Source organism: Azospirillum thiophilum (assembly GCF_001305595.1).
In the GTDB taxonomy this organism is placed as follows: domain Bacteria; phylum Pseudomonadota; class Alphaproteobacteria; order Azospirillales; family Azospirillaceae; genus Azospirillum; species Azospirillum thiophilum.
This window is the reverse complement of sequence record NZ_CP012402.1, coordinates 570,344-626,898: the sequence shown is the minus strand read 5'-3', so window position 1 is coordinate 626,898 and position 56,555 is coordinate 570,344. Positions and strand designations below refer to the sequence as shown.

Annotated in this window: 52 protein-coding genes and 1 pseudogene (2 of these 53 running past the window's edge); 22 read left to right on the top strand and 31 right to left on the bottom strand. The window is 68.5% G+C overall.

Features of this window, described 5'->3' with window-relative positions; all coding sequences use genetic code 11:
• A protein-coding gene (locus AL072_RS16575) for a form I ribulose bisphosphate carboxylase large subunit (RefSeq protein WP_045583128.1) crosses the window boundary here: on the bottom strand, positions 1–55 show its 5' portion. The gene continues 1,427 nt to the left of window position 1, outside the view; only the first 55 of its 1,482 coding nucleotides appear in the window; the start codon lies at positions 53–55; its stop codon lies beyond the left edge, outside the window.
• Between the two features lie 134 nt (positions 56–189).
• Between AL072_RS16575 and AL072_RS16570 the strand changes: the two genes are divergently transcribed.
• Complete coding sequence (locus tag AL072_RS16570; protein WP_144428264.1) at positions 190–1,245, top strand: LysR family transcriptional regulator; 1,056 nt, start codon at positions 190–192, stop codon at positions 1,243–1,245.
• 80 nt (positions 1,246–1,325) lie between these two features.
• Here the strand turns inward: AL072_RS16570 and kduD are convergent, their stop codons facing one another.
• From kduD to AL072_RS16550, 4 genes are all read right to left on the bottom strand, one after another.
• Positions 1,326–2,084 carry a 2-dehydro-3-deoxy-D-gluconate 5-dehydrogenase KduD gene (gene kduD, locus AL072_RS16565; RefSeq protein WP_045583129.1) on the bottom strand — a complete coding sequence of 253 codons (759 nt, stop codon included), beginning with the start codon at positions 2,082–2,084 and terminating at the stop codon, positions 1,326–1,328.
• A gap of 16 nt (positions 2,085–2,100) precedes the next feature.
• Positions 2,101–2,937, bottom strand: a complete 837-nt coding sequence (gene kduI / locus AL072_RS16560) for a 5-dehydro-4-deoxy-D-glucuronate isomerase (RefSeq protein WP_045583130.1) — start codon at positions 2,935–2,937, stop codon at positions 2,101–2,103.
• A 107-nt stretch (positions 2,938–3,044) separates the two neighbouring features.
• Positions 3,045–4,067, bottom strand: a complete 1,023-nt coding sequence (gene kdgT, locus AL072_RS16555; RefSeq protein ID WP_045583131.1) for a 2-keto-3-deoxygluconate transporter — start codon at positions 4,065–4,067, stop codon at positions 3,045–3,047.
• Positions 4,068–4,303: 236 nt separating this feature from the next.
• On the bottom strand, positions 4,304–5,323 hold the full coding sequence (locus tag AL072_RS16550) for a zinc-dependent alcohol dehydrogenase family protein (protein ID WP_045583132.1): 1,020 nt from the start codon (positions 5,321–5,323) through the stop codon (positions 4,304–4,306).
• A gap of 168 nt (positions 5,324–5,491) precedes the next feature.
• Here AL072_RS16550 and AL072_RS16545 point away from each other — a divergent pair, with 168 nt between their 5' ends.
• Positions 5,492–6,361 carry a LysR family transcriptional regulator gene (locus tag AL072_RS16545; RefSeq protein ID WP_245636894.1) on the top strand — a complete coding sequence of 290 codons (870 nt, stop codon included), beginning with the start codon at positions 5,492–5,494 and terminating at the stop codon, positions 6,359–6,361.
• A gap of 37 nt (positions 6,362–6,398) precedes the next feature.
• Here the strand turns inward: AL072_RS16545 and AL072_RS16540 are convergent, their stop codons facing one another.
• The 6 genes from AL072_RS16540 to AL072_RS16515 form a co-directional block, all read right to left on the bottom strand.
• Positions 6,399–7,238, bottom strand: a complete 840-nt coding sequence (locus AL072_RS16540; protein WP_045583133.1) for an isocitrate lyase/PEP mutase family protein — start codon at positions 7,236–7,238, stop codon at positions 6,399–6,401.
• 114 nt (positions 7,239–7,352) lie between these two features.
• Positions 7,353–8,216, bottom strand: a complete 864-nt coding sequence (locus tag AL072_RS16535) for a tellurite resistance TerB family protein (protein ID WP_052710115.1) — start codon at positions 8,214–8,216, stop codon at positions 7,353–7,355.
• Positions 8,217–8,389: 173 nt separating this feature from the next.
• The gene (locus AL072_RS16530) at positions 8,390–9,592 is read right to left on the bottom strand and encodes an ABC transporter substrate-binding protein (RefSeq protein WP_045583134.1); all 1,203 of its coding nucleotides are present in this window, start codon (positions 9,590–9,592) and stop codon (positions 8,390–8,392) included.
• A 100-nt stretch (positions 9,593–9,692) separates the two neighbouring features.
• The gene (locus tag AL072_RS16525; RefSeq protein WP_045583135.1) at positions 9,693–10,472 is read right to left on the bottom strand and encodes a 3-hydroxybutyrate dehydrogenase; all 780 of its coding nucleotides are present in this window, start codon (positions 10,470–10,472) and stop codon (positions 9,693–9,695) included.
• A 32-nt stretch (positions 10,473–10,504) separates the two neighbouring features.
• The gene (kce, locus tag AL072_RS16520; protein ID WP_045583136.1) at positions 10,505–11,443 is read right to left on the bottom strand and encodes a 3,5-dioxohexanoate:acetyl-CoA acetone transferase; all 939 of its coding nucleotides are present in this window, start codon (positions 11,441–11,443) and stop codon (positions 10,505–10,507) included.
• Between the two features lie 74 nt (positions 11,444–11,517).
• On the bottom strand, positions 11,518–12,429 hold the full coding sequence (locus AL072_RS16515; RefSeq protein ID WP_082109047.1) for a 3-hydroxyacyl-CoA dehydrogenase family protein: 912 nt from the start codon (positions 12,427–12,429) through the stop codon (positions 11,518–11,520).
• Positions 12,430–12,761: 332 nt separating this feature from the next.
• On the opposite strand from AL072_RS16515, the gene AL072_RS16510 reads away from it, so the two are divergent.
• Complete coding sequence (locus tag AL072_RS16510) at positions 12,762–14,213, top strand: sigma-54 interaction domain-containing protein (RefSeq protein ID WP_045583137.1); 1,452 nt, start codon at positions 12,762–12,764, stop codon at positions 14,211–14,213.
• A gap of 16 nt (positions 14,214–14,229) precedes the next feature.
• Here the strand turns inward: AL072_RS16510 and AL072_RS16505 are convergent, their stop codons facing one another.
• From AL072_RS16505 to AL072_RS16495, 3 genes are all read right to left on the bottom strand, one after another.
• On the bottom strand, positions 14,230–16,644 hold the full coding sequence (locus AL072_RS16505; RefSeq protein WP_045583138.1) for a TonB-dependent siderophore receptor: 2,415 nt from the start codon (positions 16,642–16,644) through the stop codon (positions 14,230–14,232).
• A gap of 182 nt (positions 16,645–16,826) precedes the next feature.
• Positions 16,827–17,816 (bottom strand): FecR family protein, encoded by a 990-nt coding sequence (locus tag AL072_RS16500; RefSeq protein WP_063840361.1) that lies wholly within the window; start codon positions 17,814–17,816, stop codon positions 16,827–16,829.
• A 107-nt stretch (positions 17,817–17,923) separates the two neighbouring features.
• A complete protein-coding gene (locus AL072_RS16495) occupies positions 17,924–18,451 on the bottom strand; it encodes an RNA polymerase sigma factor (RefSeq protein ID WP_045583139.1) in 528 nt (175 codons plus the stop codon).
• A gap of 438 nt (positions 18,452–18,889) precedes the next feature.
• On the opposite strand from AL072_RS16495, the gene AL072_RS16490 reads away from it, so the two are divergent.
• From AL072_RS16490 to AL072_RS16470, 5 genes are read left to right on the top strand one after another with little or no spacing between them, the layout of a single operon-like run.
• Positions 18,890–21,181: a TonB-dependent receptor gene (locus AL072_RS16490; RefSeq protein ID WP_245636893.1), complete on the top strand. Its 2,292-nt coding sequence runs from the start codon at positions 18,890–18,892 to the stop codon at positions 21,179–21,181.
• A 28-nt stretch (positions 21,182–21,209) separates the two neighbouring features.
• Positions 21,210–21,941 (top strand): DUF4198 domain-containing protein, encoded by a 732-nt coding sequence (locus AL072_RS16485; RefSeq protein ID WP_045583140.1) that lies wholly within the window; start codon positions 21,210–21,212, stop codon positions 21,939–21,941.
• Entirely contained in the window at positions 21,938–22,228 is a 291-nt protein-coding gene (locus AL072_RS16480; protein ID WP_200909870.1) for a DUF3649 domain-containing protein, read from the top strand. Before AL072_RS16485 ends, AL072_RS16480 begins: the two co-directional genes overlap by 4 nt.
• Before the next feature lie 26 nt (positions 22,229–22,254).
• Positions 22,255–23,919 carry a PepSY-associated TM helix domain-containing protein gene (locus AL072_RS16475; RefSeq protein WP_045583141.1) on the top strand — a complete coding sequence of 555 codons (1,665 nt, stop codon included), beginning with the start codon at positions 22,255–22,257 and terminating at the stop codon, positions 23,917–23,919.
• Positions 23,916–24,212 carry a DUF3325 family protein gene (locus tag AL072_RS16470; RefSeq protein WP_045583142.1) on the top strand — a complete coding sequence of 99 codons (297 nt, stop codon included), beginning with the start codon at positions 23,916–23,918 and terminating at the stop codon, positions 24,210–24,212. The genes AL072_RS16475 and AL072_RS16470 overlap by 4 nt, the downstream gene beginning before the upstream one ends.
• Positions 24,213–24,328: 116 nt before the next feature.
• Here AL072_RS16470 and AL072_RS16465 read toward each other — a convergent pair whose 3' ends face one another.
• Entirely contained in the window at positions 24,329–26,356 is a 2,028-nt protein-coding gene (locus AL072_RS16465) for a sensor histidine kinase (RefSeq protein ID WP_045583143.1), read from the bottom strand.
• A 5-nt stretch (positions 26,357–26,361) separates the two neighbouring features.
• Positions 26,362–27,054 (bottom strand): response regulator, encoded by a 693-nt coding sequence (locus AL072_RS16460; protein WP_245636892.1) that lies wholly within the window; start codon positions 27,052–27,054, stop codon positions 26,362–26,364.
• A 581-nt stretch (positions 27,055–27,635) separates the two neighbouring features.
• Here AL072_RS16460 and AL072_RS16455 point away from each other — a divergent pair.
• From AL072_RS16455 to AL072_RS16445, 3 genes are all read left to right on the top strand, one after another.
• On the top strand, positions 27,636–28,061 hold the full coding sequence (locus AL072_RS16455; protein WP_245636891.1) for a DUF2946 family protein: 426 nt from the start codon (positions 27,636–27,638) through the stop codon (positions 28,059–28,061).
• Between the two features lie 141 nt (positions 28,062–28,202).
• Positions 28,203–30,413: a TonB-dependent receptor gene (locus tag AL072_RS16450; RefSeq protein ID WP_045583145.1), complete on the top strand. Its 2,211-nt coding sequence runs from the start codon at positions 28,203–28,205 to the stop codon at positions 30,411–30,413.
• A gap of 124 nt (positions 30,414–30,537) precedes the next feature.
• Positions 30,538–31,287 (top strand): sulfite exporter TauE/SafE family protein, encoded by a 750-nt coding sequence (locus tag AL072_RS16445; RefSeq protein WP_045583146.1) that lies wholly within the window; start codon positions 30,538–30,540, stop codon positions 31,285–31,287.
• A gap of 5 nt (positions 31,288–31,292) precedes the next feature.
• On the opposite strand, the gene AL072_RS16440 is transcribed toward AL072_RS16445, so the two are convergent.
• Complete coding sequence (locus tag AL072_RS16440) at positions 31,293–32,204, bottom strand: LysR substrate-binding domain-containing protein (protein ID WP_045583147.1); 912 nt, start codon at positions 32,202–32,204, stop codon at positions 31,293–31,295.
• Between the two features lie 204 nt (positions 32,205–32,408).
• Between AL072_RS16440 and AL072_RS16435 the strand changes: the two genes are divergently transcribed.
• The 3 genes from AL072_RS16435 (at position 32,409) to AL072_RS16425 (ending at position 35,245) form a co-directional block, all read left to right on the top strand.
• Positions 32,409–32,822 carry a DUF2946 family protein gene (locus AL072_RS16435; RefSeq protein WP_045583148.1) on the top strand — a complete coding sequence of 138 codons (414 nt, stop codon included), beginning with the start codon at positions 32,409–32,411 and terminating at the stop codon, positions 32,820–32,822.
• Positions 32,823–32,885: 63 nt separating this feature from the next.
• Positions 32,886–33,419, top strand: a complete 534-nt coding sequence (locus tag AL072_RS16430) for a YcnI family copper-binding membrane protein (protein WP_045583149.1) — start codon at positions 32,886–32,888, stop codon at positions 33,417–33,419.
• A 98-nt stretch (positions 33,420–33,517) separates the two neighbouring features.
• A complete protein-coding gene (locus AL072_RS16425) occupies positions 33,518–35,245 on the top strand; it encodes a copper resistance CopC/CopD family protein (RefSeq protein WP_060721724.1) in 1,728 nt (575 codons plus the stop codon).
• A gap of 26 nt (positions 35,246–35,271) precedes the next feature.
• Here the strand turns inward: AL072_RS16425 and AL072_RS34940 are convergent, their stop codons facing one another.
• The 14 genes and pseudogenes from AL072_RS34940 to AL072_RS16365 all read right to left on the bottom strand — a co-directional run bounded on the left by AL072_RS34940 (position 35,272) and on the right by AL072_RS16365 (position 48,574).
• Complete coding sequence (locus AL072_RS34940; protein WP_158511075.1) at positions 35,272–35,424, bottom strand: hypothetical protein; 153 nt, start codon at positions 35,422–35,424, stop codon at positions 35,272–35,274.
• A gap of 319 nt (positions 35,425–35,743) precedes the next feature.
• Positions 35,744–36,046: pseudogene (locus AL072_RS36290) on the bottom strand (Hint domain-containing protein); the annotation flags it as partial.
• Between the two features lie 171 nt (positions 36,047–36,217).
• Complete coding sequence (locus AL072_RS16420; protein WP_045583150.1) at positions 36,218–36,778, bottom strand: hypothetical protein; 561 nt, start codon at positions 36,776–36,778, stop codon at positions 36,218–36,220.
• A gap of 108 nt (positions 36,779–36,886) precedes the next feature.
• Positions 36,887–37,393 (bottom strand): hypothetical protein, encoded by a 507-nt coding sequence (locus tag AL072_RS16415; RefSeq protein WP_045583151.1) that lies wholly within the window; start codon positions 37,391–37,393, stop codon positions 36,887–36,889.
• A gap of 316 nt (positions 37,394–37,709) precedes the next feature.
• Positions 37,710–39,386 carry a sensor histidine kinase gene (locus AL072_RS16410; RefSeq protein ID WP_045583152.1) on the bottom strand — a complete coding sequence of 559 codons (1,677 nt, stop codon included), beginning with the start codon at positions 39,384–39,386 and terminating at the stop codon, positions 37,710–37,712.
• 298 nt (positions 39,387–39,684) lie between these two features.
• Positions 39,685–39,891, bottom strand: a complete 207-nt coding sequence (locus AL072_RS35645) for a response regulator transcription factor (RefSeq protein ID WP_052710120.1) — start codon at positions 39,889–39,891, stop codon at positions 39,685–39,687.
• Between the two features lie 474 nt (positions 39,892–40,365).
• Positions 40,366–41,019 (bottom strand): DedA family protein, encoded by a 654-nt coding sequence (locus tag AL072_RS16400; RefSeq protein WP_052710121.1) that lies wholly within the window; start codon positions 41,017–41,019, stop codon positions 40,366–40,368.
• Positions 41,020–41,274: 255 nt separating this feature from the next.
• Positions 41,275–42,009 carry a histidine phosphatase family protein gene (locus AL072_RS16395; RefSeq protein WP_045583153.1) on the bottom strand — a complete coding sequence of 245 codons (735 nt, stop codon included), beginning with the start codon at positions 42,007–42,009 and terminating at the stop codon, positions 41,275–41,277.
• Positions 42,006–42,938, bottom strand: a complete 933-nt coding sequence (locus AL072_RS16390; protein WP_425388605.1) for a branched-chain amino acid ABC transporter permease — start codon at positions 42,936–42,938, stop codon at positions 42,006–42,008. Before AL072_RS16390 ends, AL072_RS16395 begins: the two co-directional genes overlap by 4 nt.
• A 39-nt stretch (positions 42,939–42,977) precedes the next feature.
• Positions 42,978–43,865, bottom strand: coding sequence for a branched-chain amino acid ABC transporter permease (locus AL072_RS16385; protein ID WP_045583155.1), 888 nt, complete (start codon positions 43,863–43,865; stop codon positions 42,978–42,980).
• 21 nt (positions 43,866–43,886) lie between these two features.
• On the bottom strand, positions 43,887–44,624 hold the full coding sequence (locus tag AL072_RS16380; protein ID WP_045583156.1) for an ABC transporter ATP-binding protein: 738 nt from the start codon (positions 44,622–44,624) through the stop codon (positions 43,887–43,889).
• Complete coding sequence (locus AL072_RS16375) at positions 44,617–45,372, bottom strand: ABC transporter ATP-binding protein (protein ID WP_045583157.1); 756 nt, start codon at positions 45,370–45,372, stop codon at positions 44,617–44,619. Before AL072_RS16375 ends, AL072_RS16380 begins: the two co-directional genes overlap by 8 nt.
• Before the next feature lie 22 nt (positions 45,373–45,394).
• Positions 45,395–46,636 carry an ABC transporter substrate-binding protein gene (locus AL072_RS16370; RefSeq protein ID WP_063840358.1) on the bottom strand — a complete coding sequence of 414 codons (1,242 nt, stop codon included), beginning with the start codon at positions 46,634–46,636 and terminating at the stop codon, positions 45,395–45,397.
• Positions 46,637–46,894: 258 nt separating this feature from the next.
• Positions 46,895–48,574 carry a sigma-54 interaction domain-containing protein gene (locus tag AL072_RS16365; RefSeq protein WP_045583158.1) on the bottom strand — a complete coding sequence of 560 codons (1,680 nt, stop codon included), beginning with the start codon at positions 48,572–48,574 and terminating at the stop codon, positions 46,895–46,897.
• 261 nt (positions 48,575–48,835) lie between these two features.
• On the opposite strand from AL072_RS16365, the gene AL072_RS16360 reads away from it, so the two are divergent.
• The 8 genes from AL072_RS16360 to AL072_RS16325 all read left to right on the top strand — a co-directional run.
• The gene (locus AL072_RS16360) at positions 48,836–50,062 is read left to right on the top strand and encodes a CaiB/BaiF CoA transferase family protein (RefSeq protein WP_245636890.1); all 1,227 of its coding nucleotides are present in this window, start codon (positions 48,836–48,838) and stop codon (positions 50,060–50,062) included.
• A 34-nt stretch (positions 50,063–50,096) separates the two neighbouring features.
• Complete coding sequence (locus AL072_RS16355; RefSeq protein WP_045583160.1) at positions 50,097–50,876, top strand: enoyl-CoA hydratase-related protein; 780 nt, start codon at positions 50,097–50,099, stop codon at positions 50,874–50,876.
• A gap of 26 nt (positions 50,877–50,902) precedes the next feature.
• Positions 50,903–52,612 carry a class I adenylate-forming enzyme family protein gene (locus AL072_RS16350; RefSeq protein ID WP_045583161.1) on the top strand — a complete coding sequence of 570 codons (1,710 nt, stop codon included), beginning with the start codon at positions 50,903–50,905 and terminating at the stop codon, positions 52,610–52,612.
• Positions 52,612–53,379 carry an enoyl-CoA hydratase/isomerase family protein gene (locus AL072_RS16345; RefSeq protein WP_045583162.1) on the top strand — a complete coding sequence of 256 codons (768 nt, stop codon included), beginning with the start codon at positions 52,612–52,614 and terminating at the stop codon, positions 53,377–53,379. The genes AL072_RS16350 and AL072_RS16345 overlap by 1 nt, the downstream gene beginning before the upstream one ends.
• A gap of 1 nt (position 53,380) precedes the next feature.
• Complete coding sequence (locus tag AL072_RS16340; protein ID WP_200909869.1) at positions 53,381–54,151, top strand: SDR family NAD(P)-dependent oxidoreductase; 771 nt, start codon at positions 53,381–53,383, stop codon at positions 54,149–54,151.
• Positions 54,152–54,213: 62 nt separating this feature from the next.
• The gene (locus AL072_RS16335) at positions 54,214–55,386 is read left to right on the top strand and encodes an acyl-CoA dehydrogenase family protein (protein ID WP_045583163.1); all 1,173 of its coding nucleotides are present in this window, start codon (positions 54,214–54,216) and stop codon (positions 55,384–55,386) included.
• Between the two features lie 2 nt (positions 55,387–55,388).
• Complete coding sequence (locus tag AL072_RS16330; protein WP_045583420.1) at positions 55,389–56,264, top strand: 3-hydroxyacyl-CoA dehydrogenase family protein; 876 nt, start codon at positions 55,389–55,391, stop codon at positions 56,262–56,264.
• 3 nt (positions 56,265–56,267) lie between these two features.
• Positions 56,268–56,555: the beginning of a 3-hydroxyacyl-CoA dehydrogenase family protein gene (locus AL072_RS16325; protein WP_045583164.1), read on the top strand. Its footprint extends 369 nt past the window's final position; only the first 288 of its 657 coding nucleotides appear in the window; its start codon is at positions 56,268–56,270; the stop codon falls past the right edge of the window.

Genomic DNA, 56,555 nt, shown 5'->3' with positions numbered 1-56,555 from the left:
CCTTGGGATCGCTGACGACCGCCTCGCTGGGGGGAACCGTCGATACGTAATTCATCGTCTTCACCTCGCCGGAGCCGTTCGGTTCGTTCCGGCAAATGCTAGACGCACGTACTATTGAGGAAAATTCAAATATACAGCAGATTATGGATAGGGATTTCTCGCCTATCCCGGCTGCCACCGAGGGTGCAGATGACCATCCACCACGCCACGCTGCGCCAGCTCCAGATCTTCACCGCCGCCGCCCGCAGCCTGTCCTTCGCCCGCGTGGCCGAGCAGTTCGGCCTGACGCCGGGCGCGGTCTCGTTCCAGATCAAGCAGGTGGAGGGGCATTGCGGCTTCCCGCTGTTCGAGCGGGTCGGCCGCGGCGTCGTGCTGACCGAGGCCGGGCGCGACCTGCTGGAGCATGCGACGCTGATCCTCCAGGCGCTGGACAATGCCGACCGGCGGATGCTGGCGCTGAAGGGCGTCACCGGCGGCAACGTCACCATCGGGCTGGTCAGCACGGCGAAATACATCGCGCCGCACATGATCTCGCGCTTTCGCGAGGAACGGCCGGGTGTATCGATCCATCTGCGCGACGGCAACCGGCGCGAGGTGAACGCGATGGTCGCGAAGGGCGAGGTCGACCTCGCCATCATGGGCCGGCCGCTGGACGAGGATGAACTGCTGGGCGAGCCCTTCGCGCGGCATCCCAGCGTCATCATCTGCGCGCCCGGACATCCGCTGGCCGGCGCGGCGGGGTTGCGGCTGTCCGACCTTGCGGACTGCGGCTTCATCGCGCGGGAGGAAGGGGCCGGGACGCGGGCGCTGACCGACGCCTATTTCCAGGGCCGCGGCTTCACGCCGCGCATCGTCATGACGTCGAGCAGCAACGAGACGATCAAGCAGGCGGTGATGGCCGGCATCGGCATCGCCCTGTTGTCGCGCCACACCGTGGATCTGGAACTGGCGCTGGGGATGCTGTGCGAGCTGACGGTGGAGGGGCTGCCGCTGATGCGGTCCTGGTACGTCGCCCACCGCCGCAGCCTGCCGCTGCTGCCGGTCCATGCGCAGCTGCGCGCCTATCTGCTGGAACGCGGGCAGACGATCATCGACGGCCTGCACGCCAGCCATATGGCGCTGGCGGTGGCTGGAGGATCGGAGGCAATGGAATCCCCCTCTCCCCCCCGGGGAGAGGGTCGGGGTGAGGGGGATGCACAGGATGGATTCTCGGAAAAGGGCCGCCGCGCGCCCCCCTCACCCTAACCCTCTCCCCGGGGGGGAGAGGGGATCTTGCAGGGGAGAAGGGATCAGCGGGGGAGAGGGGATCTGCAGGGGGGAGATGCTCAGCGGGCCAGCCAGCCGCCGTCGACCGGCAGGATGGTGCCGTGGATGTAGTCGGCGGCGTCCGAGGACAGGAACACCGCCGGGCCGCCGATGTCCGACGGCAGGCTCCAGCGCCCGGCCGGGATGCGGCCCAGGATCTCGGCGCTGCGGTTCTCGTCGGCACGCAGCGCGGCGGTGTTGTTGGTGGCGACGTAGCCCGGCGCGATGGCGTTGACGTTGATGCCCTTCGACGCCCACTCGCAGGCCAGCAGCCTGGTGATGCCGGCGACGCCGCTCTTGGACGCGGTGTAGGACGGCACGCGGATGCCGCCCTGGAAGGACAGCATCGAGGCGATGTTGACGATCTTGCCCTTGCGTCCCTGGCCGATGGCGTAGCGGCCGAATGCCTGGCAGAGGAAGAACACCGTCTTGATGTTGAGGTTCATCACCAGATCCCAGTCGGCTTCGCTGAAGTCGACGGCGTCGGCACGGCGGATGGTCCCGGCATTGTTGACCAGGATGTCGAGCTGGCCGAGCGTGCCCACGGTTTCCTCGACCAGCCCCGCCACCGGGGCGATGCTGGTCAAATCGGCGTGGATGGCGTGGAACCGGCGGCCGGTCGCCTCGACCAGCACCTTGGTTTCGTCCAGCGACACGACGTCGACGGCGGCGATGTCGGCGCCGGCAGTGGCCAGCGCCACGGCGATGCCCTGGCCGATTCCGGTGTTGGCGCCGGTGACCAGCGCCACCTTGCCGCTCAGGTCGAATGAAGTGCTCATGGTCTTCGTCTCCGGTTCAGCGCATGTCGGCCAGGGCAACCTGGTCCATGTCGTCGAAGGTCTGGTTGTCGCCGCCCATCGCCCAGATGAACGAGTAATTGTGGGTGCCGACGCCGCAATGGATCGACCAGGAGGGCGAGATCACCGCCTGCTCGTTGGCGACCATGATGTGGCGGGTCTCGGTCGGCTCGCCCATGACGTGGAACAGCCGCGCGCTCTCCGGCAGGTCGAAGTAGAAATAGACCTCGCAGCGCCGCTCGTGGGTGTGGCAGGGCATGCTGTTCCACATGTTGCCGTTTTCCAGCATGGTCAGCCCCATGACCAGCTGCGCGGTGCGCACCACGTCGGGGTGGATCATCTGGTAGAGGGTCCGCTTGTTGCCGGTCGCCGTCTCGCCGAGATTGCGGGTCTTGGCCTGGGCGGCCGAGATCTTCATCGTCTCGAACCGGGCATGGGCCGGCGTGCTGACCAGATAGAACTTGGCCGGGCTGGCAGGGTCCAGGCTCTCGAAGCGGACGTCGACGCTGCCCATGGCGACATAGAGCGCGTCGCGGGTGTCGAGGTCGTAGACGCTGCCGTCGACCGTCACCCGCCCGGCACCGCCGACGTTGAACAGGCCGAGCTCGCGACGCTCCAGGAACGTGTCGCTGCCGATCTCCTTGGCCGACACCAGGGCGAGCGGGGCGGACACCGGCATGGCGCCGCCGGCGACGACGCGGTCGACATGGCTGTAGGTCAGGACGATGTCGTCGGGCTGGAAGATCGATTCGATGAGGAAACGGTCGCGCAGGGTCTGGGTGTCGTAGCCGCGCGCGTCGGCCGGATGGGTGTCGTAGCGGGTGGAGATTTTCATGGCGGCGGTCCTCTCAGGGCGGGCGGCGCGGCTGGCGCGGACGCCCGGGTAAAATCGGGCGGCCCCGGCTGCCCTCCCGTGGGGGACTGCCGGGGCCGGGATGTGCGTCACTCGGCGGCAACGGCCTGGGTGGAAACCGGGGTGCCGGCCTTGGCGGCCTCGGCGGCCAGGTAGCGGGGCGACAGCACGCCGAAGCGGCGGGCCCACCAGGCGGTCAGCGGCGGGGTCAGCAAGGCGGTGACGACGACGCTGGTGGCGACCAGGGCGGTGGCGGCCGGGGCGCTCGGGGCGAAGGACGGCTCGATCGAGGCGATGATCGGCGGGACGGTGACGGCGGCCCCGGCGGTGGAGGCGGCGCCGATGCCGGCGGTGCCGTTGCCCTTGGCCAGGAAGATGTCGGCCAGGACCAGCGTGGTGCCGGTGACGATGATGACGCCGACGCCGAGCACGATGCCGAGCAGGCCGGTGTTCAGGATCGTCGTGAAGTTCAGGTTGTTGCCCAGCGCGAAGGCGAAGAAGGGCACCATCACGCCGACGCCCTGGGTGAAGAAGGCACGCAGATCCTTGTCGAGGTTGCCGAGCGCGAAGCCGATGACGAAGGGCAGCAGCGCACCGACCATGGTCTGCCACGGGAAGACGGCCAGACCGGCGATGCCCAGCGTGACCATGGTCATGAAGGGGCCGGATTCCAGGCACATCAGGCAGAAGGCGCCGGCCTCCTCCTTGGTGCCGTACTGCTGCATCAGCGCCATGTACATGCCGCCGTTGGTGTCGTTCATCGCGGCGATGATCGCCAGCACCGACAGGCCGGTGAGGAAGCCCGAGCTGATGCCCTCGGTCGGGATGAACCAGGAGGCGACGACGCCGGCCAGCGCGGCGGTGATGATCTTGACCGAGACCAGGACGCCGCTCTTGCGCAGCACCAGCGGGGTGGCCTTCAGGCTGATGCTGGCGCCGATGCAGAAGAACCAGACCGACAGGATCGGCAGCGTGCCGGTGATCAGCCCGTTGGTGAAGGACCCGAAGAACTTGCCGGTGGTGGGCGCGAAGGTGTTGAGGCACGCCCCGAGAAACAGGGGAACGATCATCATCCCGCCGGGGATGCGGTCGATGCGCTTCTTGATGTTCATGGCGCTGGGCTCCTGAGTTGCCCGCTCTGGGCTGGTCCGCTTCGGGTTTGTCCGCCGGGAGCGTGCGGCCGGTTCGCCGCGGTGGCTTGGTGTGTACTAGTATACTAGTACGCAGCGCTGCGACCGCCTTTGACCTGGATCAATCGGGATGCGGAATTCGGCGGCGGGGCTTGCGCATCGGTCCGGCGGGGCAGCAAGCGCCGGACCTCATCCCGCAAGCCGGGCCGCGGCGCAGTCTATGACATGACGTCGATGACGATCTTGCCGAATGGTCCCCGGTCCAGACGGTCGAACGCGGCAGGAAGGTCGGCGAGCGGATAGCGGGAGTCGACGACCGGCTTGATGCCCGTTCGATCGACCGCACGGACCAGCCGCTCCAGAGCCCTTCTGCTGCCGGTTCCGATCCCATGGATCGTGATGTCCTTGAGCATCAAGGGCATTGCGGGTGCCTGGATGTCCCAGCCGTCGAGCGCGCCGATCTGACAGACACGGCCACCCACCGCCGTGACCTGCACTGACCGACCGAGATGTTTGCCGCCGATGACCTCCAGCACGATATCCACGCCGCGCTCGGAGGTGAGCCGGTAGACGGCTTCCACCCAGTCGCTGCCGGCGTCGATGAAATGATCCGCGCCGAGCGCCTTCGCGCGTGCCTCGTATTCAGGCTGACCGCAGACGATCACCCTGGCACCGTTGGCCTTGGCGATCTGCATTCCGAAAAGCGCGACCCCGCCCGTGCTGGGGATCAGAACCGTGTCGCCCGCCTGTACCCCGGCCCGCTCGACAAGCGCAAACCAGGCCGTGAGGCCGGCGACCGGAAGCGCGCAGGCCTGCCATGGCTCGAGCGTTTCCGGCGACGGGGCGAACCATTCCTCCGGCATGGCGACATACTCGGCAAGCACACCCGGATAAAAGCCGCCCAGGGTTTGATACGCAGGCTTGCGGGCGGTACCGGCACGCAACCCGTCGATCCAGTCCGGGGTCGGCGTGGAGATGACCTTCATGCCCAATCCGAAGCGGCTTGCGCCTTCGCCGAGCGCCACCACTTCGCCGGCAAGGTCGGAGCCGGGCGTGAAAGGGAATGTCAGCGGCAGCCCGCGGCCGGTCTCGACGACCATCTTGTCGCGATAGTTCAGCGCCACCGCATTGACCCTCACCAGAACCTCCCGCAGGCCGGGCCGGGGGATCCCGACATCGTTCAGCCTGAGGCTCTGCTTGCCTATCGCATCGATTTCCCAGCGTTTCATCGTCGTCATTTGCCGCTCCATCCCATCCCTGACCACGCACGGCGTCCGGCACCATGTCGGACGCCCTGCGTGTCATCGGGAGGACTATGCAGCTCGCAATTATGCCTGTGTATGGTACCTATCCGGCATGAAGTATTGCATTGGGCCGCCATAATGAACGGAACGGAATTCACGCAGTTGAAGGCGTTCGTCACCGTCTGCCAGGAACGGGCGTTCGGGCGCGCTGCCAGGCGGCTCGCGATGTCGCCGTCGGCGCTGAGCCGCACAGTCCGATCTCTTGAAAGCCGCCTTGGCGTGCGCCTTCTCAACCGGACGACCCGGAGTGTCGGACTGACGGAAGCAGGGCGCGTTCTCTACGATCGCGTCACGCCGATGATGACGGGCATGGACGAGGCCGTTCTGGCGGTCGGAGCCTATCAGGAAACGCCAAAAGGCGTGGTGCGGGTCAACCTGCCGAGCATCGCGGCACGGATTGCCATCCTGCCCAGACTGGCGCGGTTCCGATCCACTTACCCGGAGATCCGCCTGGATCTGGCGATCGACAACGACATTACGGATGTGGTTGCGCAGGGCTTCGATGCCGGTGTCCGCATCGGCGGTCAAATCAGTCGCGATATGGTCGCAGTTCGCATCACGCCCGATCTTCGAATGGCGGTTGTCGGCTCCCCGTCCTATTTCGCCGGCCGGCGGCGGCCCGAAATCCTGGCCGATCTGAAAGACCACATGTGCCTTACCTACAAATGGAAAGATACCGGAGTTCTGTACCCATGGCGGTTCGCCGACGTCGATGGTGTGATCGATATCGATGTCGAGAATGTGCTGACTGCCAATGATACGGATCTTCTTTTGGCGGCAGCGTGCGAAGGGCTTGGACTGGCCTACCTGATTGAAGATTTCGTAATGCCTTTCCTTGAAAATGGAAAACTTGTCCGGGTATTGGAACCCTTGTGCAGAGTTTTCCCGGGTTTTCATCTCTACTACTCAGAACGGACGCACATGCCTGCTTCCGTGAGGGCTTTTATCGACTTCATGAGAGTTTCAGTCTGAAGGCCGCTCCCGCGGACCGGAGCGATGCGCGCCCCACTCAACCGGGGCTTCGGCCGTGCGTCCGGAAGAACCCGTTGAGGGCGTCGAACGGCTCGGCCTCGGCCAGGGCGTCGAAACGGCCCTCGTCGGCCAGCATGCGCGCCGCACGCAGGAAGCCGCCCCACGCGGCGCGGCTCAGCGCGCTGCCAAGGCTGATCCGCCGCACGCCCAGTCCGGCGATCTGCTCAACCGTCAGGCCGATCGGCGCGGAGACCAGCAGGTTGAGCGGCTTCGGCCCCACCGCAGCGACCGCCGCCTCGATGATGTCCGGCGTGCGCAGGCCCGGCGCATAGAGGACGTCGGCTCCCGCCGCCGCATAGGCCGGCAGCCGGCGCAGCACCTCCTCGACGGCCGCCGGGTGGTCGACCAGCAGGGCTTCGCAGCGGGCGGTCAGCAGGATGCCAGTGCCGCGCAGCGCCTCCGCCGCCGCGGCGATCCGCTCGACGGCGTGAGTGAAATCATACAGCGGCTTCGACGGATCGCCGGTGGCGTCCTCCACCGACAGGCCGGCGACGCCGGTGTCGGCACAGAGCCGCAAATTGCGGGCCAGCCCGTCGAGGTCATGGGCATAGCCGGATTCGAAGTCGGCGTTCACCGGCAGGGCGGTCGCCCGGACGATGTCGGCGATGTGGGACAGCATGTCCGCGCACGGCACCGCCCAATCGGCATCGGGCAGCCCGCGCGAGAAGGCGAACCCCGCCGAGGTGGTGGCCAGGGCGCGGAAGCCGAGATTTTCCAGCATCAGCGCGCTGCCGGCATCCCACGGATTGGGAATGACGAAACAGCCGTCCCGGTGGAGGTCGGAGAACACGGCGCGGGCTTGGCGGCGGTCGGCCATCACGGTCTCTTTTGCTGGAAGGGCGGCGCGGGCGCGGCCGGCCTTTCCTCCCACGCTACGGCAGTACGCCCGCGCAGTCCATCGGCCGACGACGCGGGTGCCGGGCCGCGCCGGTCAGACCATCGAATCGATCTCGCGGCGGCTGTCCTCGGACAGGCCGAGCCGGGAGGCGAGATAGGCAAGATACTGGCGGTCGACCTCGCTGCCGCCGCGCACCGCCAGTTCGGACGCCAGATAGACCTGTTCGGCCGTCTCGGGATCGTGGACGTCGCGGACGATCTCGTCCAGCGGCCGCGGCGCCCGCAGCTCGGCCTCGACGATGCGGCGGTCCTCCGGCTCGGCCTGGGCAGCGTCGAGGCTGTCGAGAATGCGCCGCTGCTCGTCGGGCGAGATCCGGCCGTCGGCATTGGCCGCCGCGATCATCGCGCGGATCAGCAGAAGCGCCTTGGCGTCGCCGAGATCCGGTTCCGGCGGGCCGCCGCGCAGCACGCCTGCCAGACGGTCGCCGAGGCCGCCGCCGCCGGCCTTTCCTGCCGCTCCGCCCAATATGCCGCCCAGTGCACCGCCCACTGTGCCGCCCCCGGCACCGCCGCCCAGCGCGCCGCCCAGCACACCGCCGAGCCCCAGCCGGTCGAGGATGCCCCCCAGCGGTCCGCCCGCCGACGGAGCCGGAGCCGGAGCCGGCCCCGATGGCTGCCCCGATGGGTGATGGCCCGGAGCGGCCGGCGTCCGGCTGTCCTGGTAGGCCCGGTAGGCGAGATAGGCGAGCGAGGCGAGGCCCGCCTTCTGCAAAAGTCCCGAGCCGCCGGCCGCAGCATGGGGCATGCCATAGCCGTGGCCGTACTTGCCCTTCATCTTCTTCCTGCCCTTCTTGCCGAGGAGCAGGGGCATCGCGGCGGCGAAGGCCGGCCCCCGGCCGGTGTGGCCGCCGAGCCCGTTGGCCATGATGACGCCGAGGACTTTGCTGAGGTTGCTCATCGTTCCCTTCCCTGCCGGCTGCGGATGACACATCCCGGCCGCAGCGGTGTGCCGCGGACGGGAGCCGTAGAGATGGGGACGGCCGCGGCCATTGAAACCGGTGTCCCCCGCAAGAGCGGCGGGGGAAAGGCGGGGCCGCCGTTCGAACGGCCCCGGACATCACCTGGCGAGCGTCACTTGACCAGCGGGCAGCCGCTGGCCTTCGGGTCGATGTAGGCCTGCGCGGCGGGAACCGTCTTGACGATCTTGAAATAGTCCCAGGCATACTTGGATTCGGCCGGCGTCTTCACCTGGGCCAGATACATGTCGTTGAGGATCCGGCCGTTGGCGGCGATCTTCGCGTCCTTCATCATCATGTCGGTGATCGGCATGGACCGCATCTTGGCCGCCACCTTGTCGGTATCGTCGGTGCCGGCCTCCTTGACCGCCTTCAGGTAATGCCGGACCGCCGAATAGACGCCGGCCTGGTTCATCGACGGCTTGCGCCCGGTGCGCTCCTCGAACTTCTTCGACCAGGCGCGGGTCTCGTCGGTCATGTCCCAATAGAAGGAGTTGGCGAACATCAGGCTCTGCGCGGTCTCCAGCCCGAGCGCATGGATGTCGTTGACGTTCAGCAACAGGCCGGCAAGCGTCTGGCCGCCCTGGGGAATGCCGAACTCGGCCGCCTGCTTGACGGCATTGATGGTGTCGCCGCCGGCATTGGCGAAGGCCACCACCTCGGCACCCGACGCCTGCGCCTGCAGCAGGTAGGAGGAGAAGTCGGACGCGCCCAGCGGATGGCGCACGCTGCCCTTGATGGTGCCGCCGAGCTGCTTGACCGTGTTGACCGCCTCGGCTTCCAGCGAATGGCCGAAGGCATAGTCGGCGGTGATGAAGAACCAGCTCTTGCGGCCCTGCTCGACCAGCGCGCGGGCGGTGGCGGAGGCCACGGAATGGTTGTCCCAGGTCCACTGGAAGCCGTAGGGGCTGCATTCCTTGCCGGTCAGGTCGGTCGAACCGGGGCCGGACATCAGGAAGAGGCGCTTCTTGTCCCGCGTGATCGCCTGCACCGCCAGCGCGGCGGCCGAGTTCGGCACGTCGCCGACGACGTCGACCTTCTCGGTGTCGATCCACTGGCGGGCCAGGTTGGCGGCGATGTCCGCCTTGTTCTGGTGGTCGCCGACGATGATCTCGATCTTGGTGCCGTTGACGGCATTGCCGAACTCCTCGGCCGCCATCCGGGCGGCGATCGCCGACCCTTCGCCGTTGATGTCGGCGTAGATGCCGGAGCGGTCGGACAGCATGCCGATCTTGATGACGTTGTCGGACATCTGGGCCTGGGCGGTGCCGGAGGCCAGGGCGGCCAGGGCGGCGCCGGCGAGAAGCAGTGTGCGCATGGTTCGCTCCCTAATTGGACGGTTCTTGGTGTTTGGGACGCCCGCCCCCCGACCGGGATCGGGGGGCGGATATCGGTTGCCCGATGTCAGTGGCCCGGTATCAGTGGGTGGTATAACCGCCATCGACCGGAAGGGCCGTTCCGGTGATCGAGCCTGCGGTGTCGGAACACAGGAAGGCGATGGCGGAGGCGACCTCCTCCGGGGCGATCAGCCGGCCGGTCGGCATCTTCTCCAGGAACACCGCCTGCAGCACCCGGTCCTCCGGCAATCCGGTGACCTCCGCCTGCTGGGCGATCTGCCGCTCGATGATCGGGGTCAGCACCGTGCCGGGACAGACCGCGTTGCAGGTGATGCCGTGGGGCGCGACCTCGATCGACACCGACTTGGTCAGGCCGATGATGCCGTGCTTGGCGGCGACATAGGCCGGCTTGTGCGGCGCCCCCACCATGCCCAGCACCGACGAGGTGTTGACGATCCGTCCCCAGCGCCGCTCCCGCATCGCCGGCAGCGCCGCCTTGATGGTGTGGAAGGCGGCGCTGAGATTGACCGCCAGCAGCAAATCCCACTTGTCGTCGGGGAACTCGTGCAGCGCGGCGACATGCTGGATGCCGGCATTGTTGACCAGGATGTCGACCGGCCCCAGCAGGCGGGCGGCCTCGGCCATCATGGCGCGGGCCTCCTCCGGCCGGCTGAGGTCGGCGGCGGAATAGACGATCCGGCTGCCGCTGCGCTCGGCGATCTCGGCGCAGTTGCGGTCGATCTCCGCGCGGTCGCCAAAGCCGTTGACCATCACGTCGCAGCCCCGGCCGGCAAGCTCGCGCACCGTCGCCAGACCGATGCCGCTGGTGGAGCCGGTGACGACGGCAATTCTGTTCTGCATGTCTGTTCGTTCCTCGGTCGGATGATATCGCGTCAGAACGCCACCTGGTCGGCGCCCTTGAGATCGAGCATGGCGCGCGCCTCCTCGGGTGTGGCGACCTCCAGCGACAGCTCTTCCAGGATGCGGCGGATCTTCGCCACCTGCTCGGCGCTGTTGCGGGCGAGCCGGCCCTTGGCGAGATAGAGGCTGTCCTCCAGCCCGACGCGGACGTTGCCGCCCATCACCGCCGCCATGGTGGTGAAGGGGATCTGGTGGCGGCCGGCGGCCAGCACCGACCATTCGTAATCCTTGCCGAACAACCGGTCGGCGGTCTCGCGCATGAAGACGAGGTTGCGTTCCTCCGCGCCGATGCCGCCGAGGATGCCGAAGATGGTCTGGATGAACAGCGGCGTCTTCACCAGCCCGCGGTCGAGGAAATGCGCGAGGTTGTAGAGGTGCCCGACATCATAGCATTCGAACTCGAACCGCGTGCCGCAGCCCTCGCCGAGGTGCTCCAGGATGTAGGCGATGTCGCGGAAGGTGTTGCGGAAGATGAAGTCGTCGGTGCTGCGCAGATAGGGCTCTTCCCAGTCGTGCTTCCAGTCCTTGTAGCGGTCGGCCAGCGGGAAGATGCCGAAATTCATCGACCCCATGTTGAGCGAGCACATTTCCGGCTTGGCCAGCAGCGGGGCGGCGAGCCGCTCCTGCACCGTCATGTTCAGCGAGCCGCCGGTGGTGATGTTCAGCACCGCGTCGGTGGACTGCTTCAGCCGCGGCAGGAACTGCATGAACACCGACGGATCGGGGGTCGGCTGCCCGGTGCGGGGATCGCGGGCGTGCAGGTGCAGGATCGCCGCGCCGGCCTCCGCCGCGCCGACGCCCTGTTCGACGATCTCGTCCGGCGTGACCGGCAGGGCATCCGACATGGTGGGGGTGTGGATCGATCCGGTCAGCGCGCAGCTGATGATGACCTTCTTCTTCGATGCGGCCATGGAAGGCCCTCCTGTGCGGGTCCGGCCGGGAAGGCTGCGGACGGTTAGAGTGCGGGGTCTGGGGTGGCGGGCGGCTATCCCCGCTCGAGCTGGTCCAGGCGTTGGAGATGGGTGGCGAGACGGGCGGCGGTCTCTTCCCGCTCGGCGTCGGTCCAGTTCCGGAAGCCCGCGCCGGACTTCATGCCGAGTCGCCCGGAGGCGACCAGATCGCGCAGGAAGGGCTGCGGGCCCGGCGTGCGGTCGAGGTCGGGCAGGACATGGCCATGCACCGCCAGCGTGAGGTCGGTGCCGACGAGATCGGCGTTCTCCAGCGGCCCCAGCACGGCGAGCCGCCGGCCGAAGCTGGCCTTCACCACGGTATCGACCGTCTCGGCGTCGCAGACGCCGTCCTGGACCAGCGCGATGGCCTCGCGCCACAATGCATGCTGCAGGCGGTTGCCGATGAAGCCGGGAACGTCCTTGCGCACCTCGACCGGCATCTTGCCGATGGAACTCAGCAGGGCGGTCATCGCGGCGACCGCCGCATCGGCGGTGTCGCGCGTCCGCACCACCTCGACCAGCGGGATCAGATGGGCCGGGTTCCACCAGTGGGTGCCGAGCGCACGGGTCCGATCGCGCAGCGGCTCCATGATCCGGGTGATCGGGATGACCGACGTGTTGCTGGCGAGAAGCGCGTGAGGCGGCGCCGCCGCCTCGGCCGCTGCGAGGATGCGCTGCTTGAGGGCGAGATCCTCGGGCACCGCCTCGATGACGATGTCGGCGGCGGCGACCGCCTGCTCCAGCGTCTCGCGCGGGTGGATGCGGTCGGCGGCGGCGAGGTCCTGACCCGCCTCCCCGAGGGTGCGGCGGATGCGGTCGAGGATGCCGGCCCGGCGGCCGGCGTCGGGCTCCTGGATGTCGACATGGTGTCCGGCGGCGGCGAAGGCCTGCGCGATCCCCTGCCCCATCATCCCGGCGCCGATGATGGCGATGCGCTGGTGTGTCATGGTCTGTGCATTCCCCCCTTCGCATGGCCGGATGGCCCTGAACCGCCGTCTTTGCCGTACCAGCGCCGCTTCAGGGCGCTGTGCTGATTGTTCGTTGCTACCGCGTTTGCGGATTTCTTGTAAGCAAAGTGCATGCCAAATCGTCAAGCATCTGTTATAGAATGATTTTTGTCCGGTTCCTGCAATAAGCCAAAGGCTGGGTGTTTGAGATTGCGCACACGCCGTTGCGGCAGGAGCCTCAGCCTCCTTGAAAATTGGCGCTTTCGTCGTGTTCACTTTTCTGACAGATAATGTTCTTGATAGTGACAGTCAGTCATGGGGAAGATTTGGGTATGCCGACGGACCGGGCCGAACAATTCGCCGCGGCGCGCACGCTGATGGTGATGATCGACGAGATGATCGACGGCGCCCTGCTGGTCGACAAGGATGTCCGGATCGTCTGGTCGAACGACAAGCATGTCTGGTTCAACGACAAGCTGATGGCGCAGCTTGGATTCCAATCGCCCGCCGACGCGATCGGCCAGCCGGTGGAGCGCGTCATCCCGCACAGCCGGATGCGCGAGGTGGTTGAAACCGGCCGCTCGATGCCGCTCGACATCATGCGCTATGGCGAGCACACGCTGTTGGTCAGCCGCCTGCCGCTGCGCGACGAACAGGGGGAGGTCATCGGCGCCCTCGCCTTCGCCCTGAAGCACAGCCTGACCTATCTCCGGCCGATCGCCGACCGCTTCAACAAGCTGCAATCGCGGCTGAACCGGGTGGAACAGGAGTTGGCGGCCAGCCGGGCGTCGAAATATACGGTGGAGAACCTGATCGGCTTCAGCCCGGCGATGCTGGAGGTGAAGCGGCTGGTGCGCCGGGCCGGCCAGATCCGCTCGGCGGTCCTGCTGCTGGGCGAGACCGGGACCGGCAAGGAGCTGGTGGCGCAGTCGATCCATGCCGGCTCCGACCGCGCGCACCGCCCCTTCGTCGGCGTCAACACCGCCGCCATTCCCGAAAATCTGCTGGAGGCGGAGTTCTTCGGCGTCGCGCCGGGGGCCTACACCGGTGCCGGCCGCCAGCCGCGCCCCGGCAAGTTCCAGCTGGCCGACGGCGGCACCCTGTTCCTCGACGAGATCGGCGACATGCCGCTGCCGTTGCAGGCCAAGCTGCTGCGCGCCCTGCAGGAGCGCGAGGTCGAGCCGCTGGGGTCCAACAAGGTGGTCAAGGTCGATGTCCGCATCGTCGCGGCGACCAGCCGGCCGCTGGCCGAGATGGTGCGCAGCGGCGCGTTCCGGCCCGATCTCTACTACCGGCTGAACGTCTTCCCGATCCAACTGCCGGCGCTGCGCGACCGCCGGGACGATCTGGAGATTCTCGCCTCGTTGTTCTCGGAGAGGGTCGCGCTCAGCCTCGACCAGCCGATGCGCGACCTCACGCCGCCGGCGCTCGACCGGCTGCGGCGCCATGACTGGCCCGGCAACGTCCGCGAACTGGCCAATGTCGTCGAACAGGTCTATGTGCGCACCGAAGGCGACCGCATCACGGCCGAGGATTTCGCGGACATTCTGCCGGGCGCCGCGCCGGACGCCCACCTCGGCCGCTCCAATCCGTCCATCGCCGTGGCGGACGGGAAACGCCCGCTGGCCGTGGCGATGGACGATCTGGAACGCTCGCTCATCCTCGAAGCGCTCGCGGGCTGCCGGGGCAACAAGCTGGAGGCCGCCCGCAGCCTCGGCCTGTCGCGCACCAACCTCTATGCCAAGCTGCGCAAGCACGGCATCCCGGTGCAGCCGGACGATTGATGCGGCTGCGGGCGCCTCAGAACTTCCGCGAGACGCGGGCGGTGACGGTCAGCGGTTCGTTGAGGTAGCACATCGACTGGGTCGCGTTTTTGGTGCAGGTGTATTCCACCTCGCGGTCCAGCAGGTTCCGCACATTGACCGACAGGCGCCACGCCTCGGCGGTGTAGCGCACCATCATCTCGTCCATCACATAGGCGGCGGTGGTGACGTTGCTGGAATTGTTGGTGGTCTTGCCGACGAAACGCAGGCCGCCGCCCAGCCCGAAGCCTTCCAGCGGCCCGTCCTGCACGCCGTAATCCAGCCACAGCGACGCGGTGTGGATCGGCTGGTCGGACTGCTGGCGGCCGATCTCGCTGGCGGTGTTGCTCTTCGTCACCTCGATGGGGTTGTAGGTGTAGGCGGCGACCGCGTTCAGCCCCTGGGCCAGCCCCATGGTCAGGCCCAGCTCGACGCCCTGCGACTTCACCTCGCCGGTCTGCACGCTGCACCGGCTGCCGCTGCACAGATGGGTCGGATCGGGGTCGGTGGTCAGCACATTCTGCTTGCGCAGGTCGAACAAGGCGACGGTCGCCAGCAGGTTGCTGCCCTGCGGCTCGTACTTCACGCCGATCTCGTACTGGCGGCCGGTGGTGGGCGTGAAGCGGGTGCCGCCCCAGCCGGTGCCCGATTGCGGCTCGAAGGATTCGGCGTAGCTGGCATAGGGGACCAGCCCGAAGCCGGTCTTGTAGGCGACGCCGAAGCGGCCGGTGTAGGCGTTCTGGTAGCCGACGCCGCTGGAGACGCCGGGGAAATCGCGGCGGCCGCCCAGCAGGAAGACCCAGTTCTCGCCGACCGAGATCTGGTCCTGGACATAGACGCCCAGCATGCGGCTGTCCACGTCGTCGAACGACAGGGCCGGTTCCGACCCGTAGCTCCCGTAGACCGGGTTGAACAGGTCGAGCGAGGTCTCGACCGACCGCGATCCGAAACCGTCCTTCATGTTCAGATAGGAATAATCCACCCCGCCCAACAGCGTGTGGTCGGTGGAGAGGACGGAGAATTTCCCTTCGGCGCGGGCGTCGAACGCGTAGTTCTCGGCGTCCTGGCCGTAGACATACTGGGCGCGGTTGATGATCCGGCCGTTGGCCTGGAAGCTGCCGGGCCAGACCTGCCGGTAATCCAGGTCGTATTTCGCGTAGCGGCCGCCGAAGGAGAATTTCAGGCGGTCGCTGACCGCGTGCTCGGCCAGCAAGGTGACCTGGGTCTGTTCCTGTTGAAAGCGGTCGTAGTCCGGCTCGCCCATGTAGGTCTTGGAATTGGTCGTGCCGTAGGCCGTGGTGTAGCGGCGGCGCGGCGTCCAGCCCCGGCTCTCGTCCACCTGATGGACGGCGGCCAGCGTGACGCTGGTCCCCTGCTGCGGCCTCCAGGTCAAGGACGGGGCGATCATCTTGCGGTCGGCCCGGTCATGCTCGATGCCGTTCAGGCCGTTGCTGTCCTGGACGGCGGCGGTGATGCGGTAGAGCAGCTCCTTGTCCTGGTCCAGCGGGCCGGTGATGTCGCCTTCGATGCGCTTCCAGTCGTTGGAGCCGTATTCCACCGCGACCTCGGCCGACTGGACGTCCTGCGGGCGCTTGCTGACCATGTTGATCAGGCCGCCGGGAACGCTCTGGCCGTACATGACGGAGGCCGGGCCGCGCAGGATCTCGACCCGCTCCATCAGGAAGGAATCCATCCGCTGCCAGCTCTGGCCGGCGACCTTCAGCCCATCGCGGTAATAGGTGGTGGTGACCGGAAAGCCGCGCATCTTGTACCAGGAGCTGCGCGAATCGCCGACCGAGCCGTAGGACAGCACGACGCCCGGCGTGTATTTGACGGCATCCTCCAGCGTCTGGACATTGCGCGCCTCCAGCTCCTCCGCGCCGACGACGCTGATGCTCTGGGGCGTCTCGACCAGCGGGGTGTCGGTCTTGGTGGCGCCGGCGGAGCGGGTCGCCACATAGCCCGGCACCGGACCGTAGGCGGTCGCGCGCCCGGTCCCGCCGCCCTGCACCGTCACCGGATCGAGCAGGACGGCGCCGGCGGCGGCGACCTTTTCCAGCGTGACGGTCTTGGGGCCGGTGAAGCGCCAGGTGAAGCCGCTGCCGGCCAGCAGTTGGTTGAGCGCGTCCACCGGGGTGGCGGTGACGTTCAGGCCCGGGCTGGTCAGCCCCTGCACCGCCGGGGCCGAGAACAGCAGGCGGAACCCGGCCTGATCGGCGAAGGCGGTCAGCGCGCTGTCGAGCGACTGGGCCGGAACGCTGAAACGCATCGCCGGCTCCGCGCCGGCCTGGGCGACGGTGGTGGTGGCTGCAGCGAGAGGCGCCGGCAGGACGGCAAGAGCCGCGCAAGCGGTGGACAGCAGAAGAAACTGGCGAAACCCTCGCCCGACGATGCGAACCGCCCGAACGGCCATTGCAAATCCCCCTGGTGGCAGTCGTTCATGAAGCGGGACGCCCCCGATCAGCGAATGCAAATCATTCGCGTCCCACCAAAGGACGGATGACGAATGGCCGAGCGACAGCGGCCGGAAAAAGATTTTCGGGAATTTCGCAAAAAACTTCGGGCTGGCTCCTGCCGCCGCCCCTACCCCCGCCCCTACCGCAGAACGGTCAGCAGCGGCAGGTGCAGCACCCTGACCGGCAGGGCCTGTTCGATGGCGCGCAGCATGGCATCCTGGTCGTCCAGTTCGAAGACGCCGGTCACCGGCAGACGCTCCAGATCCGGATTGGCGACGACGACGCGGCCGGGGCGGTAGCGGCTCATCTCCGCCGCCACCTCGACCAGCGGACGCTGGTTGAAGATCAGCTTGCCGCGCCGCCACGCCGTCGCCGCCGCCTCGTTCACCTGCTGCGGCAGCGGCTGGCTGCCGGCCCCGCCATAGCCCGCCCCCTGCCCGGCAATCAGGCGCACCGGCAGGCCGGCGGCGGCGGTCACCTCCACGATGCCCTCGCTGACGGTGACCCGCACCTCGTCGCCGTCGGTGCGGACGGCGAAGGCAGTGCCGACGGCCCGCGTCTCGCCGCCGCGCGCCGCCACCACGAAGGGCCGGTCGGGATCCTTCGCCACCGCAAAGAAGGCCTCGCCGGCCGTCAGGACGATGCGCCGCTCCGCCGCGGTGAAGCGGACCGAAAGGGCGGTGGCGGTGTTGAGCATCGCCATGGAGCCGTCGGGCAGGGTCACCTCGCGGCGCTCCCCCGGCCGGGTGGCGTGGTCGGCGGCGAGCCCGGCCAGCGGGCCGAACACCCCGGAGGAGGCGACCAGCGCGGCGGCCGACGCCGCCATGGCGCCGGTCATGACGGCCCGGCGGCCCAGGTGCCCCGGACGCCGGTCGATGCCGCGGCGCATCGCCCCGGCCGGCAGATGCGGCAGCCGGCCGCGCGCCGCTTCGCGCCGGGAGAACTCTGCCGCCGTCGCGGTATGGCCGATGTCGCGCCACAGCGCCTCCGCCGAGCGGGCGGCCCGCTCATGGGCCGGGCTGCGGGCGCGCCATGCCGCGAACTCGTCCGGGCCGGCGGTGCCGAAGCTCACGCGGACCAGCCAATCAAGCGCTTCCTCGTCGAGGATGGAGGCATTCGGATCGGACATCGGCGGATCGGACATCGGCGGGCAGCCTGCGGCGGAAGGACGGGTCGTCTCTACCATAGGACGTTTTCCGGCGGCGACGGCGACAGGAGCGGCATCACGATTTTTCCCTACGATCTTTCGCTGTCCAGCCGCTGGCGCCATGTCCGGCAATGCTGCATGGCCTGGGCCACGTATTTCGTGACCATGCTTTCCGAAACACCCAGGCGGACGGCGATCTCGGCCTGGGACAGGCCGCCGAGCCGGTGCAGCAGCAGCGCCTCGCGCGGTTTGGCCGGCAAGGCCTGCAAGGCCTCGTCGAGCAGGCGCAACCGTTCCTTGGACAGCAGCGCCTCGTCCGGCGAAACGGCGTCGTCGGCCACCACCGCGACCTCGGCCGCGACCGTCTCGGCCGGGACCAGCCATTTGTCGCGGCGCAGCCGGTCGATCGACAGGTTGCGGGCGACCCTCAGGATGTAGGCACGCAGATTGCCGATCGGCTTTTCAGACTCCTGGATCGCCGCGAGCCGGAAATAGGTGTCCTGCGCCACGTCGGCGGCATGGTCGGCGTCGCCGGTCCGCCAGATCAGGAAGCGCAGCAAATCCCCGTAATGCTCCTGGAAGCCCGCCACCAGACCGGGCTTTTCCCTGTCCCCCATCCCCTGCCTTCCCGGTTCCCCACCCAGCGGCGGGCAGCCTAGCCCGATTGATAATGATTCTCAAACGCGAATCGGCATCGCACCCGGCGGCGGGGATCCGCCCGCTCCGATCCCCCTCCTTTGCATCGGCCCGGCCCGATGCCCCCGATGCTGCCCATGCGTGTTCGGGCAAGGATTGGAAAGCCGGTCCGCAGATGCCGCGAGCACAGGAGACAACCATAAGTGCATTCCAGGAAAAGCATGGACACGCAAGACATCGCTAAAGCATTGAAATTGGCTGCAGCCAGATAGGTCTTGAAAGTTGCAACATGACATTTCTATAATGATAATCATTCGCATTTTCTAATCCGCACCGTTGCTCGACTCGATTGGAACGGCACCGTGCCGGGCGTTGAAGCTGCGTTACCTAAGATGCCGTCTGGCAGGGGAATCGCCACCATGACTCGTACCCACGGCAAGGCCGCTGCGCGCCAAGCCGCCCGCTACAACAACGGCATGTCCGTTGCTCCTTATGCCCTGATGTCCGGCCTGCGCCCGGTCGCAACGGCAGCAAGCCTTGCCGGCGCCGTGCTGGCGGGCGGCCTCGCGCTGCCGTCCGCGGCCCTTGCCCAGACGGCAACCGCGGCCCCGGCGGCTTCGGCCAAGGCGGCCGCGACCCCGGCTGCTTCAAGCAAGGCCGACGATGCGACGACGCTGCCGGTCCTGGAGATCACCGCCAGCTCGCCGGCGCAAGGCGCGCTGCAACAGCCCTATGCCGGCGGCCAGGTGGCCCGCGGCGGCTCGGTCGGTCTGCTCGGCACGCGGAACGTGATGGACACGCCGTTCAGCACGGTCAATTTCACCTCGCAGCTGATCGAGGACCAGCAGGCGCGCACGGCGGCCGATACGCTGATCAACGACGCCTCGGTGCGCCTGACCACGGGCAGCAACGGGTTCGACGACACCTTCCAGATCCGCGGCTTCGCCGTTCCGGCCGGCGACGTCGGCTTCAACGGCATGTATGGGCTGGTGTCGTCCAACCGCGTGCCGTCGCAGCTGATCGAGCGCATCGAGCTGCTCAAGGGTCCGGGCGCGCTCGCCAACGGCATCGCCCCCGGCGGCAGCATCGGCGGCGGCATCAACATCATTGCCAAGCGCGCCGGCGAGGAGCCGCTGACCCGCGTCACCACCACCTATCTGAGCGACGCCAATTTCGGCCTCAATCTCGACGCCAGCCGCCGCTTCGGCACCAACAAGGAGTGGGGTGTCCGCTTCAACGGCCTGCTGCGCGGCGGGGAAGCCTCAATCGACGACGGCGACGTGCGCTCCGGCTTCGGCTCGCTGGCGGTGGATTACCGCGGAGAGCGGGTGCGCTGGTCGCTCGACGCCATCCGGCAGCATGACAGCACGGACAATTTCCGGCCGCAGATCAGCCTGCTGTCCACCATCCCGTCCATTCCGTCGCCGCCCGACGCCCGCAGCAACTGGTATCCGGGAACGACGCTGGTCCAGAAGGACACCACCGTCGCCTCGAACATCGAGTTCGACGTGACCGAGGCGCTGACCGCCTATGCCGGCATCGGCTACCGCAAGGGAACCAACGACCAGGTCTTCCCGGTTTCCGGCCCGGCGGCGAACGCGCTCGGCACCTTCACGGTGCGCAATTCCTATTACGATTCCTACAACGAGACGGTGAGCGGCACCGCCGGCCTGCGCTGGCGCTTCGAGACCGGACCGGTCCGCCACGCGCTGAATGTCGGCTACAGCGGCTTCCGGCGCGACGAGGGCAATGCCTACATCCAGTCGGCCGGCACGGTCGTCTCGAACATCTACCGCCCGTCGGCGCTGCCCGTCATCACCGCCGCCCGCACCGACCCGCGCAAGTCGGCCGAGACGACGCTCACCAGCTTCGCGGTGGCCGACACGCTGTCGATCCTCGACGAGCGGGTGCTGCTGACGCTCGGCGTGCGCGACCAGACGGTGAAGGTCGACAGCTTCAACACGACCACCGGCGCCCTGACCAGCAAGTACAAGGCCAGCGCGACGACGCCGCTCGCCGGCTTCGTCGTCAAGCCGCTGGAGCATGTCTCGGTCTATGCGAACTATGCCGAGGGGCTGTCGCGCGGCACCATCGTCGGCGCCGGCTACGCCAACACCGGCGCGGTGCTGGCCCCCTACAAGTCGAAGCAGTACGAGGCCGGGGTCAAGGTCGATTGGGGCAGCATCACCACCACCGCGGCGGTGTTCCAGCTGTCCCGGCCGAACTCGATCCGCAACGCGGCCAACGAGCTGGCCTATGACGGCGAGCAGCGCAACCGCGGCCTGGAGCTGTCGGCCTACGGCGAGATCCTGCCCGGCCTGCGCGCCATGGCCAGCGCCTCCTTCCTGCGCCCGGAGCTGACCAAGACCGCCGTCGCGGCGGAGCAGGGCAACGACGCGGCCGGCGTGCCGGACAAGACCTTCTCCGCCAGCCTCGACTGGGACACGCCGTGGGTGCAGGGCCTCTCCCTCAACGGGCGGGCGATCCACACCTCGGGCTCCTACCTGACCAACGCCAACACGCTGCGCTTCGACGGCTGGACCCGCTTCGACGTCGGCGCCCGCTATTCCGCCACTGTGGCGGGCAAGCCGGTCGTGCTGCGCGCCAATGTCGAGAACCTGTTCGACAAGGATTACTGGCTGACCACCGGCACCTACGTCACCGTCGGCGCGCCGCGCACCGTGGTGCTGTCCGCCACCGTCGATTTCTGATCCACGTCCCTTTGCCGCCGGAATTCCCATGAACAGATTTTCCGCAATCGTCGCCGTCGCCGCGCTGGGCTTCGCCTTGCCGGCGCAGGCCCATCAGATCTGGATCGAACAGCCCGACGGGCAGAACGCCACCATCCGCTTCGGCGAGTTCGGCGAGAACCTGCGCGAGGCGTCGCCCGGGCTGCTCGACAAGTTCGTCAAGCCGGCCGGCACGCTGGTCTCCGCCAAGGGCGAGCGGGCGTCCGATGCCGCCAAGAGCACGGACGGCTTCACCCTGCCCTTCAAGGCCGCGGACGGCGAGAGCATCGTGGCCGAAGACGCGCAATACCCGCTCTACAGCTGGAAGCAGGGCGACAAGGACACCACCAACTGGTTCCATCCCGCCGCGCGTCTGATCACCGGCTTCGCCGAACAGCAGCCGAAACTGGCGCTCGATCTGGTGCCGGCCGGCAAGCCGGGCCAGTTCAAGCTGTTCTACAAGGGCCAGCCCAAGGCCAAGGCCAAGGTGACGCTGGTGACGCAATCCGGCTGGGCGAAGGAGGGCCATACCGACGAGCAGGGGCTGGTGAGCTTCGACATGCCGTGGAAGGGCACCTACGTCGCCGAGGTCGCCGTCAACGAGCGCAGCCCGGGTGAGCGTCCGGGTGCCAACGGCGCCGAGAAGTATGACGGCGTGAGCTATGTCACCACGCTGACCTACGTCCATGCCGACGGTCTGGCGCCGATCCCCGCGGGACCGGCCGCAGCCCCCGGCAAATGACCGCCATGGCCGGCTGGATCCGTTGGATCCGCGATTTCGGCCCGCTCGTCTCGCGCATCGCCGCCGCCCTGTTCGGCGGCTATGCGCTGGCGGCGCTGGCCAGCGTGGCGGTGCTCGCGCTTCCCATGGCCAAGCCGCAGGCGGTGCTGACCGGGATGCTGGCGAGCTTCGCCATCTATGCCGGCGCCGTCATCTGGGTCTTCGCGGTGCGCAGCGCGCTGCGGGCCTGGGCGGGCCTTCTTATCGTGGCCGCGCCGCTGCTGGCGGCGGCGTGGTCCGTCTGGTGACGGGGACTGTCCGTGGGGAAAGCCCGATGAAAACGGCCAAAGCGCCACGCCCTGCCGGCCAAGGCATCCGCCAGAGCATGTCCGGCCTGCACAGCTGGACCGGGCTGCTGCTCGGCTGGATTCTCTATGCCATGTTCCTCACCGGGACGGTGGCCTATTTCAAGGACGAGCTGTCGCAATGGATGCGGCCGGAGCTGGCGCACCAGACCGAGGTGCCCGATCCGGCATCGGTGGCCCAGCGCATCGCCGACGAGCTGGCCGGCGTTGCGCCGGGCAGCCCGCAATGGAGCATGCGCCTGCCCGACGCGCGCAACAACAGCGTCTACGCCTTCTGGCGCACGGCGCCGCGCACACCGGGCCAGCGCGGCTTCGGAGAGGGATATTTCGATCCCGCCACCGGGCGCACGGTGAGCGCACGCGACACGATGGGCGGCGACTTCTTCTACCGCTTCCATTTCCAGTTCCACTATATGCCGGTGCTGTGGGGGCGGTGGATCGCCGGCGCGGCGGCGATGTTCATGCTGGTGGCCATCGTCAGCGGCGTCATCACCCACAAGAAGATCTTCGTCGATTTCTTCACCTTCCGCTGGGGGAAGGGACAGCGCTCGTGGCTCGACGCCCACAATGCGCTGTCGGTGTTCGGGCTGCCCTTCCACTTCATGATCACCTACACCGGGCTGGTCACGCTGATGGCGCTCTACATGCCGTGGGGCGAGCAGGCGGCCTTCAAGAGCCAGGCCGAGCGCCGGCAGCTGACCGCCGAGCTCAGCGCCTTCATCCAGCCGGGCCAGCCCAGCGGGCGGAGCGTGCCGCTCGCCCCGGTCGCGGACATGGTGCGGCAGGCCGAGGAGCGCTGGGGCCGCGACGCGGTCGGGCGCGTCACCGCCACCAATCCCGGCGATGCGGCGGCGCGGGTCGCGGTGGCGCGCGGCGATGCCGGGCGCGTCTCCATGAGTCCGCAATATCTGGAGTTCGAGGGCACCACCGGCCGGCTGGTCGCGGTCCATGAGGGCGTCGGCCCGGCGGCGGAGACGCGCGGCGTGCTCTATGCGCTGCATCTGGGGCGCTTCAGCGACAGCGTGACGCGCTGGCTCTATTTCCTGGTCAGCCTCGCCGGCACGGCGATGGTGGGCACCGGGCTGGTGATGTGGATCGTCAAGCGGCGGCAGAAGCTGCCCGATCCGGACCGGCCGCATCTCGGCTTCCGTCTGGTCGAGCGGCTGAACATCGCCAGCATCGCCGGGCTGTCGGTCGCCATGACGGCGTTCCTGTGGGGCAACCGCCTGCTGCCGCCGGGGATGGCCGAGCGGGCCGCCTGGGAAATCCATGTCTTCTTCATCGTCTGGGCGCTGGCGCTGGTCCATGCCGTGCTGCGTCCGGTGCGCAAGGCGTGGATCGAGCAGCTGTGGGCGGCTGCGGCGCTGCTGGCGTTGCTGCCGCTGCTGAATGCGCTGACCACGGAACGGCCGCTGTGGCACAGCCTGGCCGACGGCGATTGGGTGTTCGCCGGCATGGACCTGATGTGCTGGGCGCTGGCCGCGCTCCATGCCGCCCTGGCGATCAGGACGGCGCGGCACCGGCCGAAAGTCCGGTCCGGAGTTCAAAAGACACGATCCGGGGGCGCATCGGATCGCGAAGCGACCGACCGTGAACGGATGGCCGGCGCCCTGCCGCGCAAGGGGGAAGCATGACCCATCTGTTGCCCTTCGCGCTGTGCCTGGCCGGGTTCGCCGCGCTGGCCCTGGCGATGGACCGCCAGCAGCACGAGCTGTTCGGGCGGTCGCTGCCGAAACCCACCACGCGCGCGCTGCGCACCGCCGGCAGCGCCGCCCTGCTGCTGGCGCTGGGCGTTCTCGTCGGCCGGCAGGGCTGGGGCCTCGGCCTCGTCATGTTCAGCGGCCACACCAGCCTGACCGCCGGCATCGTGCATTGCACGCTGATCGGCTACATGAGGCGGGCCGCCGGTGCGCCCGCGCGCCGGTAGGGCGCCCGCGGCGAGGCCCATGCCGACGGCTCCTGATCCTGACCTGCCAGGATCAGGAGCGGTGGTTTTGCAAAGTCGGGCACGGGCAGGATCGAGAGACTGTCTATCCGATCCGGTCAGAAGCCGGGAAGGCGGAACGGCAGGTCGATGACGATCCGGGTGCCGTCCGGGCCGCTGAGCATGGCGAGATCCGCACCCAGCGTCGCGGCGCGCTGCCGCATGTTGTTCAGCCCCTTGCCGGGCCGCGCGGCGCCGCTCCCTTCGAGGATGCCGCCGGGGATGCCGCAGCCTTCGTCCCGCACGACGATCCGGACCGCGAAGCGCAGCGCGGCATCAGGCCCGCCGTCCGGAGCCGGAGCCGGCGCCATGACGATGGCGACCCGGCGGCAGCCGGAATGGCGCACCGCGTTGGTGACGGCCTCCTGGAGGATGCGGAACAGGGTCAGCGCATGTTCCGACCTCAACCCCTCGACATCGGGCAGCGGCGCCATCTGCCAGTCGAGCTCGATCCCCTGGGCCTGGAGCTGCGGGCCGATGCGGTCGTGGAACTGGGCCAGCATCATGCCCAGATCGTTGCCGACATCGTCCAGCGACGCCACCACCAGCCGCAGATCGTCCAGCGCCTGCCGCGCCGCCGCGCCGATGCGGCGGTAATCGCGCTGCGGCAGCTCGCATTGGGCGACGATCGACACCAGCTGCCCGGCCAGCCCGTCATGCAGGTCGCGGGTCAGGCGCAGCCGTTCGCTTTCCAGCGCGGTGACATGGGTCTGCGCATGCTCGCGGGCGAAGCTGGCCCGCAGCTCGACCTCGGCCGCCGCCACCTCCTGCCGCAGCACGTCGTTGAAGCGGTTGACCTCGCCCAGCGCCTGGGCAAACCGCCACATCAGCGTGGCGCTGATCACCGTCATCAGCAGGGGCGCCATGTAGCGGGTCAGCGACGGCACGCGCAGGCCCAGCACGCCGATCACCGACAGGATGTCATGGCCGACCATCAGGCTGACGACGATCAGGCCGCCCAGCACGAGCTGGGCGGCGGCGTGGTTCCGGCGGACCGCCGCGGACAGCGCGATCCAGATCGACCAGCCCAGAATGACCGTCCCCCAGGGAATGCCGACGAACAGCCACAGCGGGGCGAACCATGGCTGCAGCTGCGCCGGGTCGAGGGAGGCGACCAGGAACGCCACGGTGATCACCGCCGGCACCAGCAACAGCAGCCAGATGGGAACTGTCAATCTGCGCCCGACCAGACGGGCCATCACGATGGGCAGCAGCGCCGCCTGCCATTGGCCGGTGAAATTGATGACGCGCAGCGGCCATTCCAGCCCGTTCAGCTCGGTGAGGAACAGCGGCAGGCCCTGGAGCACGCCGAGCCCGAGGATCAGGCTCATCAGCAAATGGATCGGCTCGTCCCGGCAGCCGATCCACACGATCAGCAGGGACAGGCACAAGGCCGCCTGCCACGCCACCAGCAGGCGCGGCAGCGTGCCCATCATCCATTCGCGTTGGTTGTAGGCGGGGCGAAGCAGGTGGTCGGCGCCGACCAGCACGGTGTCGAGAAAACCGCCGCCCTGGCTCCAGGCCTCCATGCGGATGTCGATCCGGTTCTCGCCGCCGTTCAGGAACGGTTTGGGAATCGGCTGGATCAGCGGGATCAACTGGTTGACGACCACGTCGGATTGCAGGTTCCGGCTGTCGGCCAGCAGCACCCCGTTCACCCACAGGGTTATGCGCCCGGACAGGAGCGGCACATAGACCGACCAGGGCTCCTCCGTGTGCGGGTCGTAGCGGAAGGTCAGGCGGAACAGGCCGGAACAGCCGATGGGATCGGGCACCGCCTTGCAGCGATGGGGAAGCGAGACGGCCGCCGCCTCCGCCGGCATCGCTTCGGGGGGCGGCCTGCCGATGTCCCGGTCCGCGGGCACCGGGGAGAATTGCGCCTCGTCGATGGTCAGGACGCCCTGCGGAACCGTCGGGATCGCCGTCACCAGCCCCAGACCGAACGCCGTGGCCAACGCATAATACACAAGCAGCAGCGGCCCGCGTCCCCTCAGCCATGCCCTCAGCCATGCCCGCAGGCGCGTCCGCAGGGGTTGGCCGGGCAGGGGTTGGCCGGGCACCGGCAGACCGGCGATGTGTTGGCTCACGGGGGTCAGTCCGACAGCTTGATGATTTTCCGTTCCACCGCAGTGTAGACCGCTTCGCTGCGGGAATTGACCTCGAGCTTGCGGTAGATGTTCTTGATGTGGCTCGGCACCGTCTGCCGGCTGATGCCGAGCCGGGCCGCGATGTCGTTGTATGTGAAGCCCTTGGCGATGCCCCACAGGATGTCCATCTCGCGCGGGGTCAGGGCGGGCGGCGGCGCCTCCTCCGCCGCCGCGGCCGGCGGGGCGGCCTGGGACTGGCGGATGATGTGGCGGGCGATGGAGGCGGAGATGGGGGAGCGGCCGTTGGTCAGGTCATGCACCGCCACGATCAGGTCGATCGGCCGCGCGTCCTTCAGGATGTAGCCCGAGGCACCGGCACGCACCGCCTGCATCACCGACAGCTCGTCCCCCAGGACCGAGATCACCATGATCTCGGTCTCCGGCATGCGCTGCCGCACCTCGCGGATCAGCTCGCTGCCATGGCCGTCGGGAAGCTTCAGGTCGGTCACCAGAACGCGTGGACGGTGGTTTTCCAGCGCCGCGCGCGCCTCCGCCAGCGATCCGGCCGAGGCCAGCAGCACGATGCCCGCGCCCGCGGCCAGCGACGCGGCCAGGAAATCCCGGGTCGGGGCGTCGTCCTCCACCAGGATCACCGAGATGACACCGTTGCCTCCGTCGGCCGATCCTGCCTGATCCACTATAGCGACCCCATACGGACTGTTGCCGGATCGAAAATCCGGCGCAACCGGTATCATACCGGGCAGCGGCGGGACATGACCATACCATGAAAACGGGATGCCGCCGGCATGCGGCGGCGCGCATGCTGCCCCGGCGCGCATGCCGACATGATCCATATGCCGATGCGGCAACTCCACACGGGGCCGCCGATGCCTGCACCGGCCACACGCCTCGCACCCTCCCCGTCCCGCCCGGACAGCCTGCGGACGTGCCGGAGGAGTGGCGCCGCATCGCCGGGCGGGAGCGTGTCCGCAGCGGGGAGGCCGACTGGCGCGGCGTTTCGCCGCGGTGTCGCCGGCGGTGGAGCTGGACGTCGCCCGGCGGAACGGCGCCGCCTGGATCGAAGGGGTCGAGGAGTGGCTCGACTTCCGGGGGGCGACTTCGCGCCCCGCTTTACAGCATATGACCATCGTGCAATACCCCTTGCCATGAGGAATCTGGAGCGCCCGGCGCCGGCCGTCCGGCCGGAGGATGTCCATGGACGGATCGGCGATGCCGCCGGCGCCGGGGCTTTCCGTCTGCGCTGCGCGGGCTCCTGCCGGTGACCGCGGCCGGCCAGGGGTTGCGCCGCGGGTTGCGCCGCGTCGGCCTGACGGCCGGCATGGCGGCATTGCTGGTCCAGCTGTTCGCCTGGGCGCTGCTCATGCCGGCGATGTCCGCTCCGGCCGGCGGGAGCGGCGGCGGGATCGCCGTCTGCACCGCCGAGGGAATGGTTCTTCTCGACGTCGACGGCCCGCCGGCCGGCGCGGAACTGCCATCGGGACAAGCGCCGGATCTTCCGGACGGGCATGCGGACGGCGGAGGCTGCCCGCTGTGCCCGCTGATCGCCGGGCTGCATCTGCCGCCGCCGCTTTTCCTGGTGACGCAGGACAGCGTGATCCGGCACGGCGCAACGGCCCTGCCCGGCGCGCTGATCCTGGCCGGCTGGTTCCTCTCCACCCTCCAGGCACGCGCACCGCCGGCCTGAGACCGCAACCGCGGGATCGTCGCGCGCTTCCGGTCGCGCCAATGCCCGCGCCTGCCGTCCCCCTGCTGCTACGGCCCCACGGTTCGACCCGCGCCTCCGCCGCGCGGCGACCGTCCGGCTGTTCCCCGATCGAGGTTCTTCATGACGTCGCGTTTCACCGCGGCCGGCGCCCTGCGCGCGGCCCTGCTGTCGGGTGCCGCACTGGCCGGGCTGTCGCCCGCCGGCACCCTGGCCCAAACCGCCCCTTCGCCCGCCCAGTCGCTTCCCGCCATCTCCGTGATCGCCAGCCCCGACGATGCCCTGCCGGCCGGCAGCGGCCTTGGCGGAAGCGGGCCGAACGGAAGCGGGTTGGCCGCCCGCCTGACCTCGACCAGCGACGTCGCCGCGCTGCTGCGCGGGCTGCCCGGCGTCAGCCTCTACGGCAACGGCGGCGTGTCGAGCCTGCCGGCGCTGAACGGGCTGGGCGCCGACCGCGTCAACGTGCTGGTCGACGGCGCCCCCATCGCCCCCGCCTGCCCCAACCAGATGAACCCGGCGCTCTCCGCCATCGCGCCGACACGGGTGTCGAAGGTCGAGGTGCTGGCCGGCATCACCCCGGTCAGCGCCGGCGGCGACAGCATCGCCGGCACCATCTCGGTCGAAAGCGCGCCTCCGGTCTTCGCCGCGCCGGGCGAGGCTGTGTACACCGAGGGCAAGCTGTCGGCCTTCTACCGCTCCAACGGCCACGGCGTGTCCGGGGCCGCCGAGGCGACGGTCGCCAACGACACCGTCAGCCTGCGCTATGACGGATCCTGGAGCCGTTCCGGGAATTACGAGGCGGGCAACGGCCGGACCGTCCGCTCGACGCTCTACAATGTGCAGGACAATGCGGTCACGCTCGGCGCGCAGCGCGACGGGCACCGGCTGACCCTGCAGGGCGGCATCCAGACCATGCCCTACCAGGGCTTTCCCACCCAGCGCATGGACCTGACCGACAACCGCAGCCTGTTCGTCAATGGCCGCTATGAAGGAAGCTTCGATTGGGGAGCGCTGGACGTCCGGGCCAACTGGCGGCGGACCGAGCACAGCATGAACTTCCTGGAGGACAAGGGCGGCACCGCCGGCGGCGGCATGCCGATGGACACGCGGACCACCGACGCCGGCTATTCGGTCAAGGCGACGCTGCCGCTGTCGGCGCGCGACACACTCCGCTTCGGCACCGAGTTCCGCCACACCCATTTGGACGACTGGTGGGATCCGGTGGCGGGCAGCATGATGATGAGCCCGCTGACCTACTGGAACATCAACGGCGGCACCCGCAACCGCGTCGGCACCTTCGCCGAATGGGAAGCGAGCTGGTCGCCGGCCTGGACCACCCTGCTCGGCGTGCGCAACGACGTGGTGTGGATGGACACCGGGGCGGTGCAGCCCTATTCCTGGCAGAACTCCCTGGGCATGGGTGGGGGCATGATGGCGATGGCCAACCCGGACGCCGCCGACGCCCGGGCCTTCAACGCCCGTGGCCGCGGGCGAACCGACGTCAATTTCGACGTGACGGCGCTGGCCCGCTACACCCCGTCCGACAGCAGCGCGATCGAGGCCGGCTATGCCCGCAAGACCCGCTCGCCCAACCTGTACGAGCGCTATGCCTGGGGGACCGGCGCAATGTCGAGCAGCATGAACGGCTGGTTCGGCGACGCCAACGGCTATGTCGGCAACCCCGACCTGAAGCCGGAGGTCGCCAACACCGTCAGCACCACCCTGTCGCTGCACGACGCCGCCCGCAAGTCATGGGAGGTCAAGCTGACGCCCTACTATACCTATGTGCAGAACTACATCGACGTCGAGCGGATCGGCACGCTCGGCAACGGCTTCGTCAAGCTGCGCTTCGCCAACCACGACGCGATCCTGTTCGGCGCGAACCTGTCGGCGGCGGCGACCGTCCATGAGGACGAGGCGCTCGGCACAGTCCGGCTGTCCGGCGTGGTCGGCTGGGTGCAGGGCCGCAACCTCGACACCGGCGACGCGCTGTACCACATGATGCCGCTCAACGCCCTGCTGACGCTGGAGCACCGGCTGGGCGGCTGGAACAGCGCGGTCGAGCTTCAGGCGACCGCCCGCAAGGAGCGGGTGGAGACGGCACGCAACGAGCCGGAGACGCCGGGCTACGCGCTGGTCAACCTGCGGACGGGGTACGAGTGGGGCAATGTCCGGGTCGATGCCGGCATCGAGAACCTGCTCGACCAGGCCTATTATCCGCCGCTGGGCGGCGTCGATTACGCCGACTACCGCGCCGGGGGAAGCCGGGGCACGGCGGGACCGCTGCCGGGGGCGGGACGCTCCTTCGTCGCCGGCCTGACCGTGAAGTTCTGAACCGCAACATTCCGGATATTCCATCCGGCGCCGGAGCGGACGGCCGACCGGCGGGGGAATCCGAAAAAGGAATGGCTGGCCGCCGACCGCCCGGATAAGTGTCCGGAGAACCGGGAGGCAGCTGTTGGAAGAGACGGTCGAATTGTCAGGGTTGATCCTGGTCGTCGCGGCGCTGTACGCCGCCGTCGGCCAGGCCGGGGCGTCCGGCTACCTTGCGGTCATGGGCATGGTCGGCCTCGACCCGGCGGTGATGAAGCCGGCCGCCCTGACCTTGAACCTGTTGGTCGCGGCGATCGGCACGGCCCGGTTCGCGCGGGCGGGGCTGCTTCACTGGCGAAACGTGTACCCATTCGGCGTTCTGGGCATGCCTTTCTCCTTCGCCGGCGGCTTGGTGCATCTTCCAGCGGCGGCCTATTACCCGGTGGTCGGCGCCTGCCTTCTGCTGGCAGGGCTGGAACTGACGCGCTCCACCTGGGTCGCCGGCCGCAGGCGGGCCGTACCGGCGGCGCCGGACCACCCGCCCTTCTGGGCGGCACTGGCAGCGGGTGCCGGCATCGGCTTCCTTTCCGGCATGACCGGAACGGGAGGCGGCATATTCCTCGCCCCCCTGATCCTGCTGATGGGCTGGGTCGAAACCCGGCGGACAGCCGCGGTGTCGGCCGCCTTCAACCTTCTGAACTCGGCATCGGCCCTGCTGGGCACCTGGGCGACGGTGCCGGCACTGCCCCCGGCGCTGCCGGTATGGCTGATGGCCGCCGGCGCCGGCGGGCTGTTCGGCGCATGGCTGGGCAGCCGGCATCTCCCGGTCGTGGCGTTGCGCTATCTGCTTTCGGCGATCCTGGTGGCGTCCGGGGTGAAGATGCTGATGGCCTGAGCAGGTCAATGATCGGGGCCGCCGGGATCACCCGCGCCGACGCTGGAGAAGGCCATCAGTTCCGCGATGCAGTCGGCGACGATGCGCGACGGCCGGCGGTTCGGCGGCAGAAGCAGCAGGGTGCGCGAGCGGATCACCGGCTCGAAGGCGCGGGCGACGAGGCCCCGGCCGAGATAGGGCTCGGTGGTCAGCGGGCTGACCAGCCCGCAGCCGATGCCGGCCTGGACCATGGCGCAGACCGTGGTCGAATAGGGCGTCTCCAGCACGATCTTCGGCATCACGCCGTGGACCGCCAGCACGCCGTCCAGCCGGCGGCGGGCGGTGTCCTCCGGCGCCAGCGCGATGAAGGGCAGCCCGTGCAGGTCGGCCGGGTGCAGCACCGGGCGCGACGCCAGCGGATGACCGGCGGGAACGGCGATCACCAGCCGCTGCTGCATGAACAGCGTCGCATCGACCCCGGTCACGTCGATCTCGTCCGCCGCCAGCCCGACGTCGAACTGGCCGGATGCGATCAGATCCTTGACCACCGACGACATGCGCGCCTGGACGGTGATCGACACGTCTGGGTGACGCAGTTGGAAGGCCCGCAACGCCTTGGGCAGGACCGTGGTGCTGATCGCCGACTGGCAGGCCACCCGGATTTCGCCCGATCCGAAATCGCGGATGCGGGCGGCGGCGGCGCGCAGATGGATCAGGCCGGCGAAGGAATCGGACACTTCCTGGAAGAACAGCCGCCCCTCCTCCGTCGCGATCAGGCGGCCCTTGGCGCGGTGGAACAGCGCAAAGCCGATCTCGCGCTCCAGCTCCTGGATCGCCTTGCTGACGGCCGGCTGGGAAATGCGCAGCACCTCGGCGGCGCGCGACGCGGTGCCGTTGGTCATGACTGCGTGGAACGCCTCGACCTGACGCAGATTCATGTAGATCTCGCATTATAACCTGAGGGAATAGAGTATCCTGAAATCGATGGCGGATGAAATGGGGCTGTCGGCGGCGGATCGGACGAATCGTCCGGAGCCCCGTGGAATGGCTTGACCGCCCGGTGCCGCCCGTGGTCGATGGCATCGGTCCTTCCGTATCAGGTGGCTTCGCCCCTCATGGCCCGGCGCCGGACATCCAGAGACATGCGCGATCCGCCTCCGGGCGGCCTCCCGGGCGGCCGCGCCCGGCTGCGCCATGCGCTGGCGGGCTGGCTTGCGGTGCTGGCGCTGCTGGTCCAGGTGGCGGTTCCCGATTTCGCCATGGCGGCGCGGGCGCGCGCGGGACTGCCGGCCGGCTTCCTGACCGCGGCGACCGCGGCCGGGCATTGCGGTCCCGGCCAGGGGCATCCCGGGGAGCATCCCGGCGGCCAGGCCATGGACCATGACGGTCTCTGCGCCTTCTGCCTCGCGCTCGCCACCCATGGGCTGGTGCCCACTGCCGCCGCCCCGCCGCCGCCGCCGGTCTTCGCCTTGGTGGCTTCCCCGCCGGCCAGCCCCGGCATGCGTCCGGCCGACCATTTCCTGACCTGCGTCAAACCCCGCGCTCCGCCGGTGTGATCCCGGCACCACCCGCCCCGACCGGCCCCCGTCCGGTCCGCAGATCCATTCAGGAGCGTTCCAATGACCCGCATCCTCTCCCTGGCGCTCGGCGCCGGGACCCTTTGCCTTGCGCTCGCCGCCGGCACCGCCGCCGCCCATGTCGTCCTGGAGACCCGCGAGGCGCCGGCCGGCAGCTATTACAAGGCCGTCCTGAAGGTCGGCCACGGCTGCGACAGCTCGCCGACCACCGCGATCCGCGTCCGCCTGCCCGACGGGGCAGTGCTGGCCAAGCCGATGCCGAAGCCGGGCTGGAGCCTGTCGACCAAGGAAGGCCCCTACGCCCAGCCCTATGAATCGCATGGGCGCAGCATCACCCGGGGCGTCACCGAAATCGCCTGGACCGGCGGCAGCCTGCCCGATGCCTGGTATGACGAGTTCGTCTTCCAGGTCGTGCTGCCCAAGCGGCCCGCCGGCACCACGATCCATTTCCCGGTGGTGCAGGAGTGCGAGAAGGGCGTCCATCGCTGGATCGAGATCCCGGAGGCCGGCAAGTCGCCGGGCGATTATCGCGAACCGGCGCCGGTCCTCAAGCTGACCGAACCCGCGCCGCACTGACGGCCTCCCGCCGGACGGGCGGGCGGCATGCCGGCGGCCCTGAGGGCTTCCGGCATGCCGGCCCGCGGCCATGGCTGCCGCCAACGCGAGGCATCCCAATGCATTCCAACCTTCATCGTCCGCCCGGCTTGCCAGCGCCCGCCTGCACGCCTTTCCGGGCGCTCTTCCGGGTGGTCCTGCTGCTCGCCCTGGCGGGCATGGCGGCGATCCCGCGGACCGGTTGGGCCCATGCCGTCCTGATGGAGTCGGTCCCGGCCGACGGCGCCACCCTCGACGCCCCGCCGGCCGAGCTGCGGCTGAGCTTCAACGAGCCCGTCTCCCCGATCCGCTTCCAGCTGCTCGACCAGCAGGGACGCGACATGGCCGATCCCGCGGGCACCGTGGCGGAGAACGATACCGTCCGTCTCGCCCTGCCGCCGGGGCTGCCGCAGGGCCTCTATGTCGCCAGCTACCGCATGACCTCCGCCGACGGCCATCCCGTCGCCGGCTCCTTCACCTTCGGCATCGGCATGACACCGCCGCCGCCGGCCGCAACGCCGGAGCCCGACGACCCGGCCCGCACCGCCGCGCTGGCCGGGGTGCTGCTGCGCGCCCTGCATTACGCCGCCCTGCTGGCCGGGACCGGCGGCGGCCTGTTCCTGCTTCTGGTCGGCGGGCGGTCGAGCGCGCTCAGCGACCGGGTGACGCCGGCCCTGGGGGCGATGCTGCTGGCGGCCGGGCTGTCGGGGCTGCTGCTGGTCGGGGTGACCGGCGCGGTCCTGACCGGCCAGCCCCTCGCCGCGCTCGCGACGGCGTCGGCCTGGAGCACCGGCGCCGGAAGCAGCGTCGGCCTCAGCATCGGCATCGCCGCGCTGGCCCTGCTCTGCACGGCTGGCGGGCTGGCGGGTTGGGGCCGGTCGAAAGCCGGCTGGCTGCTCCTGGCAGCGGGGGCGCTGCTGGGCGCCCTGTCGCTGGCGGCCACCGGCCATGCCGCCACCGCCCCGCCGCGCTGGCTGGCCGCCCCCCTGGTCGCGCTGCATGGGCTGATGGCCGCCTTCTGGGTCGGGGCGCTGTGGCCGCTGGCCGTCGCCCTGCGCCTGGAGCCTGCGGCCGAGGCGGCACGGCTGACCCGCCGCTTCTCCCGCCTCGCCGTCGGCGCGGTGGCGGTGCTGGCCGGGGCCGGCGCCATCCTGTCCGTGCTCCAGCTCCGCCCGGCCGGTGCGGTTTCAGGCAGCGCGATCTTGGAGGCGATCCTGTCGACCGGCTATGGCTGGCTGTGGTCGGGCAAGATGCTGGCGGTCCTGCTGCTGCTCGGGCTGGCGGCATGGAACCGGCAGTCGCTGACCCCTGCGCTCGACCGCGGCGGCACCGGCCCGGTCCGGGCGCTGCGACGGAGCATCGCCCTGGAGATGGCGGTGGCCGGCACGATCCTGCTGTTGAGCGCCTCGTTCGCCCTGACCCCCCCGCCGCGCGCACGGAGCGGCGGGGTGGAAAGGCCGCCGCCGGGATTTTCCATCGTCACGGTCCGGAACGGCCATATGGCCATCATCGATGTCGATCCGGCGAGGCCGGGGCGGAACCGCATCCGGCTCCACCTCCAGGACGAGGACGGCAAGCAGTTGGCCGCCCGCGAGGCGACGGCGGAATGGGAGCTGCCAACCGCCGGCATCGCCCCGCTGCGACGGCCCCTGTCGAGCCTCGGCCCCGGCTTCTTCGGCAGCGACGACATGGAACTGCCGCTGGCCGGCCGCTGGGAGCTGCGCCTGGACGTGCTGATCGACGATTTCGACAAGCAGGTGTTCCGGACCAGGCTGCAACTCGGCGAGCCGGCCGCCGGCACGAAGTGACGGAGGCTCCCCGGCAAATACGGCGATCAACGAACGGCGACCGGGGCACCGTCGGCACGGTCGGCCGGCAGGCCCTGACGGTCGCCGCTTTTCCCGTCGGCGCCACGCATCATCTCCTGGAACGCCGTCCAGCCGATATCGACCGTCGTGGCGCCGGCCGGAACGCCGGCCGTCAGCAAAGGTCGGGCTGGGCTTCGGCGTGAAGGCGGCCGGTCCGGCGGCAGGGCGTGCCTGCTTGCGCATGGCGGGAACCCTGCGCTTCGCCGGGGCCGGGTTCCCGGCCTTCGCCCTGCGGTGGAGGAGGATCGCAGCCGTCCACAAATCATCCTCGGTGCAATCGGGAACCGGAGACGTCAGCGCACGATCATGGGCCGCACCGTCGGGATAGCGGGCGAAATAATCGTCGCAATTGTCGAAACGGAACCGCGGGCTGACGCGCGGCCACAGGCTCAACACCGGCAGGTGGTTGACGAAGATCACATCCACGGTCTCGAGTTCGACATTGTGGTAGGCCAGATCGCGAACCCTGTCGTCCTGCACGATGCTGAGCCCGTTGACAAAGGCACCGATCGGCATCGTGACGCCGTTCGCGGCGATGGCATGCCATCTTGCGATGTAGAGATCGCGCGAAGGCACGTTCTTTTGCACCGCATCCCTGCGCACGATCACCGGCAGGCAGGCCTGTTCCGCTTCCGGCGTGTTGATCAGGCGGGCGGGAATGGTGGTCCTGCCGACCCAGCGGATCGGACGGTAGGCACCGCTGGCCGTCAGAACACAGTCGCCGATGTGCAGCCGTTCCACCGGCACATCGCCGCGATCGGTGTACACCAGGCTGCCCGCCAGATAGCAGCTCGGTTCTATGAGGGAGAAGACCTGCGCTTTGATGTCGACGACCGAATTGCCGCCGGTCACATCTATCCAGGCGACGATGACTCAGCCGTCGCTCGTCGCGGCGACGGCGGGGACGGATTGCTAGCCGGCGGCCGTGGGGTTGGCGACGAACTCACCGCCGACCTTGGTGCCGTCGGCGCTGAAGACTTGGCCCCTGATCTCGTACAGAATGTTCGGGTCGCCGCCTTCGCTGGCGTCCGTCCAGGTGACGACGAAGCCTCCGTCGCCCAATGCGGCGACGCTGGGTTCGAATTGACCCAGATCGGCTGTGGTGTTGACGACGAAATTGTCCCCCTCCGGGTATCCGTCTTCGTTGTAGATCTGCGCCATCACGGCGGCGTCGGAGCCGTCCGCGCCCGCGTCCTCGGACTGCCAGATGATGACAAACCCGCCGCCACTCAAGGCTGCGATCTTGGGAGCGGTCTGGCGGCCGAACGCCGATGTGTTGACGCTGAAGTCGCCTCTCACCTCGTTGCCGGAGCGATCATAAACCTTCGCCCGCACGCCATTGTCCCATGTATCGTCGCCGCTGCCCGTCACCGAGCCTCTCGAATCCTGCCATGCGACGACGAAGTTGCCATTCTTCAGGGCCGTGACCGTCGGCGCGGACTGATCGTCGCCGTCGGGATTCGCGCTGTTCAAGACATCGTCGCCGGCGGGGCTGTTGACGAGGAACTCGTCGCCGATCGCAACTCCGTTGGCGTTGAAGAGCCGCGCCTTGACCGCGGTGCCCGCGCCATCGCCCGAGGCCTAGTCCGTGGTCACCCAGACGACCACGAAGCCCCCGTCATCCGTGCCGTTCGGATCGGGGTACAATCCCGCAACGCTTGGAGCGCTCTGATCACCGGCAAAGGACCCGTTGATGGCGAAGTCGTCGTCCATGAACCTGCCGTCGGGCCCCCGGCGTGCACCGCGGATTCCGGTGCCCTGTGTATCGCCTTGCTCACCGTTGGCGTCCACCCACACGATCATCATCCCGTTCGGGTCGCCCGTTACGGCTTTCAGAGTGTCGACGCTCGGTTTCGACTGATCCAGATTTGTGGTGGCGTTGACAAAGAAGTCCGCGCCCGTCGCCCCATCGAGCCCGACGAATTGTCCTCGAATTCCCGAGCCACTGCTGTCGAAGGAACTACCGCTGTTGTCCGTCCAGGCGAGGAAATATCCATAGCCGTCCACCGCCGTGACGGTGACTTCACGCTGAGTGTTGGTGGTGGTCGTGTTTACGGCAATCTCTGAGCCATTCGCAACCAAAGGCATAATGCAGAAACTCCAATCCAAGAAATGAAATTCAGGTGGATGCTGTGCACAACCCCATGCGGAATTGCGGCGGATGCCGGCTGGTCTTGGAAAAAGCGTCGGGCTTCATCGCAGGCCCCCGACCGATGGCCGGCGCGAAGACCGGCAGGGGCAGACCGCCAGGGGCCGGAGCGGTGCCGGGTTCGATGGCCGAGCGAAACGAATGCGATGGTTGAAAGACATGTCGTTACTCTCGTTGGGATATTTCACCCAACGATAGTGGTGCCGTTCGTGGTCGAACATCCCAAGAGTGTGTGCCCCCCCTCGTCCGGCGGGGTCAGCGCACCTCGGCCAGGAACGCGGTCGGGGACGGCGCCGCCGGGGGAAGCCGGGCGGGAAGATCGAGCGTGACCGTCGTCCCGGAGGCATCGGACAGGATGGTCAGGGTGGCGCCGAGCCCGTCCGCCCGCCGCCGCATGTTCCCCATGCCGTGGCTGCCGGGGCGGTCGGCGGCGCCGCCGCGCCCGCGGTCGCCGAGGCGCTGGCGGACACCCCGGCCGGCCACGGGCGAGGGAGCGGCCTCGAAGCGCAATTCCGCCGACCCGCTGTGGCGCAGGGCGTTGGTGGCCGCTTCCTGAAGGATGCGGAAGATGGCAAGGGCCGCCCCGGGATGCAGCCCCTTCAAGTCCGGCAGGGTGCCGGTCCGCCAGACCAGCTCCACCCCGTGGGCCGCAACCTGCTGCTCGATCCGCTCGCGGAACAGGGCGAGCATGACGCCCAGATCCTCGCCGTAATCGTCGAGCGAGGCGACGATCAGCCGGAGATCGGCCAGCGCGGCACCGACCGTCCCGGCCACCTCCGCCGGCCCGACCTCGCGCAGCTCGCACAGCGCCAGGGTGGAGACCAGCTGTCCGGCGATGCCGTCGTGCAGGTCGCTCATCAGGCGCACGCGCTCGGCCTCCAGGGTGGCGGCCCGGGCCGGGATCCGCTCGCGCTCGAAGCTGCGCAGCAGCGCCTCCTCGGTGGCGGCGACCTCCCGCTTCAGCCGGCTGTTGAAGCGGTCCAGCATGTTCATGGTGACGGCGAAGCGCCACATGAACACGGCGCTGAAGGTGGTCAGCAGCAAGGGCGCGGCGAACCGGCTGAGCGGGATGCCGACGTCGTTGACACCGCTCAGCAGGTTCATCAGATCGTGGGTGGCCAGGATCAGGGTCAGGAGAAAGGCGCCGAGCAGCGGCAACGCCTCGCCGTTACGATCCTTGAACGCCGCCCAGGACAGGACCAGGGCGGCGGCCAGCACGTTCAGAACGCCGATCGGCGTGAAGATCCCGAACAGCAGCCACTGGTGGATCTCCAGCGGCAACGTCGTCAGGCTGGCCGCGACGGCGGCTGGCAGCAGCAGGAACACCCGGATGGGGACCGGCGGCCGGCGGCCGACGAACAGGCAGGCCAGCGGCAGGATCAGGCTGGTGCTGACGAACCGGGCATGGTTGGCGAGAAGCAGGATCCTCTCGCCAAGCACGTCGCCGAGGATCGCCGGCAGGGAGGTGAGCGCCTGCGACAGCAGCATCGCGCCGACCAGCAGGAAGATCCTCTCCCGCGGGCGGGCGATCCACATGATCAGCATCCCCACCCCCATGGCGATCTCCCATCCGTCGATCAGCCGGGGCAGCGTGGAGAACAGGAAGGTTCGGCGGTCGTAATCGGCACGGAGCAGGACATCCGGCCCGACTGCGACACGGCCGAGAAAGCCGAACTTCGCGCCGCTCGAGGTCAGCAGGATCCGCAAGTCGTTCGTACCCGGCTGGAGAAGCGGATCGGGCAGCGGAACCAGCAGCGGGGAGGTCGACCAGCTGTCGGTTTCCGACTGCTCCCAATCGCTGGTCGCCAGGAAGACGCCGTTCAAGGACACGGTGACACGGCCCTGGTAGGCCGGGATATAGAGCGAGACCAGCCGGCCTTCCTTCTCCTGCCGGTGAAGGGAAAGCCGGAAGGAGGCCCTGCACTGCTCCATGCCCCGAACCGGCGGACAGCGGTAGGGCAGAGTCGCCCCGTCCGCGGCCTTAACCGCCGCCGGTCCCTGCACATCGCGCCCGGAACCGCCGCCGCCGTCGAGGCGGACGTCCTGGATGTACAGGGTTCCGGCATCGGCCGGCGGTGTGACGTTCCGGAAGACGAACCAGCCGAAGGCCAGAGGCAGCAGAAGACAGAGAAGGAGGAGACCGTACCATGATCCGGTGGCCCGGCCGGGATGCCGTGTCTGCGTCTGCGTCCTGCGGGAGTTCGGTCACGGCCCTGGCTCCGCCCCCGCCTCAAGGGCCGAGATTGATGATTTTCTGGTTGATCGCGGTGAACACCGCCTCGCCGCGGGAGTTGACCTCCAGCTTGCGGTAGATGTTCTTGATGTGGGTCAGGACGGTGTTGCGCGAGATGCCCAGCCTGTCCGCGATGTCGGCATAGGTGAGCCCCTTGGCGATGCCCCAGAGGATATCGGTCTCACGCCCGGTCAGGGACGGCACGGGTATGGCTGGATCGCTGGCGGCAGGCTTGCCCTGGATCCGGCGGACGATGGTCCGGGCGATGGATGTGGAGATCGGCGAGAGGCCGGCGACCAGATCCAGGACCGAGCCGACCAGATCCGCCGAGCGGGAATCCTTCAGGATGTAGCCCGCCGCTCCGGGATGGGGGCGTCGTCTTCGACCAGCATGACCCGGACGCGGCGTGCCACCGGCATCGCTCCGTCCTCTCCGCTTTCCGACATGCCGGATGCTCCCTCTTCCCGACGGTCAGCCTGAGTTGATCCGTTCCGCGTTTTCTCTACGCGCAGGGATGCCTCCTGCCAATCACCATTCGATCCGGCAGCCGATGTCGTCCGGTGGGCGATGGGGCATGCACGGCGTCAGGGAGGCAGGGGGTTTCCGATGGAAGGCATCGCACTCCAAGCAGAGGATCCGAACTCCCCGCCCACCTGTGGACGGGCTCGGACACTCTGCCTAGCAGCCCGCATTTCCCGGCATGCCGTCGACGGGCGGAGCGGGGACGCAAGTCTTCGCCGCGCCTTGCCCCGTACCGCCGTCGGCAGCGGCCGGACCGGCACGGCCGCCCAGTCCGCTCACGTCGTAGCCGGTCCAGGCGAGATGCCCCGGCGACATCAGCAACGGAGCCCAGATCACGGCCGACAGGACATTGAAGGTCTGGAATTTCCGGTGGGGCATCGCCATCATGCCGGCCGTCGTCGGCACCACGGCGCGCAGCGGGCCGACGAAGCGCGCCAGGAACACGCTCTTGCTGCCATGCCGGTGGAAGAAGGCTTCGCCACGGCGGCGCAGCTCGGGCTGCCTGCTGAACGGCCACAGCCGGAAAATGCGCTCGCCATAGCGGCGGCCCAGCCAATAGGACGCGGCATCCCCCAGAACGGCGCCGCCCACGATCGCCAGATAGACGGACCAGAAATCGAGAATGCCGGCGGCCACCAGCGCGCCGGTCGCGGTCAGCATGACGACACCCGGGATAAGAAGCCCGACGAGCGTCAATCCTTCCGCGAACGCCATCAGGAAGATGATGGCCTCCGCCCACTCCGCATGCGCTTCGATGTAGGCGGCGAGAGCGGCACCCAGGGTGGCGAAATCCGGCAATGCGGTCAGCACGGTATCTGCGCCCGCGTCTTCCCGGTCCTCGTGGGGCGCCCCCAGCCGGGGAACCGTCGATGCAGGTCGGTCATGAAGAGCGCTCAGTCCTTTTTGGCCCGCCAAGCGGGCGCGGGCACGGGTCCTCCACAGCTGGGCCCGCCTCCCCGGCCTTACAAGTCGGCCCGTTCGGTTTTGGCCGGCCGGGCGAGAGCGATGGTGAAGCAGGCGCCGCGGGACCGGGCCGCCGGTTCCGGTCGCTGGGAAAGCCGCCGGTCAGTCCTGCGCCCGCTCCCGGTAGCGGCGGTAGACGGCGCACAGCTCCTCCATCCCGGTCGCGGAGCGGCTGCGTTTGGACGGTTCGGCCGGCGTGACGTTGACCGTCCGGACGAGGCTGCGTTGGATGATGCCGTCGGCGACGTCGAAATCGACGACATTGACGCAGCCCGGATCCTGCTCCAGCCCGGCCATCGCGGCACGGCCGCCGGTCAGGGCCCAGCTCAGCAGCAACCGGTTCACCCCCTCATGCAGCACGGCGAACAGCGTCTCGTCCCCCGGCCGGGCCGTCAGCCAGATGCGGAAGGCGCCGAGCACGCGGGCTTCGAAGTCGGCGAACCGTTCGCCGCCGATGAAGCCCGTATCCTCGTGCGCGTGGTCGAAGGCGCGGCCGATCACCCGGTCGATGTCGGCCACGGCCACCTCCGCCAGACGCCCGCCGCGGATCTCCCGCAATTCATGGAGCATGTCGGTTGCGACGGCAGTCTGCGCCAGGATGAAGGCCGCCGTCTCCCGCGTCCGCGGTGCCGAGGAACAGAGGGCGCGGTCGAAACGGTAATCGGCGAGCATCGCCGCCGCTGCCGCCGCCTGCCGCCGGCCGTCTTCGGTCAGCGCCACGGTGCGGGGATCGACCGGACGGCCGTCGGCCTCGAAATAGCGCACCTCGCCGTGCCGCATCAGCACCACGCGCTTGCGCGCCAGCGGACAGGAGGCCGGCAGACAGGAAGCGGTCATCTGGCTCGGCCCGCCAGCCGATGCAGGATCTCCCCGACGATTCCGCGGCGGAACAGCAGGACGCAGCCGACGAAGATGCAGCCGATGACCACCGGCACCGGCAGGCTGGTGGCGGCGAGGTAGCTTTCCAGCGTCACGACCAGCGCCGCCCCCACCACCGGGCCAAGCAGCGTGCCCATGCCGCCCAGCAGCGTCATCAGCACCACCTCGCCCGACATCTGCCACGTCACGTCGGTCAGCGAGGCCAGTTGGAACACCAGCGCCTTGGTCCCGCCGGCCAGCCCCGCCAAGCTTGCCGACAGCACGAAGGCCACCAGCTTGTAGCGGTCGGTGCGGTAGCCCAGCGACACCGCCCGCGGCTCGTTCTCGCGGATCGCCTTCAGCACCTGGCCGAACGGCGAATGCACCGTGCGCCACACCAGCGCGAAGCCGCCGAGGAAGATCGCCAGCACGGTGTAGTACATCGTCAGCGGCTGGCCGAGGTCGAACAGCCCGAACAGCGTGCCGCGCGGCACGCCCTGGATGCCGTCCTCGCCATGGGTGAAGGGAAGCTGCAGCGCCAGGAAGAACACCATCTGGCTCAAGGCCAGCGTGATCATGGCGAAGTAGATGCCCTGCCGCCGGATCGCGATCAGCCCGAAGACCAGCCCCATCAGCCCGGCGACGGCGGTGGCGGCGAGCAGGCCCGCCTCCGGCGACCAGCCCCATTCCTTCACCGTGTGGGCGGCGATGTAGGCCGCCGATCCGAAGAAGGCGGCATGGCCGAAGCTCAACAGGCCGGCGAAGCCGATCAGCAGGTTGAAGGCGCAGGCGAACAGCGCGAAGCACAGCACCTTCATCAGGAACACCGGATACAGCAGGAACGGTGCCAGCACCGCCAGCAGCAGACTGCCCCCCAGCAGCAACGCCTTGCGCGCCCCCGCCTCCATCCCCGTCCGCGGCAGCGCCTGGGTTTGCATGCTCATCGCTTATCTCTCCCGTCCGAACAGGCCGGCCGGCTTCACCATCAGCACCACGGCCATGATCACGAACACCACGATGTTGGAGGCCTCCGGGTAGACCACCTTGGTCAGCCCCTCCAGCAGCCCCAGCCCCAGCCCGGTCACGATGGCGCCGAGGATCGAGCCCATGCCGCCGATCACCACCACCGCGAACACCACGATGATGATGTTGGAGCCCATCAGCGGCGACACCTGGTAGATCGGCGCCGCCAGCACCCCGGCCAGACCGGCCAGCGCCACCCCGAAGCCGTAGGTCAGCGACACCATCACCGGCACATTGATGCCGAAGGCCTGCACCAGCGTCGGGTTCTCCGTCGCCGCGCGCAGATACGCCCCCAGCCTGGTCCGCTCGATGGCGAACCAGGTGCCCAGGCACACCAGCAGCGAGGCCGCCACCACCCAGCCGCGATATGTCGGCAGATACATGAAGCCCAGGTTGGTGCCGCCCTTCAGCAGGTCCGGGATCGGATAGGGCTGGCCCGACACGCCATACTGGTGGCGGAAGGCGCCCTCGAAGATCAGCGCCAGCCCGAAGGTCAGCAGCAGCCCATAGAGATGGTCGACCTTGTAGAGCCGGCGCAGCATCGTGCGTTCCAGCATCAGCCCGACGGCGCCGACCACCAGGGGCGCCAGCACCAGCGCCCCCCAATAGCCGATGCCGGCATGGCTCAGCAGCAGCCACGCCACAAAGGCGCCGACCATGTACAAGGCGCCATGCGCCATGTTGACGACGTTGAGCATGCCGAAGATCACCGCCAGCCCGAGGCTGAGCAGCGCATAGAAGGAGCCGTTGATCAGGCCGAGCAGCAACTGGCCGAACAGGGCCTGCGGCGGAATGCCGAGCAGATGGGACATGGTGGGTCTCTCGTCTCCCGCTCACACGCCGAGATAGGTGTGGAGCTTGTCCATGTTGGCGTGGAGCCGGTCGTTGGGGATCATGTCCACCACATGCCCTTCCTCCATGACGTAATGGCGGTCGGCGATGGTGGCGGCGAAGCGGAAATTCTGTTCGACCAGGACGATGGTGAAGCCGCGGGCCTTGAGCGCCCGCACCGCCACGCCGATCTGCTCGATGATGACGGGAGCCAGCCCTTCGGTCGGCTCGTCCAGCAGGATCAGGCTGGCACCGGTGCGCAGGATGCGGGCGATCGCCAGCATCTGCTGCTCGCCGCCCGACAGCCGCGTGCCCTGGGTCGAACCGCGCCCCTTCAGGTTGGGGAACAGCTCGTAAATCTGGGCGACGGTCATGCCGCCCTCCTTCACCACCGGCGGCAGCGTCAGGTTCTCGTCAACGCTGAGCGAGGAGAAGATGCCGCGCTCCTCCGGCACGTAGCTGATGCCGAGCCGCGGGATTTTGTGCTGGGCCATGCCGATCAGCTCCTGGCCCTGGAAGCGGATCGAGCCGGTGCGCTTGGCCATGATGCCCATGACGGCGCGCATGGTCGAGGTCTTGCCGGCGCCGTTGCGGCCAAGCAGCGTCACCACCTCGCCCTGCCGCACCTCCAGGCTGACGCCGTGCAGCACATGGCTCTCGCCGTAGAAGCCGTGCAGGTCGGAAATCTCCAGCATGGCCGTTCCCACTCGGGCGGTCTTGGTGTTCATCCCCTCAGGCATGTCCGGTCCCCATATACGCTTCCATCACCTGCGGGTTCTTCGACACCACCTCGTAGGGCCCCTCGGCGAGGATCTCGCCGCGGCGGAGCACGGTGATGGTGTCGGAGAGATGGGCGACGACAGACAGGTTGTGCTCGACCATCAGCACGGTGCGGTCGGCGGCGACGCGCTTGATCAGGGCCGCGGTGCCCTCGATGTCCTCATGGCCCATGCCGGCCAGCGGCTCGTCGAGCAGCATCACCTCGGGGTCGAGCGCCAGGGTGGTGGCGATCTCGAGAGCCCGCTTGCGGCCATAGGGCAGCTCGGCAGCGGTGTGCCCGGCCCAGGGGGAGAGGTTGACCGCCTCGATCAGCTCCAGCGCGCGATCGTGCAGGTCGTAGAGCGACGACTCCGACTTCCAGAAATGGAAGCTGGTGCCGAGCGGGCGCTGGAGCGCGACGCGGACATTCTCCAGCACGCTGAGATGCGGGAAGACGGCCGAGATCTGGAAGGACCGCACCAAGCCCATCAGCGCGATGTCGGCCGGCTTGGTGCGGGTGATGTCGCGGCCCTTGTAGAGGATCTGGCCGCGGGTGGGCGTCAGGAACTTGGTGAGCAGGTTGAACACCGTGCTCTTGCCGGCGCCGTTCGGGCCGATCAGCGCATGGATGGTGCCCCGCTTCACCTGCAGGTTCACCTCCTTGACCGCCACGAAGCCCTTGAACTCCTTCGTCAGGTTGCGCGCTTCCAGGATGATGTCGTCGGTCATCGCCCGCTCCCGACTACGGTCGTCAGGACTTCTTGACCAGCGGGCAGGTGCTGCGCTCCAGCGGCTGGTAGGCGGCATCGCCGGGGATGGGGCGCAGCACCTTGGCGAGATCCCACGGCGACTTGACCTCCGCCGGGGCCTTGGCCTCGGCCAGATACATCTCGTGCACCATGCGGCCGTCGTCGCGGATCTTGCCGTCCTTGGCGAAGAAGTCGTTGATCGTCACCGTCCGCAGATGCTCGCGCACCTTGGTCGCGTCATCGGTGCCGACCGCCTTGATGGCGTTCAGGTAGGTCGTCACAGCCGAATAGGCGCCGGCCTGGATGTCGGTCGGCATGGTTCCGAACCGCTTGAAGAAACGCTCGGAGAAGGCGCGCGTTTCGTCGTTGTAGTCCCAGTAGAAGCCGGTGGTGAACTTGACGCCCTTGGCAACGTCCGGTCCCAACGCCTTCAGGTCGCTGAGGAACACCAGCATCGCGGCGATCGACTGGCCGCTGTTGGTCAGGCCGAATTCCTGAGCCTGCTTCAGCGAGTTGCTGAAATCCGTGCCGGCATTGGCCAGCGCGACCACCTGGGCTCCCGAAGACTGTGCCTGGAGCAGGTAGGAGGCGAAATCGGCGCTGTTCAGCGGATGGCGGACGCCACCGACCACGGTGCCCCCCATCGCCTTCACCACGTCGGTCGTGTTCTTTTCCAGCGAGTGGCCGAAGGCGTAATCGGCGGTGAGGAAGTACCAGCTCTTGCCGCCCTCTTCCACCACGGCGCGACCGGTGCCGGTCGCCAGCGCATAGGTGTCGTAGACATAGTGGATGCCGTAGGGCGAGCATTCCGCGTTGGTGAGCGCGGTGGACGCCGAGCCGGCGGCGATGGTGATCCGCTTGCGCTCCGCCCCCAGCTTCTGGATCGCGATGGCCGAGGCGGAATCGGTGGACTCCAGCACCATGTCCACCTTGTCCTGATCGAACCAGCGCCGCACGGTGGACGAGGTGATGTCGACCTTGTTCTGGTAGTCGGCGGAGACGATCTCGACCGGCTTGTCCAGCACTTTGCCGCCGAAATCCTCGACCGCCATCTGCGAGGCGACGATGACCGCCTTGCCGCCGTTGCCGGAATAGACGCCGGTCATGTCGACGATGACGCCGATCTTCACCGCATCGTCGGACACCGCCCCGGTCTGTGCCCGGGCAGCGACGGATCCGGTGAACGTCGTCGCGACCATCGCTGCGGCGGTGGCGGCGGTGAGCATAAGGTGGTTCTTGGACATCAGGCCTCCCGAACTGTAATTTTGATTGGGATTCGCCCGTCTTCTGCATCGGACCCCATGCAACGGTATGGGCGGCGGACGGACGGGCTGTTCGCCAGCATGTTCAGCAAAGCCCGTGCCAATTGCCAAAAAGGGCGGAATGACGCCGCGGAACACACAGTCAGCATGGCGAACAGTGTTGTCGGAAAACACAATGTCTTCGGCAAGGACACCGACGGAGCCGCATTCCCGGCGGCGGCGCGGCGGGCGCAAGGGCCCTCAGCCCTGCGCCTCGATCGCCCGCAGCCGCTTGTAGAGGTAGGAGCGCGAGATGCCCAACTCCTCCGCCGCCCGCTTCTTGTTGCCGTCGTTGCGTTTCAACGCATCGCGGATCAGCGATTCCTCGACAGTCCCGACGGCGGACCTCATGTCGGCCGCCTGCCCGGGCGCTGCCCCGGGCGCTGCCGCCAACTCGGGCGGCGCGGACGGCGCAGGGATCGCGACCGAGGGCATTCCCGGCAGGGCGGACGGGCGGAAATCCTCGACCCGGATCGTCGTTCCGTCGGAGAAGATCGCCGCCCGTTCGACCTCGTGCAGCAGCTGCCGCACGTTGCCCGGCCATTTCAGCGATTGCAGGTAGCCGTACACCTTGTCGTCGACGAAGCGCACGTTGTTGCGGTTGCGGCTGGACAGTCCGGCAAGGAAGCCCTGGACGATCGCCGGGATGTCCTCCAGCCGTTCGCGAAGGGGCGGCAGCCGCAGGGTGACCGGACTGATGCGGTAATAGAGATCCAGCCGGAATTTCTCGCTCTGGATCATCTGGCCCAGATCGCGGTTGGTCGCCGACACCAGCCGGAAATCGGAGAAGCGCTGCTGTTCGCCGCCGACCCGTTCGAACACGCCGTCCTGCAGGATGCGCAGCAGCTTCACCTGGAGGTCGAGCGGCATGTCGCCGACCTCGTCGAGGAACAGCGTGCTCTTGTGCGCGGATTCGAACTTGCCCTTGCGTCCCTTGCGTTCGGCCCCGGTGAAGGCGCCGGGTTCGTAGCCGAACAGCTCGCTTTCGGCGAGGCTGGCGGGCAGCGCCGCCGAGTTGACCATCACCATCGGCCGGCCATGGCGGGCGCTCAGGCTGTGGATCGCGTTGGCGACCAGCTCCTTGCCGGTGCCGCTCTCGCCGATCAGCAGCACCGGCACGTCGAGCGGCGCCACCTTGGCGATATCGGCCTTCAACTGGCGGATGGCGTCGCTGGTGCCGATGATCTGCTCGATGCCGGTTGAACGGGTGCGCAGGCCGGTCAGCTCGCGCTTGTACTGCGCGATCTCGTCGCGCAGGCGGTTGACCTCCAGGCTGAGCTGCTGGAGCTGCTCCGGCGCCTTGAACATCACCTGCCCGATGGCGCCGACCACCACCCCGCCCTCGACGATCGGGATGCGGCTGACGACGCGGGTCACCCCGCGCATCTCCTGGACCCGGCCGATCTCGGCCTTGCCGGTGCGCAGGATCTCGTGCAGGCGGGTGTTCTCGATCACCTCGGTCACCGGCTTGCCGGCCGCCTCGCCGGTGCCGAGCCGGAAGAATCCCTCATGCACCGGGCTGATGAAGCGGACCTTCGCCTCGTGGTCGACGACCGTCATGCCCTCGTAGGGGCTGCTGACCAGATGGTTCAGGATGCTGTAGGCGAAATCGACGCTGCCGATGAAGTCGAGCAGCGTGTCCTCGCGCTTGCCCCGATGAATGAGGAAGAGCGTCGCGTCGGCGCCGCGCCAGCCGAGCACGGTGTAGCGCACACCATCCAGCTCGACCCCGAACAGCCGCCGTGTCCGCAGCTGGCCGCGCAGCCCCTTCAGCCGCTCCTGCACATCGGCCCGGGCGCCAAGCCCGTCCTGAAATCTGAAGTTGCCGTTGTCGTCGATGACCAGCAGTCCGGCCCGGGCCGGGTCGTGCGTTTCGCTCATCGGAATGCCTTCGTTCTTTCGCTGCGAGGCGGTGTCTTCGGCCCAACCTAAGCACAGCCACTGTCCCCTGTGAACACATATTGTTGGTGTCGCTGTGTGTTTGGTGAATACACTGTTTATGCCATAGCAGATCTGAAGAATCATGCTTCTGCTAATTTTATCGATTTAAAACAGTGAATTAACAGAATACCGAAAGCTGGCACGGAGGTTGCTACCATCCGCTTGACCAACAAGCCGGAACAGCGAGACACCATGCTTCCGATGGACACTCTTCCTGACGCGCCCGACGTCGCCCCGTTCGGGATGCTGGCCGGCGTCAGAGTGCTGGACCTGACCACCTCCATCGCCGGCCCCTACGCATCACAACTCTTGGGTGATTTTGGCGCCGATGTGATCAAGGTCGAACGGCCGGGCCACGGCGACGATGCCCGCGCCTGGGGGCCGCCCTTCCTGAACGGTGAATCCCTGTGGTTCCTCAGCGTCAACCGCAACAAGCGCAGCCTCACGCTCGACTACACCCGGCAGGAAGGGCTGGCGATCCTGCTCGACCTCGCCCGGCACGCCGATGTCGTGATCGTCAACATGGTCCAGCGCACCCAGGACAAGCTGGGCATCAGCTATGAGACGCTGTCCGCGGTGAAGCCGGACCTGATCGTCGCCTCGATCACCGGCTTCGGCCTGAAGGGACGCCGGGCCGACCTGCCCTGCTACGACCTGATCGCCGAAGGCTACAGCGGCGTCATGGACCTGACCGGCGAACCGGGTTCGCCGCCGCAGAAGGTCGGCACTCCGGCGGCCGACATGCTGGCCGGACAGGATGCGGCGCTGGCGGTCTGCGCCGCGCTGCTGGAGCGCGCGCGCACCGGACGCGGCCGCAAGATCGACGTGTCGCTGGTGGAAAGCATGACCCGCTTCATGACCCCGCGCATCGCGACATATCTCGGATCCGGCGATCTGCCGCGGCGGTCCGGCGGACGCGACAGCGTCATCGCCGTCTATCAGGTGTTCGACACCGCCGACCTGCCGATGACCGTAGGCCTCGGCAACGACGGAATCTGGCGCCGCTTCTGCACCGCGGTCGGTCGGCCGGAATGGGGCAGCGAACCGCGTTACGCCAGCAACGCCCACCGCCGCGAGGCCCGGCCGGAGATCGTCGCCGGCATCCAGGAGCTGCTGCACGCGCGTCCGCGCGCCGAATGGCTGGCACTGTTCGCCGAGGTGAAGGTGCCGGCCGGGCCGATCAACCGCCTGGACGAGGTGGCGGCGGATCCGGACCTGCTGGACCGCGGCCTGTTCTATGCCCTGCACCACGGCCCGGAGGGCGGTTCCTGCCCGCAGGTCAATCTCGGCATCCATGTCGACGGTGCTCCGGCCGCCCCCCGCCTGCCGCCGCCCCGGCTCGGCGAACACACGCGGGCCATTCTGGGCGAACTGATCGGCTGTGCCGAAACCGACCTCGCCAGCCTCTCCTCCGCCGGCATCATCTGACCGCTGACTGCACGAACAAACGGAAACACACGCAATGACCTACGAAACCATTCTCTACGCCGAGGACGGCCCCGTCGGCACCCTGACGCTGAACCGTCCCGAAGACGGCAACATGTTCAATGTCACGATGTGCCACGAGATCCGCGACTGCATCAACGAGGTGCGGCGCGAAACGCGGACCCGCGTCCTGGTCATCACCGGAGCCGGCGACAGGTTCTTCTGCACCGGGGGCCGCAAGGACGGCATGGAGGAGTCGCAGCTCTACGCCGGCGTGCTGCCGACGCTGGAGATGTACGAGAGCATCGAGAAGCTGCAAAAGCCGGTCATCGCCTCGGTCAACGGCTTCGCGGTCGGCGGCGGCAACGTGCTGCAGATGGTCTGCGACCTGACCATCGCCGCCGACACCGCAATCTTCCGGCAGGTCGGCCCGATGGTCGGCAGCTTCGACGCCGGCTACGGCACCTGGTACCTGGAGGATCTGGTCGGCAAGAAGCGGGCGAAGGACATCTGGTTCCGCAATCCGAAGATGACCGCCGCCAAGGCCGCCGAGATCGGCCTGATCAACGAGGTCGTCCCCGCCGCCGAGCTGAAGGCCGCCACCCGCGCCATGGCGCTGGAGATCGCCGACCGCGGCGCCTTAGCGCTGGCCTCGCTGAAGGCCGCCTTCAACGCGCGCCACAACGGCGTCAGCGGCCTGTCGCGCATGGCCCACGACCTGCTGCTGCGCGGCTACCTGGAAACCGACGAGTCGCATGAGCTGGCCGCCTCCTTCGCCGAGCGGCGCAAGCCGGACGCCGACAAGTTCGGCCACTGACCGCCAGACGCAAGGGAGGCCCCTCCGTGAACACCGTCCTCACGCTCCATGACCCCGCGCTGGCGGCAGGCTACAAGGCGGCCGGCATCTGGCGCGACGAGACGCTGTACGGCCTGCTCGCCCGCCGGGCGGCCGAGCGGCCGGACCGCTTCGCGCTGCGCGACGGCGTCCGCCGCCTGACCTGGGCGCAGTTGCTGTCCTGGGTCGACAGCGTCGCCGACGACCTCGACGAGGGGGGCATCCGCCGCGGCCAGCGCGTGTCGGTCTGGCTGCCCAACCGGGTCGAGGCGGTGGTGGTCTTCCTCGCCTGCTCGCGCAACGGCTATGTCTGCAACCCGTCGCTGCACCAGAACTACACGGTCGCCGAGATCGCCGGCCTCCTGGAGCGGATCGACGCCGCCGCCTTCTTCGGCCAGACCGGCTACGGTGCCGATGCCCAGATCGCCGGCGGCCGGACCGCCGACGTCTTCGCCGCCGCCCGCAACCTGCCCTCCATGAAGCGCATCCACCGGCTGGAGCCCTACGGCGACCGCTGGAGCGGCGCCGACCTGCCCTTCCCGCCGCTGGAGCCGCGCCGGCCGGTCCATGCCGAGCCGGTGGGCAACGCCGACAAGATCGTCTACCTCGCCTTCACCTCCGGCACCACCGGGATGCCGAAGGCGGTCATGCACTCCGACAACAGCCTGCTGGCCAACGGCCGGGCGATGGTGGAGGACTGGGGGCACGGGCCGGACACCATCCTGCTCAGCCTCAGCCCGATGAGCCACCACATCGGAACGGTGGCATTGGAGCAGGCGCTGGCCGCCGGCTGCGAACTGGTCGTCAACGACCCGCCGGCCGGGCTGAAGCCGCTCGACTGGATCCTGGAGAGCGGCGCCACCTACATCATGGGCGTCCCCACCCATGCCATCGACATCCTGTCGGAAATGCGGCGGCGCAACCTGAGCGCCCTGGGCGCGGTCTCGGTCTTCTACATGGCGGGATCCGCCATCCCGCAGGAAACCGCGCGCAGCTTCCTGGCGCTCGGCATCAAGCCGCAGAACATCTACGGCATGACGGAGAACGGGTCGCACCAGTACACCCGGCCCGACGACGACGTCGACACCATTGTCGGCACCTGCGGGCGTGCCTGCAACGCCTACGAGGTGAAGATCTGGAAGCAGGACGCGCCGGACGTCGAGGCCGCCCCCGGCGAGATCGGCGAGATCGGCGGGCGCGGCGGCTGCCTGATGCTGGGCTATTTCGACAACCAGCGCGCCACCGAAGGCTCCTTCAACCGCCAGGGCTGGTTCATGAGCGGCGATCTCGGCCGCTTCGACGCCAAGGGCAACCTGGAGATCGTCGGCCGCAAGAAGGATCTCATCATCCGCGGCGGCCACAACATCCACCCGTCCCGCATCGAGGATCTGGCCAAGACCCACCCGGCCGTGCTGATCGCCGCCGCCATCCCGGTGGCCGACGACCGGCTGGGCGAGAAGGTCTGCCTGATCCTGTCGGTGGAGGGCGCGCCGCCCAGCCCCAAGGCGATCCTGACCCATCTGTTCGAGGCCGGACTGTCGAAATACGACATGCCCGAATATCTGGCGATCACCACCGATTTTCCGATGACGCCGAGCGGCAAGATCCTCAAGCGCGGCCTGATCGACTGGGTCAAGAGCGGCAAGCTGCAACCGACCCCGGTGCGCTGGACGGCGCCCGCCGCACACTCGCCCTCATTTTCAAGGGAAACGACCTGATGCCCGTCATCCTGACCCGCCTGGATGAGCTGGCGGTCCTGACGCTGGACCGTCCCGAAGCCCTCAACGCGCTGAGCTTCGCGATCCTCGGCGAGATCGCCGCCGCGCTCGACGAGGTGGCGCGGGGCGACGCCCGCGCCCTGCTGGTGACGGGTGCCGGTCCGAAATCCTTCTGCGCCGGGGCCGACATCAAGGAGCTGACGGGCCGCAGCCTCGACGCCCAGAAGAAGGGCGCCGAGTTCGGACAGGCTGTCTTTTCCAAGCTGGCCGCCCTGCCGATGCCCTCGGTCGCGGTGATCAACGGCTTCGCCTTCGGCGGCGGGCTTGAGATGGCGCTGGCCTGCAGCTTCCGTGTCGCCGGGCGCACCGCCAAGCTGGGCCTGCCGGAGATCAAGCTGGGGCTGATCCCCGGCTATGGCGGGACGCAGCGGCTGCCGCGCCTGATCGGCGAGGCCCGCGCGCTGGAGATGATCCTGACCGGCCGCACCGTCGGCGCCGAGGAGGCCGAGCGCATCGGTCTGGTCAACCGGCTGATCGACGAACCGCTGATCGACGGCGCCGCCGCCTTCGCCCGCGAATTCACCGTCTACGGCAAGCTCGCCCTGTCCTTCGCGCGCTCCGCCGTGCAGCGGGCCATCGATCTGCCGATCCACGAGGGGCTGAAGGTCGAGGCCGACCTATCCACCCTCGCCTTCCAGACCGCCGACGCCGCCGAGGGCATGGCCGCCTTCGCCGAAAAGCGCAAGCCGAGCTTCCAGGATCGCTGACATGACCGAGACCTCCCTCAAGCCCAGTTCCATCAAGGACGGGATCGTCGCCGTCACCGGCGCCGGGCGCGGCATCGGCGCCGACATCGCCGTCGAGCTGGCCCGGCGCGGCTTCACCGTCGCCTGCCTGACCCGCAAGGGCACGATCCCGGAGCTGCCGGCCGGGGATGCCGGGCTTGCCGAGCGGTTGCTGCCGTTGCGCTGCGACGTGACCGACGAGGCGGCATTGCGCGAGGTGTTCGCCAAGCTCGCCGGCATCGGCGGCGGCCTGACCGCGCTGGTCAACAACGCCGGCATCCATCTGGACGGACGCAGCGACAGCTTCTCCACCGACGACTTCAACGCGGTGATGACCACCAACGCCACCGCCGTGTTCGTGGCATCCCGCGAAGCCTACCCGCATCTGGCCAAGACCAGGGGCATGATCCTGAACATGGGGTCCTTCTTCGACCGCATGGGAGTGAAGCGGAACCTCGCCTACTGCGCGTCGAAGGCGGCGGTGGGGGCGATCTCGCGCTGTCTGGCGGTGGAATGGGCGCCGGCCGGCATCCGCGTCGTCAATCTGGCGCCGGGCTACATCCTGACCGACCTGAACCGCGAAGCGCTGTCCGAAGGCCCGCTCAGCGCCTTCCTGCAAAAGCGCATCCCCGCCGGCGGCCCCAGCGGCGCCGACGCCGTCGCCAGGCTCGCCGCCATGCTGCTGGAGGAGAACATTCCCTTCCTGACCGGCGAGACCATCTACCTCGACGGCGGCCAAGGCATCGCGCATTGACCAACCGGCCCTAAATCCCCCTCTCCCCCCCCGGGGAGAGGGGATACAAGAAGGACCAGGGAATGAACGTCTTCGAGAAGCTCGACGCCCACATCCCGCTCTCCGACGAGGAGGCGATGCTGCTGGAAAGCGTCCAGGCACTGGCCCGCGACCGGATCGCGCCGAAGGCCGAACACCATGACGCCACCGGCGAGTTCCCGTGGGACAACGTCCACGGCATCAACGAGCTTGGCCTCAATGCCATGTTCGTGCCGGAGGCCTATGGCGGCGCCCAGCTTTCCTACGTCGCCTATCTTGCCTGCGTGCGGGAAATCAGCAAGGCCTGCGCCTCCACGGGCATCGTCTGGGCGACCAACTTTCACGGCATGAAGCCGCTGATCGACTTCGGGACGGAGGAGCAGAAGCAGCGCCTGCTGCCGCGCCTCGCCGAAGGCGCGCTGGGCGCGCTCTGCATCACCGAGGAGGCCGCCGGCTCCGACGCCACCGGGATGAAGACGCGCTTCACGCCGGACGGCGACGACATCGTCGTCAACGGGGCCAAGCTCTTCATCACCAACGGCGACGTCGCCGACCTCTATCTCGTCTTCGGCAAGTGGAGCGAGATCGACGATCCGAAGAAGTCGATCTCCGTCCTGATCCTGGAGAAGGGTGCGCCCGGCCTGACCGTGCTGCGCAAGGAGGACAAGATGGGCCACCGGGCGTCGAGCACGGCGGCGCTCTCGTTCGAGAATGTCCGGGTGCCGCGCGCCAACCTGCTGGGCCGGCCCGGCGAGGGCCTGCGCATCCTGCTGGCCTCGCTGAACAAGTCGCGGCCCAGCGTCGCGGCGCATGCGCTGGGCATCGCGCGGGCCGCCTTCGAGGATTCCGTCGCCTACATCAATGAGCGCCGCCAGTCCGGCAAGCGGATCATCGAGTTCCAGGGCATCCAGTTCCTGCTGGCCGACATGGCGACAGACCTCGCCATGTGCGAGGCGTGGCTGTGGCAGTTGGGCCGCCGCATCGACGACGGGGAACAGGATTTCGGCGTCGAGGCGTCGATGCTGAAGATGCGCGCCACCGACCTCGCCATGCGGATCAGCACGGAGGCGGTCCAGCTTCTCGGCGGCTACGGCTACTGCAAGGACTACCGCGTGGAACGGCTGATGCGCGACGCCAAGATCACGCAGATCTGGGAAGGAACCAACCAGATCCACCGCCAGCTGATCGGCCGCAGTTTCATCGAGAGGCAGAAATGACCATGAGCAGCATCAAGACGGTCGGCGTCGCAGGCGCCGGCACGATGGGGGCCGGCATCGCCATCGTCGCCGCCCGGGCCGGCTTCCGCACCATCCTCTACGACACCCGCCAGGACACGCTGGACCGGGCCCGCCGCCAGACCGAGGGCTTCTTCGCCAAGTCGGTGCAGCGCGGCAAGCTGACGGCGCAAGCCGTCGAGACGATCATGGCCAACCTGACCGGCACCACCGAGATGGCCGCGATGGCCGAGTGCGACGTGGTGATCGAGGCGGTGTTCGAGGACCTGAAGGTCAAGCACGGCCTGTTCTCGGATCTCGACGCCATCTGCCCGCCGCACACCATCTTCGCGTCCAACACCTCCACCCTGTCGATCACCGAGATCGCCGGCGGGTCGGGGCGGCCGGAGCGTGTGGTCGGCATGCATTTCTGCCTGCCCGCCCAGCTGATGAAGCTGATCGAGATGTCGCCCGGCCTGACCACGGCGCCCGAGGTGTTCGACACCGCCTGGAAATTCGCCGAGGCGATGGGCCAGCGCCCGGTGAAGACCAAGGACAATCCCGGCTTCATCCTCAACTACTTCCTGGTGCCCTTCAACAACGACGCCATCCGCATGGTCGAGGCCGGCGTCGCCGAGCCGGCGGACATCGACCGCGCCATCAAGGCGGGGCTCGGCTACCCGATGGGGCCGCTGGAACTTCTGGATCTGATCGGGCTCGACACCCAGCTGCTGCTCTGCGAGGCGCTGCACGGCGTCACCAACGACCCGCGCGCGGCCTGCCCGCCGCTGGTCAAGCGGATGATCGCCGCGAACCATCTGGGCCGCAAGTCGGGCCGGGGGTTCTACAACTACGACAAAGACGCGATGTTCGGAGGCTGAGCCATGCCCTACCAACTGATCGACACGGGTTCGAGCCGCTCCTTCCCCGCCGCCCACCCGCTGCTCGACGGGGCGTCCGCCTCCGGTGAGGTGGTGGTCCTGATCGGCGCCGACGCCGACTCCGCGCTGACCGGGGTGAGCGACCGTGCGTCCCGCGCCGCCATCCTGGTCGAACTCGGCACCGAAAGCCTCGGGACCCACACCGGCGAGAGCCGGGGGGCCGAAGGCTCCAACGTGCTGGGCTTCGCCCGCTTCCGGCTGGGCGACGGCGCTCCGTCGGATCTCGTGGAA

What these genes read in the sequence shown, in the direction of transcription:
- AL072_RS16385 (WP_045583155.1), bottom strand. Translation starts at nt 43,865, where the DNA reads ATGTCCCATCTGCTCGGCATTCCGCCGCAGGCCCTGTTCGGCCAGTTG.
- AL072_RS16440 (WP_045583147.1), bottom strand. Translation starts at nt 32,204, where the DNA reads ATGAATCTGCGTCAGGTCGAGGCGTTCCACGCAGTCATGACCAACGGC.
- AL072_RS16435 (WP_045583148.1), top strand. Translation starts at nt 32,409, where the DNA reads ATGCGCGATCCGCCTCCGGGCGGCCTCCCGGGCGGCCGCGCCCGGCTG.
- AL072_RS16485 (WP_045583140.1), top strand. Translation starts at nt 21,210, where the DNA reads ATGAACAGATTTTCCGCAATCGTCGCCGTCGCCGCGCTGGGCTTCGCC.
- AL072_RS16340 (WP_200909869.1), top strand. Translation starts at nt 53,381, where the DNA reads ATGACCGAGACCTCCCTCAAGCCCAGTTCCATCAAGGACGGGATCGTC.
- kduD (WP_045583129.1), bottom strand. Translation starts at nt 2,084, where the DNA reads ATGAGCACTTCATTCGACCTGAGCGGCAAGGTGGCGCTGGTCACCGGC.
- AL072_RS16410 (WP_045583152.1), bottom strand. Translation starts at nt 39,386, where the DNA reads ATGGAGCAGTGCAGGGCCTCCTTCCGGCTTTCCCTTCACCGGCAGGAG.
- AL072_RS16480 (WP_200909870.1), top strand. Translation starts at nt 21,938, where the DNA reads ATGACCGCCATGGCCGGCTGGATCCGTTGGATCCGCGATTTCGGCCCG.
- AL072_RS16380 (WP_045583156.1), bottom strand. Translation starts at nt 44,624, where the DNA reads ATGCCTGAGGGGATGAACACCAAGACCGCCCGAGTGGGAACGGCCATG.
- AL072_RS16475 (WP_045583141.1), top strand. Translation starts at nt 22,255, where the DNA reads ATGAAAACGGCCAAAGCGCCACGCCCTGCCGGCCAAGGCATCCGCCAG.
- AL072_RS16500 (WP_063840361.1), bottom strand. Translation starts at nt 17,816, where the DNA reads ATGTCCGATCCGAATGCCTCCATCCTCGACGAGGAAGCGCTTGATTGG.
- AL072_RS16345 (WP_045583162.1), top strand. Translation starts at nt 52,612, where the DNA reads ATGCCCGTCATCCTGACCCGCCTGGATGAGCTGGCGGTCCTGACGCTG.
- AL072_RS16415 (WP_045583151.1), bottom strand. Translation starts at nt 37,393, where the DNA reads ATGCCTTTGGTTGCGAATGGCTCAGAGATTGCCGTAAACACGACCACC.
- AL072_RS16540 (WP_045583133.1), bottom strand. Translation starts at nt 7,238, where the DNA reads ATGGCCGACCGCCGCCAAGCCCGCGCCGTGTTCTCCGACCTCCACCGG.
- AL072_RS16390 (WP_425388605.1), bottom strand. Translation starts at nt 42,938, where the DNA reads ATGGAGGCGGGGGCGCGCAAGGCGTTGCTGCTGGGGGGCAGTCTGCTG.
- AL072_RS16490 (WP_245636893.1), top strand. Translation starts at nt 18,890, where the DNA reads ATGACTCGTACCCACGGCAAGGCCGCTGCGCGCCAAGCCGCCCGCTAC.
- AL072_RS16535 (WP_052710115.1), bottom strand. Translation starts at nt 8,216, where the DNA reads ATGAGCAACCTCAGCAAAGTCCTCGGCGTCATCATGGCCAACGGGCTC.
- AL072_RS16395 (WP_045583153.1), bottom strand. Translation starts at nt 42,009, where the DNA reads ATGACCGCTTCCTGTCTGCCGGCCTCCTGTCCGCTGGCGCGCAAGCGC.
- AL072_RS16355 (WP_045583160.1), top strand. Translation starts at nt 50,097, where the DNA reads ATGACCTACGAAACCATTCTCTACGCCGAGGACGGCCCCGTCGGCACC.
- AL072_RS16495 (WP_045583139.1), bottom strand. Translation starts at nt 18,451, where the DNA reads ATGGGGGACAGGGAAAAGCCCGGTCTGGTGGCGGGCTTCCAGGAGCAT.
- kdgT (WP_045583131.1), bottom strand. Translation starts at nt 4,067, where the DNA reads ATGAACATCAAGAAGCGCATCGACCGCATCCCCGGCGGGATGATGATC.
- AL072_RS16450 (WP_045583145.1), top strand. Translation starts at nt 28,203, where the DNA reads ATGACGTCGCGTTTCACCGCGGCCGGCGCCCTGCGCGCGGCCCTGCTG.
- AL072_RS16430 (WP_045583149.1), top strand. Translation starts at nt 32,886, where the DNA reads ATGACCCGCATCCTCTCCCTGGCGCTCGGCGCCGGGACCCTTTGCCTT.
- AL072_RS16370 (WP_063840358.1), bottom strand. Translation starts at nt 46,636, where the DNA reads ATGTCCAAGAACCACCTTATGCTCACCGCCGCCACCGCCGCAGCGATG.
- AL072_RS16550 (WP_045583132.1), bottom strand. Translation starts at nt 5,323, where the DNA reads ATGACGACGATGAAACGCTGGGAAATCGATGCGATAGGCAAGCAGAGC.
- AL072_RS16570 (WP_144428264.1), top strand. Translation starts at nt 190, where the DNA reads ATGACCATCCACCACGCCACGCTGCGCCAGCTCCAGATCTTCACCGCC.
- AL072_RS16365 (WP_045583158.1), bottom strand. Translation starts at nt 48,574, where the DNA reads ATGAGCGAAACGCACGACCCGGCCCGGGCCGGACTGCTGGTCATCGAC.
- AL072_RS16515 (WP_082109047.1), bottom strand. Translation starts at nt 12,429, where the DNA reads ATGACACACCAGCGCATCGCCATCATCGGCGCCGGGATGATGGGGCAG.
- AL072_RS16530 (WP_045583134.1), bottom strand. Translation starts at nt 9,592, where the DNA reads ATGCGCACACTGCTTCTCGCCGGCGCCGCCCTGGCCGCCCTGGCCTCC.
- kduI (WP_045583130.1), bottom strand. Translation starts at nt 2,937, where the DNA reads ATGAAAATCTCCACCCGCTACGACACCCATCCGGCCGACGCGCGCGGC.
- AL072_RS16505 (WP_045583138.1), bottom strand. Translation starts at nt 16,644, where the DNA reads ATGGCCGTTCGGGCGGTTCGCATCGTCGGGCGAGGGTTTCGCCAGTTT.
- AL072_RS16425 (WP_060721724.1), top strand. Translation starts at nt 33,518, where the DNA reads ATGCATTCCAACCTTCATCGTCCGCCCGGCTTGCCAGCGCCCGCCTGC.
- AL072_RS16525 (WP_045583135.1), bottom strand. Translation starts at nt 10,472, where the DNA reads ATGCAGAACAGAATTGCCGTCGTCACCGGCTCCACCAGCGGCATCGGT.
- AL072_RS16375 (WP_045583157.1), bottom strand. Translation starts at nt 45,372, where the DNA reads ATGACCGACGACATCATCCTGGAAGCGCGCAACCTGACGAAGGAGTTC.
- AL072_RS16330 (WP_045583420.1), top strand. Translation starts at nt 55,389, where the DNA reads ATGAGCAGCATCAAGACGGTCGGCGTCGCAGGCGCCGGCACGATGGGG.
- AL072_RS16335 (WP_045583163.1), top strand. Translation starts at nt 54,214, where the DNA reads ATGAACGTCTTCGAGAAGCTCGACGCCCACATCCCGCTCTCCGACGAG.
- AL072_RS16470 (WP_045583142.1), top strand. Translation starts at nt 23,916, where the DNA reads ATGACCCATCTGTTGCCCTTCGCGCTGTGCCTGGCCGGGTTCGCCGCG.
- kce (WP_045583136.1), bottom strand. Translation starts at nt 11,443, where the DNA reads ATGGCCGCATCGAAGAAGAAGGTCATCATCAGCTGCGCGCTGACCGGA.
- AL072_RS16510 (WP_045583137.1), top strand. Translation starts at nt 12,762, where the DNA reads ATGCCGACGGACCGGGCCGAACAATTCGCCGCGGCGCGCACGCTGATG.
- AL072_RS16360 (WP_245636890.1), top strand. Translation starts at nt 48,836, where the DNA reads ATGGACACTCTTCCTGACGCGCCCGACGTCGCCCCGTTCGGGATGCTG.